Source organism: Caballeronia sp. LZ062 (genome assembly GCF_031450785.1).
In the GTDB taxonomy this organism is placed as follows: Bacteria; Pseudomonadota; Gammaproteobacteria; order Burkholderiales; family Burkholderiaceae; genus Caballeronia.
Map to the genome: position 1 here is coordinate 1,595,083 of NZ_JARTWB010000002.1, position 56,492 is coordinate 1,651,574.

54 protein-coding genes (1 of these 54 running past the window's edge) are annotated in these 56,492 nt (G+C 64.7%); 27 read left to right on the plus strand and 27 right to left on the minus strand.

Features of this window, described 5'->3' with window-relative positions; genetic code table 11:
* The 3 genes in view from P9239_RS13520 to P9239_RS13530 are tightly spaced (at most 33 nt apart) and all read right to left on the minus strand, a layout consistent with a single transcriptional unit that may run on beyond the window.
* Positions 1 to 906: the 5' portion of a quinone oxidoreductase gene (locus tag P9239_RS13520; RefSeq protein ID WP_309751626.1), read on the minus strand. The gene continues 69 nt to the left of window position 1, outside the view; only the first 906 of its 975 coding nucleotides appear in the window; it begins with the start codon at positions 904 to 906; its stop codon lies off the left edge, out of view.
* Between the two features lie 32 nt (positions 907 to 938).
* Positions 939 to 1,328 (minus strand): methylglyoxal synthase, encoded by a 390-nt coding sequence (locus tag P9239_RS13525; RefSeq protein WP_309751628.1) that lies wholly within the window; start codon positions 1,326 to 1,328, stop codon positions 939 to 941.
* A 33-nt stretch (positions 1,329 to 1,361) separates the two neighbouring features.
* Positions 1,362 to 2,141 carry an SDR family oxidoreductase gene (locus P9239_RS13530; protein ID WP_309751630.1) on the minus strand — a complete coding sequence of 260 codons (780 nt, stop codon included), beginning with the start codon at positions 2,139 to 2,141 and terminating at the stop codon, positions 1,362 to 1,364.
* A 274-nt stretch (positions 2,142 to 2,415) separates the two neighbouring features.
* Between P9239_RS13530 and upp the strand changes: the two genes are divergently transcribed.
* The 9 genes from upp (at position 2,416) to rng (ending at position 10,501) form a co-directional block, all read left to right on the plus strand.
* Complete coding sequence (gene upp / locus P9239_RS13535; protein ID WP_309751632.1) at positions 2,416 to 3,069, plus strand: uracil phosphoribosyltransferase; 654 nt, start codon at positions 2,416 to 2,418, stop codon at positions 3,067 to 3,069.
* Positions 3,070 to 3,373: 304 nt separating this feature from the next.
* The gene (locus P9239_RS13540) at positions 3,374 to 4,102 is read left to right on the plus strand and encodes a YebC/PmpR family DNA-binding transcriptional regulator (protein WP_206467882.1); all 729 of its coding nucleotides are present in this window, start codon (positions 3,374 to 3,376) and stop codon (positions 4,100 to 4,102) included.
* A gap of 199 nt (positions 4,103 to 4,301) precedes the next feature.
* Complete coding sequence (purD, locus tag P9239_RS13545; protein ID WP_309751635.1) at positions 4,302 to 5,591, plus strand: phosphoribosylamine--glycine ligase; 1,290 nt, start codon at positions 4,302 to 4,304, stop codon at positions 5,589 to 5,591.
* A 116-nt stretch (positions 5,592 to 5,707) separates the two neighbouring features.
* On the plus strand, positions 5,708 to 6,667 hold the full coding sequence (hemF, locus tag P9239_RS13550; protein WP_309751636.1) for an oxygen-dependent coproporphyrinogen oxidase: 960 nt from the start codon (positions 5,708 to 5,710) through the stop codon (positions 6,665 to 6,667).
* Complete coding sequence (locus P9239_RS13555; RefSeq protein WP_309751637.1) at positions 6,658 to 7,356, plus strand: nicotinate-nucleotide adenylyltransferase; 699 nt, start codon at positions 6,658 to 6,660, stop codon at positions 7,354 to 7,356. The genes hemF and P9239_RS13555 overlap by 10 nt, the downstream gene beginning before the upstream one ends.
* 13 nt (positions 7,357 to 7,369) lie before the next feature.
* Positions 7,370 to 7,822, plus strand: a complete 453-nt coding sequence (rsfS, locus tag P9239_RS13560) for a ribosome silencing factor (RefSeq protein ID WP_309751639.1) — start codon at positions 7,370 to 7,372, stop codon at positions 7,820 to 7,822.
* 14 nt (positions 7,823 to 7,836) lie between these two features.
* Positions 7,837 to 8,307: a 23S rRNA (pseudouridine(1915)-N(3))-methyltransferase RlmH gene (gene rlmH / locus P9239_RS13565; protein ID WP_309751641.1), complete on the plus strand. Its 471-nt coding sequence runs from the start codon at positions 7,837 to 7,839 to the stop codon at positions 8,305 to 8,307.
* Positions 8,308 to 8,397: 90 nt separating this feature from the next.
* A complete protein-coding gene (locus P9239_RS13570) occupies positions 8,398 to 9,024 on the plus strand; it encodes a Maf family protein (protein ID WP_309751643.1) in 627 nt (208 codons plus the stop codon).
* Between the two features lie 7 nt (positions 9,025 to 9,031).
* Complete coding sequence (rng, locus tag P9239_RS13575) at positions 9,032 to 10,501, plus strand: ribonuclease G (protein ID WP_309751644.1); 1,470 nt, start codon at positions 9,032 to 9,034, stop codon at positions 10,499 to 10,501.
* A 9-nt stretch (positions 10,502 to 10,510) separates the two neighbouring features.
* Here the strand turns inward: rng and P9239_RS13580 are convergent, their stop codons facing one another.
* The 5 genes from P9239_RS13580 to msbA all read right to left on the minus strand — a co-directional run bounded on the left by P9239_RS13580 (position 10,511) and on the right by msbA (position 16,800).
* Positions 10,511 to 11,791: an O-antigen ligase family protein gene (locus tag P9239_RS13580; RefSeq protein ID WP_309751646.1), complete on the minus strand. Its 1,281-nt coding sequence runs from the start codon at positions 11,789 to 11,791 to the stop codon at positions 10,511 to 10,513.
* A gap of 58 nt (positions 11,792 to 11,849) precedes the next feature.
* Entirely contained in the window at positions 11,850 to 12,854 is a 1,005-nt protein-coding gene (locus P9239_RS13585; protein ID WP_309751648.1) for a glycosyltransferase family 4 protein, read from the minus strand.
* Positions 12,855 to 12,903: 49 nt separating this feature from the next.
* Complete coding sequence (locus tag P9239_RS13590; RefSeq protein WP_309751650.1) at positions 12,904 to 14,043, minus strand: glycosyltransferase family 4 protein; 1,140 nt, start codon at positions 14,041 to 14,043, stop codon at positions 12,904 to 12,906.
* Positions 14,040 to 15,008, minus strand: coding sequence for a lipopolysaccharide heptosyltransferase I (gene waaC / locus P9239_RS13595; RefSeq protein ID WP_309751653.1), 969 nt, complete (start codon positions 15,006 to 15,008; stop codon positions 14,040 to 14,042). Before waaC ends, P9239_RS13590 begins: the two co-directional genes overlap by 4 nt.
* Positions 15,009 to 15,081: 73 nt before the next feature.
* Positions 15,082 to 16,800, minus strand: a complete 1,719-nt coding sequence (gene msbA / locus P9239_RS13600; protein ID WP_309754038.1) for a lipid A export permease/ATP-binding protein MsbA — start codon at positions 16,798 to 16,800, stop codon at positions 15,082 to 15,084.
* A 277-nt stretch (positions 16,801 to 17,077) separates the two neighbouring features.
* On the opposite strand from msbA, the gene P9239_RS13605 reads away from it, so the two are divergent.
* The gene (locus tag P9239_RS13605) at positions 17,078 to 17,845 is read left to right on the plus strand and encodes a glycosyltransferase family 2 protein (RefSeq protein WP_309751655.1); all 768 of its coding nucleotides are present in this window, start codon (positions 17,078 to 17,080) and stop codon (positions 17,843 to 17,845) included.
* On the opposite strand, the gene dnaE is transcribed toward P9239_RS13605, so the two are convergent.
* A complete protein-coding gene (dnaE, locus tag P9239_RS13610; RefSeq protein WP_309751657.1) occupies positions 17,839 to 21,354 on the minus strand; it encodes a DNA polymerase III subunit alpha in 3,516 nt (1,171 codons plus the stop codon). The genes P9239_RS13605 and dnaE overlap by 7 nt on opposite strands.
* 220 nt (positions 21,355 to 21,574) lie before the next feature.
* Here dnaE and P9239_RS13615 point away from each other — a divergent pair, with 220 nt between their 5' ends.
* Together P9239_RS13615 and gluQRS are read left to right on the plus strand one after the other, a co-directional pair.
* On the plus strand, positions 21,575 to 22,438 hold the full coding sequence (locus P9239_RS13615) for a sulfurtransferase (protein ID WP_309751659.1): 864 nt from the start codon (positions 21,575 to 21,577) through the stop codon (positions 22,436 to 22,438).
* A 10-nt stretch (positions 22,439 to 22,448) separates the two neighbouring features.
* On the plus strand, positions 22,449 to 23,321 hold the full coding sequence (gluQRS, locus tag P9239_RS13620; protein ID WP_309751661.1) for a tRNA glutamyl-Q(34) synthetase GluQRS: 873 nt from the start codon (positions 22,449 to 22,451) through the stop codon (positions 23,319 to 23,321).
* A 55-nt stretch (positions 23,322 to 23,376) separates the two neighbouring features.
* Here gluQRS and P9239_RS13625 read toward each other — a convergent pair whose 3' ends face one another.
* The 5 genes from P9239_RS13625 to P9239_RS13645 all read right to left on the minus strand — a co-directional run bounded on the left by P9239_RS13625 (position 23,377) and on the right by P9239_RS13645 (position 27,533).
* A complete protein-coding gene (locus P9239_RS13625) occupies positions 23,377 to 24,858 on the minus strand; it encodes a DEAD/DEAH box helicase (protein ID WP_309751663.1) in 1,482 nt (493 codons plus the stop codon).
* Between the two features lie 463 nt (positions 24,859 to 25,321).
* Positions 25,322 to 25,711, minus strand: coding sequence for an MliC family protein (locus tag P9239_RS13630; RefSeq protein ID WP_404980010.1), 390 nt, complete (start codon positions 25,709 to 25,711; stop codon positions 25,322 to 25,324).
* Positions 25,712 to 25,737: 26 nt separating this feature from the next.
* On the minus strand, positions 25,738 to 25,908 hold the full coding sequence (locus tag P9239_RS13635; RefSeq protein ID WP_309751664.1) for a DUF6726 family protein: 171 nt from the start codon (positions 25,906 to 25,908) through the stop codon (positions 25,738 to 25,740).
* 40 nt (positions 25,909 to 25,948) lie between these two features.
* Positions 25,949 to 27,196 carry a formate-dependent phosphoribosylglycinamide formyltransferase gene (gene purT / locus P9239_RS13640; RefSeq protein ID WP_309751666.1) on the minus strand — a complete coding sequence of 416 codons (1,248 nt, stop codon included), beginning with the start codon at positions 27,194 to 27,196 and terminating at the stop codon, positions 25,949 to 25,951.
* Complete coding sequence (locus P9239_RS13645; RefSeq protein WP_309754177.1) at positions 27,186 to 27,533, minus strand: hypothetical protein; 348 nt, start codon at positions 27,531 to 27,533, stop codon at positions 27,186 to 27,188. Before P9239_RS13645 ends, purT begins: the two co-directional genes overlap by 11 nt.
* On the opposite strand from P9239_RS13645, the gene P9239_RS13650 reads away from it, so the two are divergent.
* Both P9239_RS13650 and P9239_RS13655 read left to right on the plus strand, forming a co-directional pair.
* Positions 27,479 to 28,027, plus strand: a complete 549-nt coding sequence (locus P9239_RS13650; RefSeq protein ID WP_309751667.1) for an META domain-containing protein — start codon at positions 27,479 to 27,481, stop codon at positions 28,025 to 28,027. The genes P9239_RS13645 and P9239_RS13650 overlap by 55 nt on opposite strands.
* A 185-nt stretch (positions 28,028 to 28,212) precedes the next feature.
* The gene (locus P9239_RS13655; protein ID WP_309751670.1) at positions 28,213 to 32,799 is read left to right on the plus strand and encodes a DNA translocase FtsK; all 4,587 of its coding nucleotides are present in this window, start codon (positions 28,213 to 28,215) and stop codon (positions 32,797 to 32,799) included.
* Positions 32,800 to 32,816: 17 nt separating this feature from the next.
* Here the strand turns inward: P9239_RS13655 and P9239_RS13660 are convergent, their stop codons facing one another.
* The 3 genes from P9239_RS13660 to P9239_RS13670 form a co-directional block, all read right to left on the minus strand.
* Positions 32,817 to 33,872 (minus strand): transporter, encoded by a 1,056-nt coding sequence (locus P9239_RS13660; RefSeq protein ID WP_309751671.1) that lies wholly within the window; start codon positions 33,870 to 33,872, stop codon positions 32,817 to 32,819.
* A 116-nt stretch (positions 33,873 to 33,988) separates the two neighbouring features.
* Complete coding sequence (locus P9239_RS13665) at positions 33,989 to 34,528, minus strand: antimicrobial peptide resistance and lipid A acylation PagP (RefSeq protein WP_309751673.1); 540 nt, start codon at positions 34,526 to 34,528, stop codon at positions 33,989 to 33,991.
* A gap of 121 nt (positions 34,529 to 34,649) precedes the next feature.
* Positions 34,650 to 35,855: a lactonase family protein gene (locus P9239_RS13670; protein WP_309754040.1), complete on the minus strand. Its 1,206-nt coding sequence runs from the start codon at positions 35,853 to 35,855 to the stop codon at positions 34,650 to 34,652.
* A 303-nt stretch (positions 35,856 to 36,158) separates the two neighbouring features.
* Between P9239_RS13670 and P9239_RS13675 the strand changes: the two genes are divergently transcribed.
* Positions 36,159 to 36,311 (plus strand): DUF3096 domain-containing protein, encoded by a 153-nt coding sequence (locus tag P9239_RS13675; RefSeq protein ID WP_309751674.1) that lies wholly within the window; start codon positions 36,159 to 36,161, stop codon positions 36,309 to 36,311.
* 148 nt (positions 36,312 to 36,459) lie between these two features.
* Here P9239_RS13675 and P9239_RS13680 read toward each other — a convergent pair whose 3' ends face one another.
* Positions 36,460 to 36,708, minus strand: a complete 249-nt coding sequence (locus P9239_RS13680) for a hypothetical protein (protein WP_309751676.1) — start codon at positions 36,706 to 36,708, stop codon at positions 36,460 to 36,462.
* A 384-nt stretch (positions 36,709 to 37,092) separates the two neighbouring features.
* On the opposite strand from P9239_RS13680, the gene P9239_RS13685 reads away from it, so the two are divergent.
* Together P9239_RS13685 and P9239_RS13690 are read left to right on the plus strand one after the other, a co-directional pair.
* A complete protein-coding gene (locus tag P9239_RS13685) occupies positions 37,093 to 38,961 on the plus strand; it encodes a glycoside hydrolase family 15 protein (RefSeq protein WP_309751679.1) in 1,869 nt (622 codons plus the stop codon).
* A 329-nt stretch (positions 38,962 to 39,290) separates the two neighbouring features.
* Positions 39,291 to 40,562 carry a polyhydroxyalkanoate depolymerase gene (locus P9239_RS13690; protein ID WP_309751681.1) on the plus strand — a complete coding sequence of 424 codons (1,272 nt, stop codon included), beginning with the start codon at positions 39,291 to 39,293 and terminating at the stop codon, positions 40,560 to 40,562.
* Between the two features lie 116 nt (positions 40,563 to 40,678).
* Here P9239_RS13690 and P9239_RS13695 read toward each other — a convergent pair whose 3' ends face one another.
* Complete coding sequence (locus tag P9239_RS13695) at positions 40,679 to 41,311, minus strand: TetR/AcrR family transcriptional regulator (RefSeq protein WP_309751683.1); 633 nt, start codon at positions 41,309 to 41,311, stop codon at positions 40,679 to 40,681.
* 330 nt (positions 41,312 to 41,641) lie between these two features.
* Here P9239_RS13695 and rsxB point away from each other — a divergent pair, with 330 nt between their 5' ends.
* The 3 genes from rsxB (at position 41,642) to P9239_RS13710 (ending at position 43,634) form a co-directional block, all read left to right on the plus strand.
* A complete protein-coding gene (rsxB, locus tag P9239_RS13700; protein WP_309751685.1) occupies positions 41,642 to 42,487 on the plus strand; it encodes an electron transport complex subunit RsxB in 846 nt (281 codons plus the stop codon).
* Positions 42,484 to 43,128: an endonuclease III gene (gene nth, locus P9239_RS13705; RefSeq protein WP_309751687.1), complete on the plus strand. Its 645-nt coding sequence runs from the start codon at positions 42,484 to 42,486 to the stop codon at positions 43,126 to 43,128. Before rsxB ends, nth begins: the two co-directional genes overlap by 4 nt.
* A 74-nt stretch (positions 43,129 to 43,202) precedes the next feature.
* Complete coding sequence (locus tag P9239_RS13710) at positions 43,203 to 43,634, plus strand: DUF1841 family protein (RefSeq protein ID WP_309751690.1); 432 nt, start codon at positions 43,203 to 43,205, stop codon at positions 43,632 to 43,634.
* Positions 43,635 to 43,713: 79 nt separating this feature from the next.
* Here the strand turns inward: P9239_RS13710 and P9239_RS13715 are convergent, their stop codons facing one another.
* Together P9239_RS13715 and P9239_RS13720 are read right to left on the minus strand one after the other, a co-directional pair.
* On the minus strand, positions 43,714 to 44,118 hold the full coding sequence (locus P9239_RS13715; RefSeq protein WP_309751692.1) for a c-type cytochrome: 405 nt from the start codon (positions 44,116 to 44,118) through the stop codon (positions 43,714 to 43,716).
* 135 nt (positions 44,119 to 44,253) lie between these two features.
* Positions 44,254 to 44,619, minus strand: a complete 366-nt coding sequence (locus P9239_RS13720) for a c-type cytochrome (RefSeq protein ID WP_159835678.1) — start codon at positions 44,617 to 44,619, stop codon at positions 44,254 to 44,256.
* Positions 44,620 to 45,088: 469 nt separating this feature from the next.
* Between P9239_RS13720 and P9239_RS13725 the strand changes: the two genes are divergently transcribed.
* From P9239_RS13725 to P9239_RS13755, 7 genes are all read left to right on the plus strand, one after another.
* Positions 45,089 to 45,931 (plus strand): MoxR family ATPase, encoded by an 843-nt coding sequence (locus P9239_RS13725; protein WP_309751694.1) that lies wholly within the window; start codon positions 45,089 to 45,091, stop codon positions 45,929 to 45,931.
* 36 nt (positions 45,932 to 45,967) lie between these two features.
* Complete coding sequence (locus tag P9239_RS13730) at positions 45,968 to 46,558, plus strand: GNAT family protein (RefSeq protein WP_309751696.1); 591 nt, start codon at positions 45,968 to 45,970, stop codon at positions 46,556 to 46,558.
* Positions 46,559 to 46,583: 25 nt separating this feature from the next.
* Positions 46,584 to 47,759, plus strand: a complete 1,176-nt coding sequence (locus P9239_RS13735) for a VWA domain-containing protein (RefSeq protein ID WP_309751698.1) — start codon at positions 46,584 to 46,586, stop codon at positions 47,757 to 47,759.
* 25 nt (positions 47,760 to 47,784) lie between these two features.
* Positions 47,785 to 48,984, plus strand: a complete 1,200-nt coding sequence (locus tag P9239_RS13740; RefSeq protein WP_309751699.1) for a benzoate/H(+) symporter BenE family transporter — start codon at positions 47,785 to 47,787, stop codon at positions 48,982 to 48,984.
* Between the two features lie 75 nt (positions 48,985 to 49,059).
* On the plus strand, positions 49,060 to 49,305 hold the full coding sequence (locus P9239_RS13745) for an energy transducer TonB (RefSeq protein ID WP_309751702.1): 246 nt from the start codon (positions 49,060 to 49,062) through the stop codon (positions 49,303 to 49,305).
* 215 nt (positions 49,306 to 49,520) lie between these two features.
* Positions 49,521 to 50,474: a transaldolase gene (gene tal, locus P9239_RS13750; RefSeq protein ID WP_309751703.1), complete on the plus strand. Its 954-nt coding sequence runs from the start codon at positions 49,521 to 49,523 to the stop codon at positions 50,472 to 50,474.
* Between the two features lie 179 nt (positions 50,475 to 50,653).
* Positions 50,654 to 51,133, plus strand: coding sequence for a VOC family protein (locus P9239_RS13755; RefSeq protein WP_309751705.1), 480 nt, complete (start codon positions 50,654 to 50,656; stop codon positions 51,131 to 51,133).
* A gap of 12 nt (positions 51,134 to 51,145) precedes the next feature.
* Here the strand turns inward: P9239_RS13755 and P9239_RS13760 are convergent, their stop codons facing one another.
* The 6 genes from P9239_RS13760 to P9239_RS13785 form a co-directional block, all read right to left on the minus strand.
* The gene (locus tag P9239_RS13760; RefSeq protein ID WP_309751707.1) at positions 51,146 to 52,246 is read right to left on the minus strand and encodes an FUSC family protein; all 1,101 of its coding nucleotides are present in this window, start codon (positions 52,244 to 52,246) and stop codon (positions 51,146 to 51,148) included.
* Between the two features lie 135 nt (positions 52,247 to 52,381).
* Positions 52,382 to 53,932, minus strand: coding sequence for a monocarboxylate uptake permease MctP (gene mctP / locus P9239_RS13765; protein WP_309754041.1), 1,551 nt, complete (start codon positions 53,930 to 53,932; stop codon positions 52,382 to 52,384).
* Positions 53,932 to 54,186: a DUF3311 domain-containing protein gene (locus P9239_RS13770; RefSeq protein ID WP_175939874.1), complete on the minus strand. Its 255-nt coding sequence runs from the start codon at positions 54,184 to 54,186 to the stop codon at positions 53,932 to 53,934. The genes mctP and P9239_RS13770 overlap by 1 nt, the downstream gene beginning before the upstream one ends.
* A 218-nt stretch (positions 54,187 to 54,404) precedes the next feature.
* Positions 54,405 to 55,289: a spermidine synthase gene (locus P9239_RS13775; protein ID WP_309751712.1), complete on the minus strand. Its 885-nt coding sequence runs from the start codon at positions 55,287 to 55,289 to the stop codon at positions 54,405 to 54,407.
* Entirely contained in the window at positions 55,286 to 55,768 is a 483-nt protein-coding gene (locus tag P9239_RS13780) for a DNA-deoxyinosine glycosylase (protein WP_309751716.1), read from the minus strand. Before P9239_RS13780 ends, P9239_RS13775 begins: the two co-directional genes overlap by 4 nt.
* The gene (locus tag P9239_RS13785) at positions 55,765 to 56,409 is read right to left on the minus strand and encodes a chorismate lyase (protein ID WP_309754042.1); all 645 of its coding nucleotides are present in this window, start codon (positions 56,407 to 56,409) and stop codon (positions 55,765 to 55,767) included. Before P9239_RS13785 ends, P9239_RS13780 begins: the two co-directional genes overlap by 4 nt.
* Between the last annotated feature and the right edge of the window lie 83 nt (positions 56,410 to 56,492).

Here is a 56,492-nt window from a genome sequence, read left to right on the forward strand (position 1 = left end):
CGCGAGCGGATAGCGCTGGCGCACGTTCGTCTTCACCTTGCCGGACGACACGACGTCGAACAGTTCGGCGGCCATCGTGTCCAGGTCGCTGCGCTTGGCGATATAGCTGAAAAGTGTCGGACGCGTGAAATAGAGCGAGCCGCGCCCGGCGAGTTCCGACGAATCGATGGGCGGCAGCGGCCCGGACGAATTGCCGAAGCTCACGAAGAACCCGAGCGGCGCGAGGCAATCGAGCGACGCCACGTAGGTGTCCTTGCCGATGGAATCGTAGACGACCGGCACGCCCGCGCCGTTCGTGATCTCGCGCACGCGCTGCGTGAAGTTCTCGCGCGTATAGACGATCGGGTAGTCGCAGCCGTGCTCTTTTGCAAGCGCCGCCTTTTCGTCCGATCCGACCGTGCCGATGACCGTCGCGCCGAGCGCCTTCGCCCACTGGCATGCGAGCATGCCGACGCCGCCTGCCGCCGCGTGGATCAGCACCGTGTCGCCCGCCTTCACGCGGTACGTGCGACGCAGCAAATACTGCGCCGTCAGCCCTTGCAGCATGATCGACGCGGCGTCTTCATAGCCGATCGCCTCCGGCAGCTTGACGACGTAATCCGCCGCCATCACGCGCTCTTGCGCATACGCGCCCGGCGGACGCGACGCATACGCCACGCGGTCGCCCGGCTTGAACTGCGTGACGCCCTCGCCTACGGCCGTTACCTCGCCCGCGCCTTCCATGCCGAGGCCGCCGGGCAGCGGCATCGGATAAAGGCCGGTGCGGAAATACACGTCGATGAAATTGAGCCCCACCGCATGATGCTTCACGCGGATTTCGCCCTTGCCCGGCTCGCCCACGTTCACATCGACCCATTTCATCACTTCGGGGCCGCCAGTCTTGTCGAATCGGATTGCCTTGGTCATCGCTCGAACGCCTCCTTCGTTTCGTGGATGCTTCAGCGCGCCCGCGTGAGCCGGCCGCGCAACTCGTCGAGAATCATGCGCGCGGTCGACACGTTGGTCGCGCACGGCACGTTATGCACGTCGCAGGCGCGCACCAGCGCGTTGATGTCAGGCTCGTGCGGCTGCGGCGTCATCGGGTCGCGCAGAAAGATCACGACGTCGACGCGCCCTTCCGCCAGTTCGCCGCCGATCTGCAAGTCGCCGCCATGCGGGCCGGACAGCTTGCGCTCGACATCCAGCCCGTGCGCCGCCGCGATGCGCGCGCCCGTGGTGCCGGTCGCGACGAGTTGGCATTGCGCGAGCGTGTCGACATACTCGCCCGCGAGCGCGACGATGTCGTCCTTTTTCATGTCGTGCGCAATCAGCGCGACGCGTGTGCTCATGTGCTGCCTTCTCCCCTCTTGTCGTGTCGCCGGTCAGTAGGTGCCAGGATAAGCGCCGCCGTCGATCAATATGTTCTGGCCGATGATATAGCCGGCGTGGACGCTGCACAGAAACGCGCAGGTTCTGCCGAACTCGTCCGGATTGCCGAAGCGCCCGGCCGGAAGACTCTGCGCGCGACGCGCACGCGCCTCTTCGATCGAGATGTTCTGCGCCTTCGCCTGCGCCTCGAAGGTGACGGCCACGCGGTCGGTGTCGAAGGTGCCCGGCAGCAGATTGTTGATGGTGACGCCCGTGGCCGCCACTTTGCGCGCCACGCCCGCGACGAAGCCCGTGAGCCCCGAACGCGCGCCGTTCGACAGGCCGAGCACGTCGATAGGCGCCTTCACCGACGAACTCGTGATATTGACGATGCGACCGAAGCCGCGATCGATCATGCCGTCGATGGTCCGCTTGATGAGCTCGATGGGCGTCAGCATGTTCGCTTCGAGCGCCTTGATCCACATCTCATGCGTGAAGTTGCGGAAGTCGCCCGGCGGCGGGCCGCCCGCGTTGTTCACGAGAATGTCCGGCTCCGGGCAGGCCGCGAGCGCGGCGTTGTGGCCTTCGGGCGTCGTGATGTCGCAAGCGACGGCCTGTACGGTGACGCCGTACTGCGCGCGGATGCTCGCCGCGGTCGCTTCGAGCGTTTCGGCGGTGCGCGCCGTAATGACGAGATTCACGCCCTCGGCGGCCAGCGCCTCCGCACAGCCGCGCCCGAGTCCCTTGCTCGCCGCGCAGACGAGCGCGGTGCGCCCCGCGATTCCCATATCCATCGTCCGTCCTCCATGATCGTCGTTTAGTGTTCGAATCGGTCCGACGCGTCGAAGCGTGGCAACGTTGCACGCGTCGCAACCCTCTCGCGCATTCTAGAAGAATCGGGGCGGCAACGTCGGCGCCTGCATGGCCGAATCCCGGGCGAATATTCTTAGGTCATGGCGGCCTTTTCGGTAAACTGTCGCCACTGTCGGCCGGCGCTTGCGAACGCGCGCCGCGCGACCGCCCACGGCAGGACCATCACCCGAGCAGGACGCGCATTGCGCGAGACCCATGAAACAAGACAGCCGCTTTCCCAATCTCTTCATCCTCAATCACCCGCTGATCCAGCACAAGCTCACCCACATGCGGGACAAGGACACGTCGACGCGCACGTTCCGCGAGCTGCTGCGGGAAATCACGCTGCTGATGGGCTACGAAATCACGCGCAACCTGCCACTGACGACCAAACGCGTGGAAACGCCGCTCGTCAAAATCGACGCGCCGGTGATCGCCGGAAAGAAGCTCGCCATCGTCCCGGTACTGCGCGCGGGCATCGGCATGTCGGACGGCCTGCTCGATCTCGTGCCGTCGGCGCGCGTCGGGCATATCGGCGTGTATCGCGCGGACGATCATCGGCCGGTGGAATATCTCGTGCGCCTGCCGCCCGATCTCGAGGAGCGCGTTTTCATTCTCTGCGATCCGATGGTCGCGACCGGGTACTCCGCCGTGCACGCCGTCGACGTGATGAAGCGGCGCAACGTGCAGGACGAAAACATCATTTTCGTGGCGCTGGTCGCCGCGCCCGAGGGCGTGAAGGTATTCCAGGACGCGCATCCGAACGTGAAGCTCTACGTGGCGTCGCTGGATTCGCATCTGAACGAACACGCGTATATCGTCCCCGGTCTCGGCGATGCCGGCGACCGCCTGTTCGGCACGAAGAACTGACCGCTCGTCCGCTTATTGCGGCCCCTACCGCCGCCCGACCGCTGCCCGACCGCCGCGCCCTCGCGCGGCGGTTTCGTTTTCACGGCCCGCCGGCGCGCCCGCCCGCTGTCCGGGTGTTGCGCCATGCTAAAATTTTGGTCTGTTTCCGATCCGGAATCGACGCGCGTTTGAGCATCGCGCCGCGTCGCCGGGCGGACCCGGCAGCCGCTTCAAGCACGAGCGAGGCAGCGCGCAGGCCGGTCGATAATCACGCATCACAGCACACTAGGCGCACGAATCACGCGGCGCGCGACGGAGAAAGGTAATGGCGGGTCATTCGAAATGGGCCAACATCAAGCATAAGAAAGCAGCGGCCGACGCGAAGAAAGGCAAGATCTGGACGCGCCTCATCAAGGAAATCCAGGTCGCGGCCCGCATGGGCGGCGGCGACATCGACTCGAACCCGCGCCTGCGGCTCGCCGTCGACAAGGCCTACGACGCGAACATGCCGAAGGACAACGTCAATCGCGCGATTCAGCGCGGCGTCGGCGGCGTCGATGGCGCGAACTACGAAGAAATCCGCTACGAAGGCTACGGCATCGGCGGCGCGGCGATCATCGTCGACACGATGACGGACAACCGCACGCGCACGGTCGCGGAAGTGCGCCACGCATTCTCGAAGTTCGGCGGGAACATGGGCACGGACGGCTCCGTGTCGTTCATGTTCGACCACGTCGGCCAGTTCCTGTTCGCGCCGGGCACGCCCGAAGACAAGCTGATGGACGCGGCGCTCGAAGCCGGCGCCGACGACGTCGTGACGAACGAAGACGGCAGTATCGAAGTGCTCTGCCCGCCGAACGACTTCCAGAAGGTGAAGGACGCGCTCGAAGCCGCGGGCTTCAAGGCCGAACTCGCCGAAGTGACCATGAAGCCGCAGACGGAAGTCGAATTCAGCGGCGACGACGCAGTGAAAATGCAAAAGCTGCTCGACGCGCTCGAAAATCTCGACGACGTCCAGGAAGTCTATACAAACGCCGCAATCAACGACGAGTAAGGCAGAGCAAGCAGCCGCCGCGCCCGGTGCGTCCGCCGCACCGTGACTGGAACGGCTTTCGCTTCAGTTCGACGAATGAAAGGCGCGTGACGCAGCCGATGTCCGCGCGAGCCGCCTTTCGACCGTTTTGGCTGCGCCGCAACCGGGCGCGCGTGCGTGCGCGGCCTCAGTTTTTCATTCAGGCTTTTCGGGGATTCAAATGAAGTTACTCGTCGTCGGTTCGGGCGGTCGGGAGCATGCGCTGGCATGGAAGCTCGCGCAGTCGCCGCGCGTGCAGATCGTCTATGTGGCGCCCGGCAACGGCGGCACGGCGCAGGACGAGCGCCTGCGCAACGTCGATATCACGGACCCGGAGGCGCTCGCCGATTTCGTCGAGAAAGAGCACGTTTCGCTGACTGTCGTCGGTCCGGAAACGCCGCTCGCGGCAGGCATCGTGAATCTGTTCCGCTCGCGCGGGCTGAAGATTTTCGGGCCGACCAAGGAAGCCGCGCAGCTCGAAAGCTCTAAGGACTTCGCGAAGGCGTTCATGAAGCGCCACAACATCCCGACCGCGGAATACGAAACCTTCACGGACGCCGCCGCCGCGCACGCCTACATCGACGCAAAAGGCGCGCCGATCGTCGTGAAAGCGGACGGACTCGCCGCCGGCAAGGGCGTGGTCGTCGCGATGAACGCGGAAGAAGCCCACGCCGCCGTCGATTCCATGCTCGCCGACAACCAGTTCGGCGATGCGGGCGCGCGCGTGGTCATCGAAGAGTTCCTGACGGGCGAGGAAGCGAGCTTCATTGTGATGGTGGACGGCAAGCACGTGCTGGCGCTGGCTTCGAGCCAGGACCACAAGCGCCTGCTCGACGGCGACAAGGGCCCGAACACCGGCGGGATGGGCGCCTATTCGCCCGCGCCGATCGTCACGCCGCAGCTGCACGCCCGCGTGATGCGCGAAATCATCCTGCCGACCGTGCGCGGCATGGAGAACGAAGGCATCCGCTATACCGGTTTTCTGTACGCGGGCCTGATGATCGACACGAACGGCAATCCGAAGACGCTCGAATTCAACTGTCGAATGGGCGACCCGGAAACGCAGCCGATCATGGCGCGTCTGAAGGGCGACTTCTCGAAAGTCGTGGAAATGGCCATCGACGGCAAGCTCGACGGCGCCGAACTGGAGTGGGATCGGCGCACGGCGCTCGGCGTCGTGCTGGCCGCGCACAACTACCCGGATGCGCCGCGCAAGGGCGACCGCATCAACGGCATTCCGGCCGAAACGGACAACGCCGTGACGTTCCATGCGGGCACGGCGCTGGCTGACGGCAAGCTGACGACCTCGGGCGGACGCGTGCTGTGCGTCGTCGGGCTGGCGGATTCCGTGCGCGGCGCGCAATCCGTGGTCTACGATACAGTGAATCAGATTTCGTTCGACGGCATGCAGTACCGCCGCGACATCGGCCACCGGGCGGTGAGCCGCAAGCAGGCCCACCGCCACGGCTGACGCGGGACGGAAGTTCCGCCACGCCGAACCCGCGCTGCCGGACCTCGTGTCCGGCAGCGCGCTTTGAAGAGAACCACGACTTAACGCGCCAGCCGACTGGCGCACTGCATCCATCGATGAGTGAACCGACACGCAGCGCGGACCGCGAGGCACAACCAGACACATCGCACGATATCGCAGCGGTGCGCGACTATCTGACCGGCTTGCAAACGCGCATCGCCGATGCGCTCGGCGCGTTCGACGGCACGTCCTTCGCCACCGACGCCTGGACCCGCGAGCCGGGCGCGCATCTGCGCGGCGGCGGCGTGACGCGCATTCTCGAAGGCGGCGGCTTTTTCGAGCGGGCCGGCATCGGTTTCTCGGACGTCGCGGGCGACGCCCTGCCGCCCTCGGCGAGCGCGGCGCGTCCGCAGCTCGCGGGGCGCGGCTTCGAGGCGCTCGGCGTCTCGCTCGTTATGCATCCGCGCAATCCGCACTGCCCGACCGTGCATATGAACGTGCGCATGTTGACGGCTGTTGCGCCCGGCGAAGCGCCGATCTTCTGGTTCGGCGGCGGGATGGATCTCACGCCCATCTACGGCTACGAGGAAGACGCGGTGCATTTTCATCGCGTATGCCGGGAGGCGCTGCAACCGTTCGGCGCGGACCTGTATCCGCGTTTCAAGACGTGGTGCGACGAGTACTTCTACCTGAAGCATCGAAACGAACAGCGCGGCATCGGCGGGATCTTTTTCGATGATTTCTCCGAGCCCGGCTTCGAGCGTTCGTTCGCGATGATGCGAAGCGTCGGCGATGCATTTCTCGACGCGTATCTGCCGATCATCGAGCGGCGGCGCGACACGCCGTACACCGAGCGCGAGCGCGAATTCCAGTCCTACCGGCGCGGGCGCTACGTCGAGTTCAACCTTGTGTGGGATCGCGGCACGCATTTCGGTCTGCAAAGCGGTGGACGCACCGAGTCCATTCTCATGTCGATGCCGCCGCTCGCGAGCTGGCGCTACGACTGGCAACCGGAACCCGGCACGCCGGAGGCGCGGCTCTACCGGGACTTTCTGGTGCGCCGGGAATGGCTGTGACGCGCGCCGCCGCTCCGGGCGCGCCGTGCGAGAAGCGCGTCGGCCTGCTCGGCGGCACGTTCGATCCGATTCACAACGGACATCTCGCGCTCGCTCGCCGCTTCGCCGCGCTTTTGCAGCTGACCGAACTCGTGCTGCTGCCTGCGGGCCAGCCGTGGCAGAAGGCGGGCGTATCGGCGCCGCATCATCGGCTCGCGATGACACGCGCGGCGGCGCAATCGCTCGATCTGGGCGGCGCGAAGATCACCGTCGCGACCGATGAAATCGAGCGCGACGGCCCCACTTATACCGTCGACACGCTCGCTCAGTGGCGCGAGCGAGAAGGCGCGGAGGCTTCGCTCGCGCTGCTGATCGGCGCCGACCAGTTGGTCAAGCTCGACTCGTGGCACGACTGGAAACGTCTCTTCGACTACGCGCACATTTGCGTCGAGACGCGGCCGGGCTTCGATCTGCGCGCGCTGTCCGATGAAGTCGCGAAGGAAGTGGCCGCGCGCCGGACGTCGGCGGACGTGTTGTGCGCAACCACGCACGGTCACGTGCTGATCGACGAATCGCTTCTGCTCGACGTATCCGCCACGGCAATCCGCGAGCACGCCCGCACGCAGGACGGCACGCGGGATTTCCAGGCTCAGGTCCCCTCCGCCGTATGGGACTATATTGTTCAACATCACCTGTACCGGACACGGTAAAGACACAGCAACCATGGAACTTCAAAAGCTGCAACGCGCGATCATCGACGGTCTGGAAGACGTCAAGGCGCAAGACATCAAGGTGTTCAACACGAGCCACCTGACGTCGCTGTTCGACCGCGTGGTCGTGGCGAGCGGGACGTCGAACCGGCAGACCAAGGCGCTCGCCAACAGCGTGCGCGAAAAGGTCAAGGAAGCGGGTGGCGACATCATCAGCACGGAAGGCGAAGAGATCGGCGAATGGGTGCTGGTCGACTGCGGCGACGCGGTCGTTCATATCCTGCAACCGGCGCTGCGCCAGTACTACAACCTCGAGGAAGTCTGGGGCGACAAGCCCGTGCGCGTGAAGCTGCAAAAGCCGAACATGTTCGGCGGCGCAAGCGTGTCCGACGACGAAGACGAGGACGAGGACGACGCACCTGCGGTCAAACGCCCGGCGCGCAAAACCGCGCGCAAGCAGGCCTGAAGGCTCGCGCCTTCATGAAGCTCTACATTTTGGCCGTCGGACACAAGATGCCCGACTGGATCGAAAACGGGTTCGACGAGTACGCGAAGCGCATGCCGCCGGAGCTGCGCATCGAACTCAAGGAAATCAAGCCCGAGCAACGCTCGTCCGGACGCAATGCCGAGAGCGTGATGACCGCCGAGCGGCAGCGAATCGAAGCCGCCTTGCCGAAGAACGCGCGCGTCGTCGCGCTCGATGAACGCGGTCGCGACTGGACCACGATGCAACTCGCGAACGCCCTGCCCGGCTGGCAGCAGGACGGGCGCGATGTCGCGTTCGTGATCGGCGGCGCGGACGGCCTCGCGCCCGAAGTGAAGGCCCGCGCCGAACTGATGTTGCGCGTCTCCAGCCTCACGCTGCCTCACGGCATGGTTCGCGTGCTGCTGGCCGAACAGCTTTACCGCGCGTGGAGCATCACGCAGAATCACCCCTACCATCGCGCGTGAATTCGGGCCGCTGGGCTTCCCGCTCAGGTCTCCATCGAGGCTTGCTGTGCGGTCCGACCGCGCGCGCACTTCTTCGAGACCTTTTCGCCCATGCCCGCTGACTCCTCCGCTTACTCCTTCGTTTATCTGGCTTCGCAAAGCCCGCGCCGTCAGGAGTTGCTGCGGCAACTGGGCGTGCGATACGAACTGCTGCTGCCCCGCCCCGACGAAGACGCCGAAGCCCTCGAAGCCGAGCTTCCGGGCGAAGCCGCGGACGCCTACGTCGTGCGCGTCTGCGCGTTGAAGGCGAAGGCGGCCCGCGCGCGGTTGGTTGCCGGCGGACATGCACCCGCGCCGATTCTTGTCGCCGATACAACCGTCACCATCGACGGCCTGATTCTCGGCAAGCCTTTGCATGAAGCCGATGCCGTCGCGATGCTCGAACGCCTCGCCGGCCGCGAGCACGAAGTGCTGACCGCGCTTGCCGTCGTGGATGCCGAAGGCACGCTGCTCGAAGTCGCGGTGTCGCGTTCGACGGTGCGCTTCGCCGCGGTCGACCGTGCTGCGCTGCAACGCTACGCCGCGACCGGCGAGCCGCTCGGCAAGGCGGGCGCGTATGGCATTCAGGGCCGCGCGGCGGCGTTCATCGAGCGAATCGAGGGGTCCTATTCGGGTATCATGGGTCTGCCCCTTTTCGAAACCGCAGCACTCTTGCGCGTGGCGCGCGTCGAATTCTAAACAGGCCATGAACGAAGAAATCCTGATCAACGTCACACCGCAGGAAACCCGCGTCGCACTGGTTCAGCAAGGCGCCGTTCAGGAGCTTCACGTCGAGCGCACGCTTTCGCGCGGGCGCGTCGGCAATGTGTATCTCGGCAAGGTCGTGCGCGTGTTGCCGGGCATGCAGTCCGCGTTCATCGACATCGGTCTGGAACGCGCCGCGTTTCTTCATGTGGCCGATATCTGGCATCCGCGCATCGCGGGAGAAGCGCATGGATCGGCGGCGCATGTGCCCATCGAAAAGATCGTGTTCGAAGGTCAGGCGCTGATGGTGCAGGTCGTGAAGGACCCCATCGGCACCAAGGGCGCTCGCCTGTCGACGCAGGTGAGCATCGCGGGGCGCACGCTCGTGTATCTGCCGCAGGAGCCGCATATCGGCATCTCGCAGAAGATCGAGAGCGAGGCGGAACGCGAGGCCGTCCGCGCGCGCCTCACCGCCGTCTTGCCCGCCGACGAGAAAGGCGGTTATATCGTGCGCACCATCGCGGAAGATTCGTCGAGCGAAGAGCTTGCCGCCGATGTCGCCTATCTGCGCAAGACGTGGGCAACCATCGTGACGCAGGCGCAGCGCGTGCCGGCGACCACGCTGCTCTATCAGGATCTGAACCTCGCGCAGCGCGTGTTGCGCGACTTCGTGAACGACGAGACCACGCGCATTCAGGTCGATTCGCGCGAGACATATCAGATGCTCGCGGACTTCGCGGCCGAATTCACGCCCGCGGTGGCGTCGCGCGTGCATCACTACACAGGCGAGCGGCCGCTTTTCGACTTGTACAACATCGAAGCGGAGATTCAGCGGGCGCTCTCGCGGCGCGTTGATCTGAAGTCGGGCGGCTATCTCATGATCGACCAGACCGAGGCGATGACGACCATCGACGTGAATACGGGCGGTTACGTGGGCGCGCGCAATTTCGACGACACCATCTTCAAGACGAATCTCGAAGCGGCGCATACCATTGCGCGGCAACTGCGTTTGAGGAATCTCGGCGGGATCATCATCATCGATTTCATCGACATGGAGAATGTCGAGCATCGCGATCAGGTGCTGGGCGAGCTGAAGAAGGCTTTGTCACGCGACAGGACGCGCGTGACGGTCAACGGCTTCTCGCAACTGGGGCTGGTGGAGATGACGCGCAAGCGCACGCGCGAGTCGCTCGCGCACGTGCTGTGCGAGCCGTGCCCGACTTGTCAGGGCAAGGGGCAAGTGAAGACGCCGCGAACCGTCTGCTACGACGTGCTGCGCGAGATCATGCGCGAATCGCGGCAGTTCAACCCGCGCGAGTTTCGGGTGGTGGCGTCGCAGCAGGTCATCGACCTGTTTCTCGAGGAAGAGTCGCAGCACCTCGCGATGCTGATGGACTTCATCGGGAAGCCGGTTTCGTTGCAGGTGGAGTCGAATTTGAGTCAGGAGCAGTACGACATCGTGCTGATGTAACCACACGCGCTACGCCCCAACCCGCTGGCGTCGCGGCGCCGCGCTAATCAATATGCCGACGAGGAAGATGAACAGATTCCCCTCGGTGAAGTTCAGCAGCAGCGAATTGGCGAAACAGCCGAAAACGAAGGCGAAAAGGTAACCATTTGCCACATCGCGCGCGGGCTGGACAAGGCGCTGACACTCCTTGGCGACAGCGATCAGGAACCACACGAAGAGCGCGACGCCGATCAATCCGAGTTGCACGCCCATCAAGAAGAATTCGTTGTGCGGATTGCCCGCCATGGCCGCGCGCGCGCCGGTCTGCGTGCTGGCGAGCCGCTCGAACTGAACGCGCACGCTTCCCACGCCATAGCCCGCGATGGGCCTGTGCGCCATCAATTCGATGCTGCGCCGATAGAACTCCAACCGCACGCCCATCGACGTGTTCTTGTTCTGCGTTTCGAACTGCGTGATCTCCTGCGCCGTATCGGCAAGGCGCGAGTCTTTCGAGTACAGCACGAACGCGGCGACGCACGCACACACCGTCACCGCGCCGAGCGCCACCATCCAGCGCGTCCGCTTGTCGTACTGGCGAAACCGCGTCGCGTGCACGACCAGGAAAATGGCGATGTACGCAATCGCCACCACTTGTCCCGTGCGCCCTTGCAGCACGAAAAGCACGTTGATCATCGCGGCCAGCGCGACGAAATAGAGCACCTTGCCGCCTGCGCGCTTCGTCGCCCTGGCGAGCGAAAACGACAGGCACACGAGAAACGCCATCATGAGGCCGCCCGAGATGTGGTCCTTGAACACCCACGGTCTCGTCACGGCGTCCGTGCCGTGCATCGGGCCGAGCGCCGTCCAGCCGAAGTAGTTCGTGTAGGTGAGCACCATCGTCAGGACGAGCGTGCCCAAGAGCCCCCACATCGCCGCCCATGCCCAGGCGGTCGCTTTCTCGTCGGCGAAAACGAGATAAAGCAGCGGGATGAACAGCAGCTTGCGGTACTTCATCAGGAAGTCGAGGGCTTCGTGTACGCCGGGCGAGCTATACGAGAGACTCAACGTCAGCGCGAAAAAGAGCACGAGGGCGGCGAAGCCGGCTGGCGAGCGCATGCGCAGCGTCGGCGCGCGGCGCCACACTTCCGGGGAGGCGAGCGCCAGCAATGCGAACGCGCCGGAGGCGAGATTCACGCCTGCGGTGGAAATCGGTACGAGCCAAAGCGTGACGACGGCGAACCATCTCGCCAGGACCAACTGGTAGGACTCGGTGCCCGCCCGGCCCAGCCTTGAAATCATGTTGACTTGCATTATGTCGTTCCGCTACCCCGTTTCTCGGGCGTCATCTGCTGCGCCTCGAGTCTGTCGTTCAGCGCGCGCCGCGCAAATAGAAGTCCGCGCGGCGTCGTAGGGCTTCGTTCGAATACAGAACTTCCACCGTGCGCCGTGCCCGTTCCCCGATCGACGCGCGCAACGCCGGATCGGCGAGCAAGGTGTCGACGAGGCGGCGGGCTTCGTCGGTCGTATCGAACAGAAAGCCATTCTCGCCGTGCCGCACCCAGTCGGCATAGCCGCCGCGCCGGTGACACACGACCGGCAGCCCGCATGCCATCGCTTCCAGCACCACGCGTCCGAAGGTTTCCACGTGCGCGCCCGTCCGATAATAAAAGACATCGATGCCTCGCAGGAACTCGGCTGCGGGAATCGCGCCTTCGGGCACGATTTCCACATGCGGTGTCCCCGTGAGCGCGTCGCCGGCCGCCGCGCGCAGGCTCGTCGCGCCCTGTAGCCGTATGTCCGCGCCCGCTTCGGCCCACGCACGGTAGAGCGATACGTCTTCGAGATCGTGCTTGTCGAGCGTATCGCGGCTCAGGCGTCCGATAATCGGCCGCGATGCGCGAACCTGCTGCGGCGCGGGCGAAAACTGCGTGATGTCGATAGGCGAAGGCTGCACCTCGCCTTCCACGCCGAGCAGGTTCTTCTGGAACTCGGAGATGAAGACGTACTCGGTCTTCGGCCAGCGCAGCATGAAAGGGTGGGTCGCGGTGAGCGCGAGAATCTTCGCGTGAAACGTGTTGAAGACGTAGATCAGACGCTGCGGCGCGCGGCCCAGGTACGGCCACAGCCGGTTGCGCCAGTGCGCGCCGACGAACACGAACGTGCCGCCGTCCGGACGATGCCCCGCGCCGATACCGGCACCGATGCGACGAATGCCGTGCCGGCGCGCGAGTTCCGCGGAGCAGCGCGATGAAGGCGACCACAGCGTCAGTTCGCTGCGGTCCCGCAGCAGACGGGCGAGATGCAGGGCCTCTTGCTCGCTGCCGCCGTATTCATTCATGAATCCGTTGATGATGTGAATGACCGGTTTCGGCACTGAGTTGGGCATCTCGATTGGGCAATGTAAAGAACGATGACTGAACGCCTCAGTCCACGAGCGCCGCCGCAGCCCGGCGATACACCGCCTCGTTGGCCGCGACGAAGCTGTCGCTCGAGAACTCGCGCACGGCTTCCTCGTGCGCACGGCCGCCGATCTGCGGCACACACGCGCGATCGGCGACGATCTTTCGCAGTAACGCGCCGATGCCGCTCACGTCGCGCGGCTCCACGATCCAGCCGTCGATGCCGTCGTCGATGTTTTCAGGCAGGCCCGCGTAACGCGTGACCATGACGGGCTTGCCCATCGCCATCATCTCGCGGCAGGCGAAGGACACCGTTTCGACCGCGTACGACAGCACGAAACCGATATCGAACGTGGCGATGTAGTGGGGCACATTTTCCACGAATCCGACCACATGCACACCGTCTTGCATGGAAAGCGCCTCGACCGCGCGCCGCTGCGCCTCGCTCGGCTCCGTGCCGACGACGACCACAATCACCTGTTCGTGATGCGCGTCCGGCAGCGCCGCTACGGCCGCGATCATGTCCATCGTCCCCTTGTACGAATCGAAGCCCGTGACGGTGCCGAGCACGAGGCGCCGGGAGGGGTCAGGACCAAGCATCGACAGGCGCATGGCCGCGGCGCTCGCGGCATCGCGCGGCGCATACTTCGCCATATCGATGCCGTTTTTCACGACCGTCAGCGGACAGTGGCCGTACACGGACTGCCGCACGAGTTGCGCCGTCGAGTCCGACACCGCGATCACTTCGTCGGTTGCACGCCGGGCGCGCAGACGCGTCAGCAGATCGCCCTTGATGGCGATCGAGTTGTGCTTGGTGAAGACGATGCGCGGCCGCGGACCCTTCCACCACAACATGACGAGCAGCAGCAAGCGGTGATCGGGCGAGCCATTGACGTGGATCACGTCGAACTTCTCGCGCTTGAGCAACGCGCGCATCGCACGCCAGGCCGCGTACATGCGCGGGACGTCCTTCAACTTCGCGGGAAAATCCATCGCGAGTGCCTTGACGCCCGGCACCGTGCAGGCATGGACAAAGAGACGGCTGCATGCGGGCGCCCCGATGAAAACCTGATGACGCGCAGACAGCCCGCGTGCGAGGCCGACGATATACGTGTCGTGACCGCCTCCGCGGCCAGCATGGAAGTTGACAAACAGAACCTTCAAATTTCTTGTCTCACAGAACTCATGGCTGAAAGCACCTGATCGACCGACGGCGGATTGCCGCTGTCGCCGACCGAGACGGAAACGCCCGGCACATTCACGCCGAAGTGCGGCCGGGACGTCGCACTGAAAATCATCACGGTCGGACGGCGCAGCTCGCTCGCGAGATGCACGAGCCCCGTGTCCGTGCCCACGACGAGCGCCGCCATCGCAATGTGCTGCGCGATCTCTTCGATGCTGAGCTTCGGCAGCACGCGCGCGCCCGGCACGCCCTCGGCGATCGCCTGAGCGTCGAGGCGTTCCGCATCGGAGCCCCACGGCAGGAGCGGCGTCACACCTCGCTCGACGAGGGCCTTCGCCACCGCGACCCAGTTCTGCACCGGCCACTTCTTCTCCGGCTTCGACGTGGCGTGAAAGAGCAGCGCGAACGGCATGTCGCTCGTGACCGCGAGCGGCTTCGCCGGCTTCGGAATGGCGAAGACGCTGGGCGGCGCGGCCTCGATGGAATAGCCGAGCGTGTCCGCGAGCGTCTGGCGCATGCCCTGCCACGCGTTCGCATCGTGGCGCGGCGCGAAGCGATGCGTGTACGCGAACGCGGCGCCGCGCTCGCCGAGATTTACGTTCGCATAGCCGAAGCGCCGCCGGGACCGCGCGAGGAAAGAAATGATCGCGCTTTTGTAGACGCCGTGCAGGTCGAAAATCGCGTCATAGCGTTCGCGACGCAAGTCGAGAATCGACGACCAGATGGCCTTCAGATCGCCCACGTTGCGCGCCTTCTTGAAGCGGCGCAACGGCGCACACAACACGCGCGCGACGCCCGGATTCCAGCGCGGGATATCGGCGAAATTCTCGTCCACCGCCCAATCCACCTTCACGCCCGGAAACGCACGATGCAAGTCCCCGACGACGGCTTGCGCCTGGATCACGTCGCCCAACGAACTGACCTTCACTATCAGAACCCGCTTCATTCTGCGATCGCTTGCATGTTGTGGAACCGCTCGTTCGACTCAGGGCGGGTTTCAAGGATGACCGCGCGAGCGATCACGCGGCCTGCTGCTGATACTGGATGCGATGAAGATGCGCGTAGAGACCGTTGTGGCGCAGCAATTCCGCGTGGCTGCCCTGCTCCGCGATCTTGCCCGCTTCCAGCACGAGAATACGGTCGGCGCGCTCGATGGTCGAAAGCCGGTGCGCGATGACGAGCGTGGTGCGCCCCTTCATCAGCGTTTCCAGGGCCGACTGCACGTGCCGCTCGGATTCCGAATCGAGCGCGGACGTGGCTTCGTCGAGAATCAGGATCGGCGCGTTCTTGTAGATGGCGCGCGCGATGGCAAGACGCTGACGCTGGCCACCTGACAGACGCATACCGTTGCCGCCGATCAAGGTATCGATGCCGTCGGGCATGGACGCGACGACATCCGCCAGATTGGCGGCGGCCAGCGCGGCGAGCACGCGGTCGCGGTCGGGCACCGTGCCGTATGCGACGTTTGCAGCGATGCTGTCGTTGAAGAGAACCACGTCCTGACTGACCATCGCCATTTGCGAACGCAAATCGGCCAATGCGTATTCAGTGAGCGGCACGCCGTCGACGAGCACCTCGCCCTCGGCCGGATCGAAGAAACGCGGCAACAGATTGACGAGCGTGGTCTTGCCGCTGCCCGACGGCCCCGCGAGCGCGACCATTTCGCCGGGCGCGACCTTGAAGGACACGTGATCCAGCGTGGCGCGCTCCTGCGTGCCGTAGTTGAACGACACGTTGCGGAACTCGATGCTGCCTTGCGCGCGATCGAGCCGCCGCCCGCCGCCCACTGGCTCTGGCGGCTCGTCGATGAGGCCGAAGATCAGTTCCGCCGCCGTCATGCCCCGCTGCAGCGGTTGATTGACGTCGATCAGATGCTTGAGCGGCGAGATCACGAGCAGCATTGACGTGACGAATGCGACGAAGCCGCCGACGGTGGTCTGGTCGCTCGCCGACTGCAGCACGGCAATGGTGATCACGATGGCGAGCGCGATGGATGCCAAAAACTGCGTGAGCGGTTGGGCAAGACCGCCGGACACCTGCATGCGCATGGCGTAACCGCGCAGGCGGCTGCTCATTTCGGTGAAACGGCTCATTTCGTACGGCTCGCCGTTATGCACCTTGACGACTTTGTAGCCGCCCACCGTCTCCTCGACGATATACGAGAGGTCGTTCGTGAGCATCTGATGCTCGCGGTTCAGACGCCGCAAGCGCCGGTTGATCTTCGAGACCAGCCAGCCGATGCCCGGCAGAATGAGCGCGACGATCAGCGTGAGGCGCCAGTTGAGAATGAAGAGATAGCCGAGCAGAAACACGACCGTGAGCGAATCGCGCACGAGCGTGACGACGACGCTCGACAGCACCTGAAGGATCTGGTTGACCTCGAACACGATGGCGTTGATCACCGTGCTGGCGGTCTCGCGCTGAAAGAAGCCGGCGCTCGTGTGGATCATCCGATCGAACATCTGCAGCCGCAGTTGCAGCAGGATCTTGTTCGACACGTAGGAGAGCAGATACCCCGATGCGTATTGCGCGACGCCGCGCACAAGCGCAAGCCCGATCACCGCGACGGGCACGACCCACTTCGCTTTCTCGCTGCCTCGCGTGCCGAAGCCGTGGTCGAGCAGCGGCTTGAGCAGCATCGGAATGCCCGCTTCGCTGGCCGCGACGAAACCCATCGCCACGAGTCCGAGAAGCGCGATACCCATGAGCGGCCGAAGGTACGGCCATAGCCGCTTCATGACGGCTGCGGGCGAGGTGGTATTGCCCTCGCCGATGGTCTTTCTCAGTGTCTGCTTCTCGCTCGAATTCTCGCTCAAATCGTCCTCTGCGTTGCGATGCCCCGGCAGCCGTATTCGCCAGCCAGGAAAAAGGCCGCGCCGACGCAAAACCGCCGGACGCCACAACAATCCGCCATTGTAGACCGCCCGGCTTGTCCGATTCAGATGGCGCGCTTGCGGCCGGTCGATGGCTCTACAATACGCGCCACAAGCAACCCAGCCGCTACGGCCCGACGATATGACACACGAGAGCCTCGGCATCGCCATCATCACGCACAACGCAGCGGCGCGGCTCGCGCAATGTCTCGCATCCGTGTCGTTCGCCGACGATATCGTCGTGATCGACGGCGGCAGCACCGACGCAACCGCCGACATCGCGCGACAGCACGGGGCGCGCGTGATCAGCGCGCCGGACTGGCCCGGCTTCGGGCCGCAGAAGAACCGCGCGCTCGACGCGCTTTCGACTGACTGGGTGCTCTCTATCGACGCCGACGAAGTCGTGACGCCCGAGCTCGGCACAGCAATCCGGCGCGTGATCGCCCAACCGGCTGCCGATGTGTACGCGGTAGACCGACTCTCGAGCTTCTGCGGCGACTGGATCACGCACAGCGGCTGGTACCCCGACTGGATTCCCCGGCTCTTCAGGCGCGGCACCGCGCGCTTCTCCGACGATCTCGTGCACGAACGGCTCGTCGTGCCGCCGGGTGCGGCCGTGGCGCGGCTCGAAGGCAAATTGCTGCACTACTCTTACGAAGACTTCGAGACCGTCTTGCGCAAGCTCGACGCCTACTCGACGGCCGGCGCGCGGCAACGCCACGCCGCCGGCAAGCGCGCCAGCCTCGGCATGGCCGTGACGCGCGGCGCGTGGGCTTTCGTCAGGACCTACATTCTGCGGCGCGGGTTTCTCGACGGGCGATCAGGCTTCATGATCGCCGTCTTTAATGCCCAAACGGTGTACTACCGCTTCGTCAAACTGGCGTATCTGAGCCGGCGCCCGCCTCAATAAACAATCTCGATTTCACTTCCCGCGAACTCCCCGCGCAGCGCGCTGATGAGATCGTCGGTGGGCTTGACACGCCACGCGTCGCCCAGACGCACTTCGCCTTCCGCGTGCTCGCTGCGATAAACGATGCTCACGTTCAGCCCGTTCGGGATCGGCGCGGCGCTCTGACGCTGACGGCCGTTCTCCCTGACCGGCATCGGCGGCGGCGCGGCCTGTTCGCGTGCTGCATGCGCTTCCAGCACGCGGCGCAGCCGCAAGGCGTCGGCGTTGCCGTTCATCTCCACCTTCACCGACTGCGCGTAACGGCTGCGCGCGCGTTCGAGGTCCATCGCGGTATCGACGGTAAAGCGGATGCCGCCCGTGAACGCGTCGTTGCGCGCCTGGCCCTGCACGACGAGCAGTTCGTCTTCCTTGAAAAGCGCCTTGTTCGCTTCGAACTGCTCGTTGAAGACGGTCACTTCGCACTGGCCGGTGCCGTCGTCGAGATTGACGATCAGCATCTTGCCGCGTTGCGTCATCTGCGTGCGCATCGACGAAATCACGCCTGCGACCAGCTTGTCGCGTCCTTCCTTCAGCTCGCCGATCTTCTGGCGCACGAAGCGGCGCACTTCGCCCTTGTAGGCGTCGAAAAGATGACCGGACAGATAGAAGCCGAGCGCCGTCTTCTCTTCTTGAAGCCGCTTTTTGTCCGACCACGCGGGCTCGTCGACGAGTTCATGCTTCTGCAGCGGCGTGTCGCCCACGTCGAAGAGGCCCGCCTGCATGGCGTTGGCGGCGGCCTGTTCGGCGGCTTCCATCGCGAGCGGCACGGAAGCCAGCAGTTGCGCGCGATTGGCATGAAGCGCGTCGAACGCGCCCGCGCGAATCAGCGCCTCCACCGTGCGCCGGTTCACGACGCGCCGGTCGATGCGTTCGCAGAAATCGAACAGATCGGTGAACGCGCCGTCTTCGCGCGCCCGCAGAATCTCCTCGATTGCGTTCTGCCCGCTGCCCTTCACCGCGCCGAGGCCATAACGAATGATCTTCGAACGCTTCCCGTCCGCGTCAGCGACCGGCTCGAAGCGATACGCCGACTGGTTGATGTCCGGCGGCAGCACGGTCATGCCGTTCGCGATGCAGTCCTCGAAGAGAATCTTCACCTTGTCGGTGTCGTCCATGGCAAGCGACATGTTGGCCGCCATGAATTCCGCCGGATGATGCGCCTTGAGCCACGCCGTGTAATACGCGAGCAGCGCATACGCCGCCGCGTGCGACTTGTTGAAACCGTAGCCCGCGAACTTCTCCATCAAGTCGAAGATCTCGTCGGACTTCTCGCGCGTGAGACCGTTCTTGGCCGCGCCTTCCGCGAAAATCTCGCGGTGCTTGGCCATTTCCTCGGGCTTCTTCTTGCCCATCGCGCGACGCAGCAAGTCCGCGCCGCCGAGCGAGTAGCCGCCGATGATCTGCGCCATCTGCATCACCTGCTCCTGATAGACCATGATGCCGTAGGTCTCTTTCAGAACAGGTTCGACGCGCGGGTCCGGATACTCGACGATCTCGCGCCCGTGCTTGCGCGCGCAGAAGCTCGGAATCAGGTCCATCGGGCCCGGACGATACAGCGCGACGAGCGCGATGATGTCCTCGAAGCGGTCCGGCCGCGCGTCCTTCAGCATGCCCTGCATGCCGCGGCTTTCCAGCTGGAACACGGCGACGGTGTTCGCCTTCTTGAGAATGGTGAACGAAGCCGGATCGTCCAGCGGAACCTGCGCGAGGCTCCAGTCCTTCTTCGACGGATCGAGGCGGCGAATATAGCGCTCCGCCCAATCCAGAATCGTGAGCGTGGTCAGGCCCAGAAAGTCGAACTTCACGAGGCCGACGGCTTCCACGTCGTCCTTGTCGTACTGGCTGACGACGCCGCCGTCCTCGCCCTGCGTATAAAGCGGGCAGAAATCCGTGAGCTTGCCGGGCGCGATCAGCACGCCGCCCGCGTGCATGCCCACATTTCGCGTGAGGCCCTCGACGCGCTGCGCCAGTTCCAGCAACTGATGCACTTCGTCTTCGGTGTCGAAACGCTCCTGAAGCGCCGGCTCTTCCTTCATCGCGTCCGCGATGGTCACGTGCTTGCCCGGCTTGAACGGAATCAGCTTCGCGATGCCGTCCGTGAACATGTAGCCGAGATCGAGCACGCGGCCGATGTCGCGCACCGCCGCCTTCGCCGCCATCGTGCCGAAGGTCGCGATCTGCGAGACGGCGTCCGCGCCGTACTTGCCCTTCACGTACTGAATGACGCGGTCGCGCCCTTCCTGGCAGAAGTCGATATCGAAGTCCGGCATCGACACGCGTTCCGGGTTCAGGAAGCGTTCGAACAGCAGGTTATAGCGCAGCGGGTCGAGATCCGTGATGCCGAGCGCATACGCGACGAGCGATCCCGCGCCCGAGCCGCGCCCCGGGCCGACCGGCACGCCATTGTTCTTCGCCCACATGATGAAGTCGGCGACGATCAGGAAGTAGCCCGGAAAGCCCATCTTGATGATGGTCCCGCACTCGAAGTCGAGCCGCTTGTAATACGTCTCGCGCTGTGCGTCGCGTTCCGACTCGTCGGGGAAAAGCTGCGCGAGCCGCACTTCGAGGCCTTCCTTCGACAACTGCACGAGGTAGTCGTCGAGCGACATGCCGTCGGGCGTCGGGAACAGCGGGAGCTTCGGCTTGCCCAATTCGAGCGTGAGATTGCAGCGTTTGGCGATCTCCACCGTGTTCGCGAGCGCCGACGGAATGTCCGCGAAGAGCGCGCACATTTCGTCCTGCGTGCGGAAATACTGCTCGGTCGTGAACCGCTTCTGGCGGCGCGGATTGGCGAGAATGTCGCCCTCTGAAATACACACGCGCGCTTCGTGCGCGGTGTAGTCGTCCGGGGTCATGAACTGCAGCGGGTGCGTGGCGACCACCGGCAGGCCCAACTTGGCGGCGAGCGCCACGGCTTCCTGAATGTACGCCTGCTCGCCCGGCTGGCCGGCGCGCTGCAGTTCGATGTAGAACGCGTTCGGGAAAAGTTTCGCCCAACGCTCGGCGTGACGCTCCGCGCTCGCGGTATTGCCCGCCGCGAATGCCATGCCGATGTCGCCGGTCTGCGCGCCCGATAGCGCGAGTAGACCTTCTGCAAGGCCCTCTTCCAGCCATTCGACCATCACTTCCGCCCGGCCGCGATACTGGTTCGTGAGCCACGCGCGGCTCAACAGTTCGCAGAGATTCAGGTAGCCGGTCTTGTCGCGCACGAGCAGCAACAGGCGCGAGGGCTTGTCGCGGTCGGCCGCGTTCGTGATCCAGACGTCGCACCCGGCGATGGGCTTAACGCCCCTGCCGCGCGCTTCCTTGTAGAAGCGCACGAGGCCGAACGCATTGGCAAGATCGGTCAGCGCAAGCGCGCCTTGGCCGTCTTCGGCTGCCGATTTGACGACGTCGTCCAGCCGCACGATGCCGTCGGCAATCGAGAATTCGGAGTGGACGCGGAGATGAACGAAGCGGGGATCTGACATGCCGATATTGTACATGCGGTCAGTCGCGACATTGCCCGCGAGCGCCGCGTTGGCCGAACGGATAAGGGGCTCACGGCTCCCGAAATTGAGCACGCGCAAGAGTTTGCGGGACGACGCGCGGACCGGGCCGGGCGCGCCCGCCGTTTGCGGGATAATAGCGGTTTGCGCGGCGCAACCGTGCCGCGCTGATCCCGTTTTTACGCGTTTTACCGTATCGATCATGAGCATATTGAACCTTTCCGCCTACAAATTCGTCACCATCGAGGACGGCGCCGCGTGGCGGCCGCTCGTCACCGAACGCTGCAAGGCGCTCGGCCTCAAGGGCACGATCCTGCTGGCGCCGGAGGGCATCAATCTGTTCATCGCGGGGCCGGTTCCCGAAGTGCGCGAATTCATCGACTACATTCGCACCGATGCGCTCTTCGGCGGACGTTTCGCCGACCTGCAGTTCAAGGAGAGCTTCTCCGAGACGCAGCCGTTTCGCCGCATGCTGGTCCGGCTCAAGCGCGAAATCATCACGATGAAAAAGCCCGCGATCAAGCCGGAACTCGGCCGTGCGCCGTCCGTGGATGCGCCCACGCTCAAAACCTGGCTCGACCGCGGTCACGACGACGCCGGCCGGCCCGTCGTGATGCTCGACACGCGTAACGCGTTCGAAGTGGATGTCGGCACGTTCGAGAACGCGCTCGACTATCGCATCGCCAAGTTCAGCGAGTTTCCCGAAGTGATCGCGCAGAACCGCGCGGACCTGGAAGGTAAGACGGTGGTGTCGTTCTGCACCGGCGGTATTCGCTGCGAAAAAGCAGCGATCCACATGAAGGAAGTGGGCATCGACCACGTTTATCAGCTCGAAGGCGGCATTCTGAAATACTTCGAGCAAGTCGGCGGCGCGCATTACAACGGCGACTGCTTCGTGTTCGATTACCGGACCGCGCTCGATCCGAATCTCCAGCCGACGGCCACCGCGCAGTGCTTCGGCTGCCGCGCGGTCGTGAGCGTCGAGGACCAGAAGTCGCCCTACTACAAGCCGGGCGAGACGTGCCCCGCGTGTCACCCGGACGCAAAAGTCGGCCAGGCGGCCTAAGCCTCGTCACATGCGCTATCGCGGCCGCTTCGCGCCTTCGCCGACGGGCCCGCTGCACGCCGGATCGCTCGTCAGCGCGCTCGCGAGTTTTCTCGATGCCCGCGCGCACGGCGGAACGTGGATCGTGCGAATCGAAGACGTCGACGCGCCGCGCACGGTGCCCGGCGCCGCCGACGACATTCTCGCGACGCTCGCGCATCTCGGCATGACGTCCGACGAGCCGCCCGTCTGGCAAAGCCAGCGCGACGACGCCTACACTCACGCCTTCGAGCAGTTGCAAGCCGGCGGCCTAGTCTATCCATGCGGTTGCACGCGGCGCGAAATCGCCGACTCGCTCGTGCATGCGCACGCGCGTCACGCGACGCTCGCGTATCCCGGAACGTGCCGCAACGGCCTCAACGGCCGCGCCGCGCGTGCATGGCGGCTGCGCGTGCCGGACGGCGACGCGGCGCGCATTACATTCGTTGATCGCTGGCAAGGGGCGCAGTCGCAAGATCTCGCCGCAGAAGTGGGCGATTTCGCGCTCAAGCGCGCGGACGGCTTGTGGGCGTATCAACTCGCGGTCGTCGTCGATGACGCCGACGCGGGCATCACTCACATCGTGCGCGGCGCGGACCTGCTCGATTCCACCGCCCGGCAAATCTATCTCCAGCAGTGCCTCGGTGTGCCGACGCCCGCTTATCTGCACGTGCCGGTCGTCACCAACGAAACCGGCGAGAAGCTGAGCAAGCAGACCGGCGCAACGCCGCTGGATACGACCGCTCCGCTCGGCGCGCTCATAGAGGCGGCGCGGCATCTCGGCATCGATGCGTCGGCCGCGCGCTCGCTCGATGCGTTCTATGCACGAGCCATCGCTGACTGGGCGCAGCGATTCGCGTCCTGAAACGAAAAACGGCAGCCGCGAGAGGCTGCCGTTTCTGTTCGACGCTCGTGAACGCTCAGGACGTCTTACGCGGCATACCCAAACCGCCGAGAAGCGCCGCCAGCGGCTGCTTCGACGCAGTCTTCCGCTCGGGCTCGACCGTCTCTTCTTGCCGCTTCATCGCCGCGGGCGACGGTTCGTACGGCTTCAGGAAGAACTCGTCCACCGGCTGCTGACGGCCACGCGGCCGATCGTACGAACCGGACGTGCGACGGCGCGCGCCCGCTTCCTCTCGCGCGCCATGCCGATGTTCCGAACGTTCGCCGCGCGCCGGCCGCTCGTCACGGCGCGATGCGTCGCGGCGCACGGGCGTCGCGACTTGCAGCGTCTCGACATCGAGCGGGCGTTTGATGAGCTTTTCGATATCAGCTAGCTGCTTGCGCTCGTTCGGGCTGCACAGCGAAAGCGCGTCTCCGGAAGCGCCCGCGCGACCCGTCCGGCCGATGCGGTGCACATAATCTTCCGCGTTGAACGGCAGGTCGAAGTTGATGACCGCCGGCAGTTCGGCGATGTCGAGACCGCGCGCCGCGACATCCGTGGCCACGAGCGCCTCGATTTCGCCGCGCTTGAACGCGTCGAGTGCCTGCATGCGCTCGCTCTGCGAACGGTCGCCGTGAATCGCGGTCGCCACGATGCCGTCGCGCTCCAGCACGCGCGCGAGCCGGCTCGCGCCGATCTTGCTGTTGCAGAACACGATCACTTGCTTGAGCCCGCGCTCCCGAATGATCTGCGCGACCGCGCCCGACTTGTCGCTCTCGTGCACTTCGTAGACGATCTGGCGCACGTTCGTCGCCGTCGAGTTGCTGCGCGCCACTTCGATGGTTTGCGGGTTGCGCAGGTACGTCGCCGCCAGTTTCTTGATTTCCGGCGAAAACGTGGCCGAGAAAAGCAGCGTCTGGCGTTCCTTCGGCAACAGATTCAGGATGCGTTGCAGGTCCGGCAGGAAGCCCATGTCCAGCATGCGGTCGGCTTCGTCGAGCACCAGCATCTGCACTTGGCCAAGGTTGAGCGTCTTCTGCTGCACGTGGTCGAGCAGGCGGCCCGGCGTCGCGATCAGGATTTCGACGCCGCGGCGCAACGCCTCCGACTGCGGGTTCATGTCGACGCCGCCGAAAACGACCGTGCTGCGCAGCGGCGTGTGCTTCGAGTAGGTCTGGACGTTCGCGGCGACCTGGTCGGCGAGTTCGCGCGTCGGCGTCAGCATGAGCGCGCGCACCGGATGGCGTGCAGGCGATGCGCTCGTGTTGGCGTTCGGCAGCAGACGCTGGATGATCGGCAGCGAGAAACTCGCCGTCTTGCCCGTGCCGGTTTGCGCCGCGCCCATGACGTCGCGGCCCGACAGCACGACGGGAATGGCTTTCGCCTGAATGGGCGTAGGCGTCGTGTAGCCCGACTCGCGCACCGCCTTGAGGATCTCGGGGGACAAGCCGAACTGGTCGAAGGTCGGTGCGGCCGTGGCTTCTTCGTTGGACGTGTTCGGTGCGACGGAATCAGACATGGTGACTATCTTGGCTTTCGCTAAAAAACCGCTCGATGCGGCGCGCGTGAACGATCGTGAACGATTTCGCCGATCACGCGTGTGTGTTTCGGTGACGCGGAATGACCCGCGACGCACTTGCAAGAGGTTGCGCGCTATTCGTGCGCATGATGCGTGCCTTGGCGCGCGGCTCGCAACGCAGCCGGCCATCGGGCGTGGGCGGCTGACGCCTGCGTCCCGCCGCCTTCCAGCCGAACGCGACTCATACCTGGATGGAACACAGCTTCAATGACGCTTCAACGACACGGCGCGCAAAGAAGTTCGCCGGCAGCGGCGCTGCGCGGCCGCCCTGGCGCAAGCGAAGCGCCGTCGCGGCGGCGGCACTTTCGCTGCGGGAAAGCCGCACATTGTAGCACCGCATGCCAAAGGGCCCGGACGCAAGTCTCTACGTCCACGCAGCCGCGTCCGCCGTCCCGCTTCCGCCCTACTTCTCGCGCGCCTGGCAGTCCGCGAGCAGCGGCGGTGAATCTTTCGCGGCCATCTCGTCGTAGAGGTTGGCTTGCTTGCCCTTGGTCCACCAGACGTACTGATCGGCGGCGTATTTTGCGCCCGACCCAGCGATCACGTTGACGAAGAGCAGCTTGCGCCCGTCGACAGTCAGCGCCGCGAAGCTCTGCCGGTTGCGCGTGTTCGTGTACTGGACCGTGATGCTCTTGCCGTCGCGGCAGTCGTAGCGCGTGGTGTGCGTCGATGCCGCCTGGATTTGCGGAACGGTTAGCGGCATCGCGTGCGCGGACGGCGTAGCCAACGCCCACATTGCAAGTAGCGTAGTGGCGAAGAATGCGAGGAGCTTGTTCATCGTTACGTTGTTCATTGTCTGATGCTGGCGGCGCTAGCCGGTCAAGGGTCGATGACATCGGCACACGCGTCGGTCGGCGCTGCGGCGACATGGCCGACGACCGGCACGATTTTCAAGCCCGCCGATGCGATCCGGCACGGCGCGGCAGCGAGCCCGCAGCCAGAAAGCCCGACGCATCCCGCGACCAGCGCGACAAACAATAAGCGTTTCAATGTCTTGCTCCTGTTACCTGCGCCAAGCGCGAGGCGCGTCTCAGTTCGTCGAAACCGGCCGTACCTTCGACGCCGCCAGCTTCGCCCGTTCGCGCGCCTCGTCCGTATCGGCGCCCGTCGCCACCGCGACTCCCATCCGGCGCTTCGCGAAGCTCTCCGGCTTGCCGAAAAGCCGCAGGTCTGCGCCCGGCACGGCAAGCGCCTCGCGGACGCCTTCGAACGCGATCCCGGCTTCGTCGAGACCGCCGTAAATGACCGCCGACGCGCCCGGCGTGCTCAGCGACGTATCCACCGGCAAGCCGAGAATGGCGCGCGCGTGAAGCTCGAATTCGGAGAAACGCTGCGTCGCGAGCGTGACGAGACCCGTGTCATGCGGACGCGGGCTGACTTCGGAAAACCATACGTCGTCGCCGCGCACGAAGAGTTCCACGCCGAAGAGGCCGCGCCCGCCGAGCGCCGTCGTCACCTTCGCGGCGACGTCGCGGGCTTTCGCGAGCGCGGCGGCGCTCATGGCTTGCGGCTGCCACGACTCGACGTAATCTCCCGCCACCTGAACGTGGCCGATCGGCTCGCAAAAGTAAGTCTGCGTCGCGCCGGTCTCGGGATCGGCCGCACGCACCGTGAGCTGCGTGATTTCGTACTCGAAGTCGATGAAGCCTTCCACGATCACCCGGCCGTGATTGACGCGCCCGCCGGCCAGCGCGTACGTCCACGCCGGCTCAATGTCCGCGTCGCTGCGCAATACCGACTGCCCTTTCCCCGACGACGACATGACGGGCTTCACGACGCACGGAAAGCCGATCTTCGCGATCGCTGCCTTCATCTCGTCGAGCGATTGCGCGAACGCATAAGGCGATGTGGGCAAACCGAGCGTCTCGGCGGCCAGCCGGCGAATGCCTTCGCGATTCATCGTGAGTTGCGTGGCGCGCGCTGTCGGAATGACGGTCGCCATGCCGGACGCCTCGATTTCGGCGAGGGCATCGGTGGCGATCGCCTCGATCTCAGGCACGATCAGATGCGGCTTCTCGCTTTCAACGAGCGCGCGTAACGCGGCCGGGTCGGTCATGTCGATCACATGCGCGCGGTGCGCGACCGGATGCCCAGGCGCGTTCGCGTAACGGTCGACCGCGATGACCTCGACGCCCAGCCGCTGAAGCGCAATGATCACTTCCTTGCCGAGTTCGCCCGCGCCGAGCAGCATGACGCGCGTGGCGCCGGAAGAAAGCGGCGTGCCGATGCGCGAGGCGATGTCCTGCGCTGCGTTCGCGCCGGGTTGGTCAGTCTGCATGCGTGCTCCAGAATCGATTCGGTTGTGCGTCGGCCTGGCGCCTTTCACGCGCTAAAAACCGATTGATTGCAATGATTGGCGGCGATGTTAACACGCAGCGCCGGGCGTGAACGCTCTGCCGTTCGGCATATTGACAAGCGATATGGACTCGTGCCCGGGCGGCAAATTCCCGCGCTTCTTTCGAGCCTTCCGCGCGGCGAATGATTTGTTGCATCTCAACGCTGGACAAACCGTACGACGCCTGCGGTACCCTTACGGCTTTCGCCAGTTCCGGATCGATCGATGTCTTCGCTTCTTCGTCGCGCTTCTTCTTTACGCTCGCGGGCAGGCCTCGCACTGTGCGCGAGCGTCGCAGTTTCGGTAGCCAGTGTCATCAGCGGGTGTGCCATGCCGAAGCATTCGGACGCGAGCGCGCCGCCCACCGATCCTTACAATCCTGCCGCAACGCAGTTGCTCGACGACACGCATTGGGAACTGACGAACTGGACGGAGGCGAACGGCCAGCCGCACGCCCTGCCGGGCCGCGCGGTGGCCAGTCAGCCGATCACGCTCGATCTTTCGACAGAGAGCGGCCGCCGGCGTGCGAGCGGGTTTTCGGGCTGCAACCGGTACACCAGCACGTATGACCTCAAGGACGGCAAGCTGAGCTTCGGCTCGCTCGCCGGCACGCGCATGGCCTGTCCATCGAGTGTAGGCGGCGCCGCGGAGCAGCCTTATCTCGACGCGCTGGCTCATGTGTCGAAGAGCGGCGTGCAGATGAATCCGCCGCAAACGCTCGAGTTGACGCTCGATAACGGCGCCGTGCTCGTCTTCGCGCAGCGCGCTGAATGACACGCCGTTGCCGCGCCCGGCTCGCGCGGGACACATCGAACGCGAAGTGTTGCGCGCTTACGCCATGCGCGTCGGGTTTAGCCGTCACCCGTTAAACTGCTCGATCCATATGCCCGGCACCTGCGCGGCACACGCGCTGGGCGGCCAATTCATCCGTCTCATCCAACCTTGGTTCGATCCCTAGCATGCACACGGTAGTTCTCGGCTGGTTCGGTGCATCAGTCGTCTGGTTTCTCGCTCTCTTCTGGCGCGTCGTCAAATCGGCGCTGCCGGGCGGCGCGGGGCTGCGCGGTCCCGGCACGATCCGGCTGTGGCTCGGTTTCTTTTGCGTACTGCTGTCGAGCGCGACGCTGGAAGGCGCGCTCGCCGGCGCGGTGGAGGCGCAGGACAACGTCAATCGCTGCGGCCGCGCGCTCGCGGGGGCGCTCGCCGGACTCGCGCATGCGCCCGGGGCCATCGCCATCGCGGCCCTGATGTTTGCGATCAGTCTGCCGTGGCTCATCGAATTCAGCTGGCGTTCGGTGCTCGCGTGGGCTGACGAAGCGTTCGGCTTCGGACTGCCGCAAAGCTGGCTCACGCCGCGCGAAGACGCCGAACGGGATTCGCGCTCGCGGGAGCCTGCGCGGGCCAAGTCGGGCGCGAAGCGAAGTGCAAAGCCGAGCGAAGAGCCGAGCGGAATGCGTTGGCGCAAGCGTCGCACGCGAGACACGCCGGCCGCCGAAGTGCCGATGCGAGGCATTCGGGGCGAACGGTTCGATGCGATGGCGTCCCGCACGTCGCCGGACGAGCCGACGCTCGGCATGCCTACCGGCCAGCGCAGCGGACGTTATCAGCGACCGACGCCGTGGCGTCCGCCTGCAACGACCGGGCGCGTCGCCAAGGGCGCGGAGGCTTCGGCCGCGAGCATCGCGGCGACCGCGGAAGCGTACTCGCGACGCCCGGCGTTCGAGCGCGCGGGCACGCCTGTTTCCACTTTCGTCGAGCCCGTTGCGCCGGACGGATGGTTGAACTCGCTTTCGACGGCAGCGGCGGCGTTGGGATCGACGACTTCGGCCGTGAGGACCGCTCCCGGCGCTTCGCCACGCAGTGAAGCCGCCACGACAGCCCAACGGTCACATGCACGGTCGCCGTCGCCGTCCCCGGCCCCGGCTTCCACGGCTACGAACAGCGCGGGCCAGCGGTCGTCGGCCATGCCGGCGCGCGCTGCCGTGTCCGCGAGCGGTTCGGCTTCTGCGCCGGCGAACGGCATCGCGCCGAGCAGACCGGCTCCGGTCTCCGTTTCGACGTCGATTCAGACATCGCGCCCTCCAGTGAGGCGCCCGTTGCCGACGGAGATGACCGGCGATGGCCGCTCGTCCGCCTTTGCGCCGCCAGCGTTCTCGCGTCCGCCTTCGCCGCCCGTCCCGCCACCGGCACCCGACGCCATTCAGGCGACGCTGCGCTCCATCGAGGAGAAAGCGGCGCTCTGGACGTCGCTTGCCGGCGCGAGTCTCGCACGCCATCACGAGGCGCAGGCTTCGCCCGCGAACGATGGGGCTTCGGCGGCCGCGGCGGCTTCGGAGCGCGTTAGCGCGGAGTCCGCGACTTCGGCCGCGAATCCGTGGCTCGCAGGCGATCGCGAGCGTCATTCAGTCCGGCCCGAGGCCGTGGCGCCCCCGGGATTCGCCGCCGTGCCAATGCCCGACGCCGTTGAACCGACCCTTGCTCCCGCCGAAGACAGCGCGCGGTCGAACGCACCTGTCGAAACATCGCCGGATGCTTCCGGAACGGGCCTGCAACAAGTCGCGACGGCGCGAATCGATGCCATGCCGGGTACGGCTTCGGCCTCGCCGCAAGACGAGCTTGTACAGGCACCGAACGCGTCGCTGCTAACCCCGGACGCGGGTGCGAACGTTCAACGCCGGGCGGAATCGGACGCAGCGTCGGCGCCGCGCGCCGACGCACTCTCGGCAATAGGTTCGCGCGCGCAGCAAGCCGAAGCGCTGAGTACCGATGATGCATCAGGTGCGACTTCGGAGGCTGGCGAAGACGCCCTACTCCAAGCGAGCACGGTGCCGCACACGGGTTCCGTGGATACCCATGTGTCGATGCCGGTGACGCCGGAAGAAGGCGCGAATGGTCAGCGTGAACCAGGCACGCACACGGACGTTGTGTCGACTTCCGGCGCCTTTCCCGCAGACCTTCAGCCGATGCCGCAGACGGTACCGCTAGGTACACAAGACGCAACGCAGTCAGGCCCGGAGGATCGCGAGGAGGCGTCCGCAGAGTCCAATACCGACTCGACCCCGGCGTTGGCCTCGCGTCTGCCACAAACGGAGCCTGCTAGCACGGTTGAGGCTCCGCCCGCTGGCTGGGAACCCGCCGCAGACAGTCAACGCGTCACCCATGTAGACGCATTGCAAGCTGACGAGGCACACGCTGAGGCCCTGCCGCGCGGCGTCGCCGCGTCGCCGATAGAACACGCGATTACATCGCAGAAAGACGTCGACGCTGTCGCTGCGACCGCTGTAACGAGCGAGTCAGACGCAGCAACCGAGCGTCTGGCGGCACACGGTCCGATGTCTGGGGGGATCGCGGCCAGCACGATCATGAACGTCGCGCAGGTGCAGGCTGAACCGCAAGCTTCGACCGGCGCGCAAAGCCAGAACTGGCAGGCCACGTCTGCAACGGGCGACGTCCCTGAGACGGCGGCAACGCCCGAAACGCACGTTTACGTCGAACGTGAGCCGCTCCCCCAATCGTCCTCGATGAAGGAAACGCCGGCAAACGACCCCGCGCTTCCCGGCATGGACACAATTGCAACACCTGGCACGGACGCAAGCACACAACACAGCGAGTCCGCGTTCAACCTAGGAGCGTCAAGAGACGACTGGCGGCTCACGCCGCCAACGACTACGAGCGCACAACCCGTCCAACCGGAACCGCGCAGCGCAATCGACCTGCCGGCCTATCCGTTCGATGCCGCCCCGATCCTCCCTCCGCCGTTGCCGCGCGCGCTCTCGGAGCCGGCCACACACGCGCCGGCCTCGGAGGACACACCGCCCTGGCTCGACCACGAGCCGCCGGCCTTGCGTGCGTTCGACACGCCGCCCGCGTTCGACACGCCGCCCCCGTTCGACGCGCACCCGGCGCGCGCACCCATCGACGAGCCCCGCCCCGCCGCAGCCCCCGCTCCAGCCGCCGCGGCTACTCCGTCCGCCGCGCCCGCTCCAGCCGTCGCGCCCGAGCCGCGACAACCGCTGCGCGGCTTCACGCCGACCGAGTTCGAATTTCACGCGCCGCAGGCGTCGGCGGTGGAGTTGCCGACGCTCGATCTGCTCGAACCCGCGTCCGACGAAGTGGAGCCCGTCTCCGAGGAACGCCTCGCCGACACCGGACAGCTGATCGAGCAGCGCCTGCAGGAGTTCAAGGTGCCGGTAACGGTGGTCGGCGCGTCGGCGGGTCCGGTCATCACGCGCTTCGAAGTGGAACCGGCGCTCGGCGTGCGCGGCAGCCAGATCGTCGGCCTGATGAAAGACCTGTCGCGCGGGCTCGGGCTCACGTCGATACGCGTGGTCGAGACGATTCCCGGCAAAACCTGCATGGGCCTCGAACTGCCCAACGCCCGCCGGCAGATGATCCGCCTCTCCGAGATTCTCGAAGACGACGTGTATCGCGCGTCGAAGTCGAACCTGACGATTGCGATGGGCAAGGACATCGTCGGCAATCCGGTGGTGACCGATCTCGCGAAAGCGCCGCACATGCTCGTCGCGGGCACGACCGGCTCGGGCAAATCCGTCGCCATCAACGCGATGATCCTCTCGCTGCTCTTCAAGGCCAAGCCGGAGGACGTGCGCCTCATCATGATCGACCCGAAGATGCTGGAGCTGTCCGTCTACGAGGGCATTCCGCATCTGCTGGCGCCGGTCGTGACCGACATGAAGCTGGCATCGAACGCGCTGAACTGGTGCGTCGGCGAGATGGAGAAGCGTTATCGGCTGATGTCGGCGGTGGGCGTGCGCAATCTGCAAGGCTTCAATCAGAAGGTGCGCAACACCGAAGCCGCGGGCAAGAAGCTCACGAACCCGTTCTCGCTGACGCCGGACGCGCCGGAGCCGCTCTCGACGCTGCCGCTGATCGTCGTCGTCATCGACGAACTGGCGGATCTGATGATGGTTGCCGGCAAGCAGATCGAGCAGTTGATCGCGCGGCTCGCGCAAAAGGCGCGCGCCGCCGGCATCCACCTGATTCTCGCCACGCAGCGGCCGTCGGTGGACGTCATCACCGGCCTCATCAAGGCGAACATCCCGACGCGCGTGGCGTTCCAGGTCTCTTCGAAGATCGATTCGCGCACGATTCTCGACCAGATGGGCGCGGAATCGCTGCTCGGCGCGGGCGACATGCTGTTTCTCCCGCCCGGGACCGGCTATCCGCAGCGCGTGCACGGCGCGTTCGTGGCCGACGACGAAGTGCATCGCGTGGTCGAGTATCTGAAGCAATTCGGGGAGCCGGAGTACGAGGAAGGCATTCTGTCCGGGCCGACGCCCGAGGGCGGCTCGCAGGATCTCTTCGGCGAAACGCCCGACGCGGAAGCCGATCCGCTTTACGACGAAGCCGTGGCGTTCGTCGTGCGCACGCGGCGCGCGTCCATTTCGTCGGTTCAGCGGCAGTTGCGCATCGGCTATAACCGCGCCGCGCGCCTCGTCGAGCAAATGGAAGCGGCCGGGCTCGTCTCGCCGATGGGCAGCAACGGCAACCGCGAAGTGCTCGCGCCGCCCGGCCCGGCCGACTGAGCATTCAGCTCACCGCCTCACCATACGCGCAGCTTGCGCAAGAGGAAGATCGTGATGGCGGCGCAGCCCGCCATCACGCCGATGACAATCCAGAAGGAGTCGGGATTGTGCGTGCCCGGCAAGCCCGCCACGTTCATGCCGAAGATGCCGGTGAGGAGCGTCGCGGGCATCAGCAGCGCGGACATGATCGCAAGCCACAACAGCTTGCGGTTGATGTCTTCCGAGAGCAGCGCGGCGATTTCGTCCTGTAACAGCTTGGCGCGCTCGTAAAGCCCTTCGAGTCCGGCGCCCAGACCGTTCAGCACCTGAATGGCCTGCACGAGCGCCTCCATCGAACGCGGCTCGGCCCATTCCAGTCGACGCGTGACGAGTTGCGTCAGCGCGTTGCGCTCCGGGTCGATGAAACGCTTGACCTCGACCAGCCTGCGTCGCACGTCGCCCAGATGCGCGCGCCAGTTGCCTTGGCCGTTTTCGAGCACGCCCTCCTCCACGTCGTCGAGCCGGTCGCCGATATCGTCGATGCGATCCGCGAAGGTTTCGTTGAGCGCGCGGATCAGGCCCGCGAAGAGATCGACGGTATCGCGAAACGTCGCTCCTTCGAGCACGGCGTGGCGCAGACGGTCGGTCGATTGCAGCGGCCGCGCCCGCACCGTGATCATGCGGTGGCGGTCCACATAAAAGCGCAGCGCGCTCGTCGCGCGATTGACCTCGCGCACGCCGGGCAGCGCGGCCTCCGGTGCGGCGGCCACCAGTTCGAGATCGGCGACGACGCCGTACACGAAGTTCGCGCCCATGTGCACGCGCGGCCGCTTGTCCTCGCCGTTCAGGAACTCGCGGGCGACATCCGGCATCGACGTGACGCCTTCGAGCCAGCTTTCGACCGTGTCGTCGTTTGCCGAGAGATGCAGCCAGGTGAATCCGTCGCCCGCCACGGCCCGCCGCGCTTCTTCCCATGAAAGCCGCAGCGCGTCGCCGCCGGCGAAGTCGAACGCGCTGATGAATCCCGGCGGCGCCGGTTCGTCATGACCGGTGCGCGTGCGCCCGGCCGGGTCTTGTGTGCGGGTCGTATCCAATGTTGCGTTCCTGGTGTTGCGACAATTTGCTGCCTTACGATTTCATCGGGACACCTTTCGATTCCCGATCGACGAATCATGGCGGCACGCCCGAAGCAAGCCGCCCGTCAATCGTACTAGAACTCGTAGCGTCCCAAGAAGAAGGCGACGTCGCCGTCGTTCAGGCCGGGCAGGCGCGGAATCAGCGTGCCCATCAACGAAACGCGCTTGTAGCGGATCGAACCGATGGGAAAGGCAAGCGGCAACGGGAAATAATGCGCGACGTCGCTGCGCGCGGTGAAGCCCGCGAAAAAGCCGCCGCCGACTTGCAAGCCGCCCAGTACAGGCTTCGTGAACCACTGCCGCGCATAGCCGGCGATCGGCTCGAAGTTGTGATGCGAGTCGGAGAATGCGAAGGCGAAGAGCGCGTCCTCGTTACCGTCGGCATCGGTCCAGTGCTTGCCCGCGCCGCCGCCGTACGACCACGGATTCAGTTCCTTGCGATCCGTATAGCCGTCGATGTGCCAGCCGTAGCCCGTGATGTACAGATCCCAAGTGCCGTCGTGCGCGACGCGCATCACACGCTCGCACGCCGACGACATCCAGTCCCGCTTGAAATCGCATTGCCCCTCGTCCGCGTACGCCGCGAACGGAGTGGTGAAACAGACGCTTAGCAACCAAATCTTGACCGCCCTGACCGCTCTTTTTTTTTGTCATTGTCGATGGACTGCGTGTCGCTGTGAAGGTGAGACGCCGCGGCGCCGTGCGACGAAGGCCGCGCGGCGCTTCGTCATGACGTCACGAAGGCGAGACGAACTTGAAATCGACCGGGGATCCGATCGACAACTCCTTGGGATCGGACGCCAGCTCGCCCGTCGCCGGATCGCGGCGGAAGAAATACGCGCTGTCGCTCTCCTGATTGCCGACGACGAGCCAGCGCCCGGTCGGGTCGATGGCAAACTCGCGCGGCGTCTTGCCGAGCGTCGGATAGCGTTTGAGCAGCTTCAGATGACCGTTCGCGGGATCGACGGCAAAGGCGACCAGCTGGTTTGCGTCGCCGCGATTGGTCGCGTACAGGAAGCGCCCGTCCGGCGACAAATGCAGCGCGCCGCCGCCTATCTTGCCCTTGGCGCCCGGCGCGGTCATCGGCACGGATTGGGCTTCGGTGAGCTTGCCGTCCGCGTAGTTGAAGACGAGCACGGACGCGTTCAGTTCGGTCGTCGCATAGGCATGCTTGCCGCTTGAGTCGAAGATCAGATGGCGCGGGCCGGAACCCGGCTTGACCTGGGTGTAGCGCGCCTCGGTCGGGCCGAAGAGACCGCGGCTGCCGTCTGGCGTATAGCGATAGCTGAACAGCTTGTCCACGCCCAGGTCCTGCGCGAAAAGATACTTGCCGTCCGGCGAGAAGACCGTCGAATGCACATGCGAGTTGTCCTGCCTGCCCTTCACCGGCCCGCTGCCTTCGTGATGCACGGTGAGCACGGACGTGCCGACGTGTCCATCGGCCGAAAGCGGAAAGACCGCGAAGCTGCCGCCGGGATTCGCCGCGACCGAATAGTTGGCGGTGAGCAGATATTTCCCGTCGGGTGAGATAGCGAGATAGCACGGATCGTTGCCGTCCGACGACACGCGGTTCAGAAAGCTCAATTGTCCGCTCGCGCGATCGAAGCGAAACGCGCTCACGCCGCCGCGCTGCGACGCCGGGCCGTTGTCGCCGGGCAGCTCGTTCACCGCGTAGACGTAGTTGCGATCGCCGCTGACGACGAGATACGACGGATTCACCGTCTGCGCCGACGCGATGCGCGTCAGCTCGCCGTTGCCGGCATCGAAACGGTAGACGTAGATGCCTTCACTTTTGCCGCTGCCGGTGTACGTGCCGATAAGCAGATCGAAGACATCGCCCGGCTTCGCGCTCGTCGCTGCCGTACCGCTCGCGGCGGTGGCGGGCGGCGTGGCGTTTCCGGGCGTCTGCGCGAACGACTGCGCGGCGGCAAGCGACAGCATCAGCGCGACGCGTCTCGCCCAGCGCGCCGGCTGCGCGCGCGTCGGTTCGATGATGCGCGCGGGCCACGGGCGAGAGAGCTGGCGCGGCGTTTGCAACGGCGCACGCATCGCGGCGCGGGAACGGCTCGATTGCATGAGACCTCCTCATCGACTGTTTGCTGCGTGTTATGGATGCGACGCGCGTTGGCGTCGCGTGACCGGCGTGTGCGGCAGCAAGTTGCGGACCGTCGCACGAAGCCTCGCATCGCTTCCGCACGCGCCCGTCTGGCCACAGAACTCTAACCAACAAAAGGAGCTGATGCGATGGACATCCACGTAAGCCTCGGGCCGCTCGTCTCGCTGATTGCGGGCATTCTTATTCTCGTCGTGCCGCGCCTTCTGAACTTCATCGTCGCGATCTACCTGATCGTCATTGGATTGATCGGGCTGTTCGGGATGGGCACGACACACTTGTGACGCCGATGCGCGTCCACGGTTCCGTTCGCCACGTTAGCCAAACGCGAAAAGCGCACCCGCGGGCAGAGCCGCGAAAGTGCGCATCGGAATGTGAAGGTGAAGCCTGCGCGCCATCGCGATGCGCGATGACGCGATGAGGCGATGACGTTCAGCCGTTTGCAAGCTGATCGAGTCGCAAGCGTCCTTGCAGCGAGAGCGCGCCGACCGACAGGCCGCTCATGTCGAAGCTATAGCGGCTGAAACAACCGCGTTCGGTGAGAAAGGCCGCCGCTGTGTCCATTGCATTGCGGGAGAGGCCGAGGCGTTTGTGATCGAGAGGAAGCAAGCTGTCGCTGTCGCGCACGCGGCTCGCAGCGGAAAGAATGGCGATGCAGTCTGCTTTCGACGGATTGAGCATGATTATGTGTGTCCTCGAAACGCAAAACGACAAAGGGTGCCGGCCGCCCCGCAAAGCCGACGCAGGAAACGAAACCGACAGCGCGCGAGCTGCGCCCGGCTTGCGTTTAGCTTCCATTCTAAACATCAGCCGAAACTCAGTTCAACGGTTTCATCGGCGCTTGAATAGTGCTTTTCCGCCAACGCGGTGCGGCGCGCGGTCGCATCGCGTGAAGGCCGCATCGCGCGACGTTCGCCATGTGCGGGCCATGCGCCCGCTTTTCTGCTCGCCGGGAACGAATGCGGCAGAATGCGACGACATGGACGGGGCCGATCGAGCAGCCATGCCTTTCGACGACCGTCATGTCAACCGCGGCGCGCGAGCCGCCAGCACACCACGCCACTTATGCCCGCTCTGATTGAAGACTACGCCATGATCGGCGACGGCCACACCGCCGCCCTCGTTTCCCGCGACGGCTCCGTCGACTGGCTTTGCTGGCCGCGCTTCGATTCCGGCGCGTGTTTCGCCGCCTTGCTCGGCACGCCCGAGCATGGCCGATGGCTGCTCGCTCCGTCCACGGCGGACGGCGAAGCGCCTGTCGTGCGACGTCGTTATCGCGACGACACACTGATCCTCGAAACGGATTTCGAAACGCCACAGGGCGCGGTGACGGTGGTCGATTTCATGCCATCGCGTAACGGTCATTCGGAACTGGTGCGTATCGTCATTGGGCGGCGTGGCGTCGTGCGCATGAAGATGGAACTGGTGCTGCGCTTCGATTACGGATCGGTGGTGCCGTGGGTCAGCCGCCTGCCGAACGATAGCGGCATCCGCGCCATCGCCGGCCCGGATCTCGCGGTGCTGCGCACGCCGGTGCAGTTGATCGGCGAGAACATGCGAACGACTGCCTGCTTCGACGTGACCGAAGGCGAGCGCGTGCCCTTCTCGCTCTGCTATTCGCAGTCGCATTTGCGGCTGCCGCCCGCGCACGATCCGCACACGCAACTCGCGCGCACCGAAAATCACTGGCGCGAGTGGTCCGGCAAAAGCCAGCTCGCGGGCCGCTGGGCGAGCGCGATCCGCCGCTCGCTCATCACGCTGAAGGCGCTCGCGTACGAGCCGACGGGCGGCATCGTCGCGGCCCCGACCACGTCGCTGCCCGAGCAGCTGGGCGGCGCGCGCAACTGGGACTATCGATACTGCTGGCTGCGCGACGCCACCATCACGCTGCTCGCGCTGATGCGCGGCGGCTACTACGATGAAGCCCGCGCGTGGCGCGCATGGCTCGGCCGCGCGATGGCCGGCGCGCCGTCGCAGGTGCAGATCATGTACGGCATCGCGGGGGAACGGCGGCTCGCGGAGTGGGAGATTCCGTGGCTGCCGGGCTACGAAGGGTCGCAGCCGGTGCGCGTGGGCAACGGCGCGGTCGAACAGTTGCAGCTCGATGTCTATGGCGAAGTCATGAACGCGCTGCATCTCGCCCGCGTCGGCGGCTTGCAGAGCGACGAAACCGCGTGGTCCATCCAGTGCACGATGCTCCAGCATCTCGAAACCATTTGGGATCAGCCTGACGAAGGCATCTGGGAAGTGCGGGGCGGCCGCCAACACTTCACGTTCTCGAAGGTCATGGCGTGGGTCGCGTATGACAGGGCGATCCGTTCGGCGGAACAGTTTGCGCTGCCCGGTCCGGTCGACCATTGGCGCGACATGCGCGCCCGCATCCACGCCGACGTCTGCGCGAAAGGCTGGAACCCGACGCTCAATGCGTTCACGCAGATTTATCACGGCGATGCCCTCGACGCGAGCCTGCTGCTGATCCCGCTGCTCGGCTTTCTGCCGCCGGACGATCCGCGCGTGACCGGCACCGTCCATGCGATCGAAACGAATCTGACGCACGACGGACTCGTCAAGCGGTATCACACGACGGAAACGGCCGACGGTCTGCCCCCGGGGGAAGGCACGTTTCTGGCTTGTAGCTTCTGGCTGGTCGACAACCTGGCGTTGCAGGGCCGGATCGACGAGGCGCACGCGATGTTCGAGCGACTCGTTGGTCTCGCAAACGACGTCGGGCTGCTGGCTGAGGAATACGACACCGCTGCGAAGCGCATGGTCGGCAATTTTCCGCAGGCGTTCACGCACGTCGCGCTCGTGCATACGGGGATGAACCTGATGCGCCACGAGCAGGCGATGGCGAAGGCGACCGGACAGCCGTCTCATGCGAACGGGGACGCGGCCAGCGCGGAGCCTGCGGTCGGCATCAGCGAAGAGAGTTGAAGAGCATCGGTTTTGTTTGGCGTGCGCGCAAGCCGACGCTAGAATGGTGCAATGCAACACGCCGGATCGCTGCCCAAGAGCCGGGAGTTTTAACCGAACGATTGTATTGCGCACACAGAAAGCGGAAAATGTTGCTCTGTATCAATTTTTTGCACGGCCAGCCGTTATTCGCGTCAAGGCCCGTCCATGCGTGATTCGCATCGCGTAGCACGAACATAGCAGCCTCGCAGCGGGGTCGAGCCGCCCCACGAGGATTTTCCATTGCCGTTGAATTGGTTCGCTGGAATCAACGGGCATCACCGGTTTGTACCGAAGTCACTGGGGCCACCATGCTCTATCAAATCCACGAATTTCAGCGGGCCCTGTTGTCTCCTCTCACGGCATGGGCCCAGGCCGCCTCGAAGTCGTTCGTGAATCCGGCCAGCCCCCTCGCCTACGTTCCCGGCTCCACGCGCCTCGCCGCCGGATACGAGCTGCTCTACCGGCTGGGGAAGGACTACGAGAAACCGGAGTTCAACATCCATCAGATCGTCAAGGACGGCCACAACATTCCGATCGTCGAGCAGACGGTGATCGAGAAGCCGTTTTGCCGGCTGCTGCGCTTCAAACGCTTCGCCGATGACAGCGCGACCGTCACGAAGCTGAAGGACGAGCCGATCGTGCTCGTGTGCGCGCCGCTCTCCGGGCATCACTCGACGCTTTTGCGCGACACCGTCGGCACGCTGTTGCAGGACCACAAGGTCTATATCACCGACTGGCTGGACGCGCGCATGGTGCCGGTCGATAACGGCGCGTTCCATCTGGACGATTACATCGAATATATTCAGGAGTTCATCCGCCATATCGGCGCGAAAGACCTGCACGTGATTTCGGTATGTCAGCCGACGGTGCCGGTGCTCGCCGCCATTTCACTCATGGCGAGCCGCGGCGAAGACACGCCCCGCACGATGACCATGATGGGCGGCCCGATCGACGCACGTCGTAGTCCGACATCGGTGAATTCGCTTGCGAGCGAGCACTCGTATGAATGGTTCGAGAACAACGTCATCTACACGGTGCCGGCGAATTATCCCGGCGTCGGGCGCAAGGTGTACCCGGGCTTTCTGCAGCATGCGGGCTTCGTCGCGATGAACCCGGAGCGGCATCTCACGGCCCATTGGGACTTCTATCAAAACCTGCTGCGCGGTGACGACGACGATGCCGAGCAGCATCGCCGCTTCTACGACGAGTACAACGCCGTGCTCGACATGGCCGCCGAGTATTACCTCGAGACCATTCGCATCGTGTTTCAGGAGTTTCGACTTGCCGAAGGCACGTGGGACGTGAACGGCGAGCGCGTGCGCCCGCAGGACATCACGCATACGGCGCTCTTCACCATCGAAGGCGAGCTCGACGATATTTCCGGCGACGGCCAGACGCGCGCCGCTCATGACCTGTGCACGGGCATTCCGCAGAAACACAAGCGCCATTTTACGGCCGAGAAAGCCGGACACTACGGCATTTTCTCGGGTCGCCGCTGGCGCACGATGGTGTATCCGCAACTGCGCGAGTTCATCCTCGAACACGACAAGTCGCCGAAGACGGAAGCGGTTCCCGCCTGAGTCGATTCACGCGGCGCAGCGTTTCATTCTGCGCTTCGGTACCGATTCCATTCGCAAAAGAAAAACGTCGCGCCCCTCACAAGGCGCGACGTTTTTTCGTCAGACGACGTCGCTTTTCAGCGGCGCGTCAAATAGGCAAGCAGCAGCTCTGTATTCATCTTCACCATTTGTTCACGCTGCACGGGTTCGCTGAAGTCGACGCCGAAGCTCACCTGAAGCGTGAAACGATTCGATACGATGTAATAACCCAGGCCCGACAGCGTGATATAAAACTTCAGGGGATCGACGTCGGTGCGAAACAGTCCGGCCTTCTGTCCGCGTTCCAGTATGTTCGTGAGCGTCGCAACCACCGGCGAAATCACCTCGCGCATGTGTTTCGATCCCTTGATATATCTCGCCTCGTGCAGATTTTCGTTATTGATCAACCGCAGCAATTCGGGGTGGTCACGGTAGTAATCCCAAACGAAATGCGCGAGGCGCGTCATGGCCTCGATAGGGGCGAGGCCTTCGAGATCGAGCGTGCCCTCTGCCTCGACGAGTGCTGAGAGCGCATGTTCGAGCACCGCTGTAAAAAGCTGCTCTTTACTACCGAAGTAGTAGTACAGCATGCGCTCATTGGTCTCTGCCCGCCGGGCGATTTGATCCACACGTGCGCCAAACAGGCCGCCGGCTGCGAATTCTTCCGCGGCGGCAAGCAGGATACGGCGGCGTGTCCCTTCAGGATCTCTTTTGATTTTCGGCTGATTCATGATGGCATGAGTCGGGAGCCGCGTTGTCCGGATATGCGTCACGCGGCCCGCATTGGGGTACATGACGTGAACGGGCGCTGCCCATGGTTATGGGGGAACACCGTCCTGCGGTCAAACGATAAAGCGGTTCGATTATGCGCACATCGCCTCGGCATTGGCAATTAGGATAAGGATCACCTGCGGCGGCCGTCGCGCACATCGGCGATAATCACGTCTGCTGCAATTGATCATGCGGTTGCTGCCGCGTTTGGCGTCATTCCGTCTTGAACGCAGCGCTGCCCGCCGTCTTGCTGCTTTCTGCCCGCCTTATTTGCCACCGCGCAACCTCACGTGACCGTAACCGTTTCAAAGACGCTCGCCGAGCGCATCGAAGACCTGCTGCCGCAAACGCAATGCACGAAGTGCGGCTATCCGGCCTGCCGCCCCTACGCCGACGCCATCGCCGCGGGCGAGGCCGGCTATAACCAGTGCCCGCCGGGCGGCCAGGAAGGCGTCGCGCGGCTGGCGGCGCTGCTAGGCAAGCCGGAGATTGCGCTCGATACGACGCACGGTGTCGAGCGGCCACGGCCGCTCGCGGTCATCGACGAGAACCTGTGCATCGGCTGCACGCTGTGCATGCAGGCGTGTCCGGTCGATGCCATCGCGGGCGCGGCCAAGCAGATGCATACGGTCATCGACGCGCTGTGCACGGGATGCGACTTGTGCGTGCCGCCCTGCCCCGTCGATTGCATCACGATGATTCCCGTCACGGGCGATGCCACCGGCTGGGACGCGTGGAGCCAGCAGCAGGCCGATGCAGCGCGCACGCGGCACGACCGGCGCGTCGCGCGCCTCGCGCAGGAGCGGCGTCAAGCCGAAGCGAAAGCGTCCGCGCGGCAGGCGTCGCGCGCGGCGCAGGCAAACGTCGCAGAAGCGGCCACCGCCCCGACTGCATCGACTGACGACCCCGAAGCGAAGAAGCGCGCCATCATCCAGGCCGCGCTCGAACGTGCGCGCAAGAAGAAGGAAGAGATGACGAAGCTCGGCGCAGGCCCGAAAAACACCGAACGCGTCAGCCCCGCCGTGCAGGCGCAGATCGACGCCGCCGAAGCGCGGCGCAAGCGCCTCGGTCTCGTGCCGGATCAAGGCGACGAGAACGGCCATTCGAACGTTAGCGATTCGGACACGACACGATGAACGCGAAGAAGCGCCGCGCGATCTTCGAGACGCTGCAAAGCATCGATCCGCATCCGAAGACCGAACTCGAATACACGACTCCGTTCGAACTGCTGATTGCCGTGATGCTATCGGCGCAGGCCACCGATGTATCCGTCAACAAGGCCATGCGCAAGATGTTTCCGGTGGCGAATACGCCCGAGAAAGTGCTCGCGCTCGGCGAAGAAGGCGTCACCGATTACATTCGCACGATCGGGCTTTACAGGACGAAGGCGAAGAACGTGATCGCGACGTGCCGGATGCTCGTCGAGCAATACGGCGGCACGGTGCCTGACAATCGCGAGGCGCTCGAAGGCCTGCCCGGTGTCGGACGGAAGACAGCGAACGTCGTGCTGAACGTTGCGTTCGGGCAACCGACCATTGCGGTCGACACGCATATCTTCCGCGTCGCGAACCGCACGGGCATCGCGCAGGGCAAGGACGTGCGCGCCGTGGAAGCGGCGCTCGAGAAGAACGTGCCAAAAGAATTCCTTCAGGACGCGCATCACTGGCTGATTCTGCACGGCCGGTATGTCTGCAAGGCGCGCGTGCCGGAATGCTGGCATTGCGCGATCGAGCCGCTGTGCGAGTATCGTCCGAAGACGCCGCCGCCTGCGGAATGACCGTCGCCTGCGCGCCGAGCACCGACCTGCCGCCGCATCTACAATAATGAATTCCCGAGCCGAATCAACCTTTCATGTTCAACCCTAGCCGCGACGAAGTCCGCCAGTTTTTCACCGAGACGTGGCGCAAGGAAAGCGCCGGCGAGATCCTGACGCCGCTCGAAAGCATGGCCGCTGACTGGATCCGCGAGCATCCCGAATATCAGGCGGAACTCGCCGACCCCGACGCTCGGCAGGCCGACTATTCGCCGGATGCGGGCCGCACCAATCCGTTCCTGCATCTGTCGATGCACCTCGCCATCAGCGAGCAGTTGTCGATCGATCAGCCACCCGGCATTCGCCGCGCGCACGATCGCCTGGTTGCGCGGCTCGGCTCGCCGCACGACGCGCAGCACGCGATCATGGAATGCCTCGGTCAGGTGATCTGGGAAGCGCAGCGCAGCAACACGCCGCCGGACACGGACGCGTATCTCGCGCTCATCGAGCGCCGCGCGTCGCGCGACTGACGCTCAAAACACCCGGCTCCGAAACGAAACACCCCGCGCAAGCGGGGTGTTTGTCATTTCGGACGCTACAGCGACGCGCTTACTTCTTGAGCACGAGACTGCCATCCAGTGATTCGATATACGCGGCGATGTCCTTCAGATCGCTCTGCGACAGGTTCTGCACCTGCGCGGCCATGATCGCGTTGTTGCGCCCGAAGTTCTGGTTGCCGTTGCCCATCTGATACTGACGCAGCGCCCAGTAAATGTAGGTCGCGTGCTGGCCCGCTAGCTTCGGATATTCGCCGCTCACCGGCTTGTTGAGACCGGGACCGTGGCAAGCCGCGCAGTTATGGCTTTCGGAAAGCACCTTGCCGTTGCCCGCATCCGCTGCGTGCGCCGTGCTAAACGCCGCCGAGCCGACGAGCGCGGCGGCGGCGCATGCGGCCTTGAAACTGAATCGAAGTGCGTGAGACGGTGCCTGAGACTGTGCCTGAGAGGGCTTCATGAATTCTCCTGTCGACCGGTGTTCGAGCTGCGGCGCCTGAACCCGGTCCCATGCAAGATGATGGCTGCCTGCGTTGTCGGATTGCCGTATCAACGGCGGCCGGCGCTTTGGCCGGCCTGGTCGCGGCAACGTGGATTACTTGTCGGGATTGTTCTTCGACTGCGGCGTCTGCGCGGCGTAATACGCGGCGATATCCGCGATATCCTGATCCGACAGCGTCACAGCGATGGCACGCATGGTGTCGAAGTGGCGGTCGCCCTTCTTGTAGGCGTGCAGTGCGTTCGCAATGTACTGCGCATTCTGGCCGCCCAGCATCGGCACCTCGTAGACCTCGGGGTAAGCCGTGCGATAGCCGGGAATGCCGTGACAGCCGATGCACATCGCGACCTTGCCCTCTGCGGCCTTTGCATTGCCCACGACGTCGGCGGACGCCTGGGTCGCGAAGCCGGCAAGACCGGACAGCACTGCAATCACGGCAAGTTTGCCGACGAAATAGTTCATAGCTTGTAACCTAGCATGAGGGGAAATCCGGCGCTCGAAAGCCGCGGCCCGCGCCGAGCGCATCACAACCGCATCACAACCTTCTCGGGACTGTTTGCTGCCTTCCACCGCTTCAAAGGCGGTGCATGCGCACGACAATGCGGCCGCCTGGCCGCGCAGGCCAAAAAAATCGGGCTAATTGTACCGCGCGGCCACACGACCGTCCAATCTCCGAGATAGCCCGAAGCCGCTTCTGGCAATGGGAACCGGCTGAAAGACGCATCGCCTGCCTGCGACAATTCGCCTCTATCCATGCGCCGCGTCGCGCGTCGTTGCCTGTTCTCAGCAAGCGCCATGCAGCGCTTCCGACTTGCGTTCCAAGGCCGTCGCAGGCGCGGTTGCGGGCGGCTGCAACGATACCGGCGAGGCGTCCATCGCAACAGGGCTTCTGACTTATACTGGGATTTTTTTCCTCACCGGAATCTTCGTCATGCGCTTCGAAGGCTCATCGCAGTACGTCGCAACCGACGACCTCAAGCTCGCGGTGAACGCCGCGATGACGCTAGCGCGGCCCTTGCTCATCAAGGGCGAGCCCGGCACCGGCAAGACCATGCTCGCGGAGGAAGTGGCCGGCGCGCTCGGCATGCCGCTCTTGCAGTGGCATATCAAGTCGACGACGAAAGCCCAGCAAGGTCTTTACGAATACGACGCCGTCTCACGCCTGCGCGATTCGCAGCTTGGCGACGAGCGCGTGAAAGACATCCGCAATTACATCGTGAAGGGCGTGCTCTGGCAGGCGTTCGAGTCGGACCGTCAAACGGTGCTCTTGATCGACGAAATCGACAAGGCCGACATCGAGTTTCCGAACGACCTGCTGCGCGAACTCGACCGCATGGAGTTCTACGTCTACGAGACGCGCGAACTCGTGAAGGCGAAGCATCGGCCGCTCGTCATCATCACGTCGAACAACGAGAAGGAGCTGCCGGACGCGTTCCTGCGCCGCTGCTTCTTCCACTACATCAAGTTCCCCGATGCCTCGACAATGAAGGAAATCGTCGAAGTGCATTTCCCCGGCATCAAGCAGGACTTGCTCGCCGCCGCCATGCAGAGCTTCTTCGAACTGCGCAACGTCTCGGGGCTCAAGAAGAAGCCTTCGACGTCCGAACTGCTCGACTGGCTGAAGCTGCTGCTCGCCGAAGACATTCCGCCCGAGGCGTTGCAGTCGTCGGATCAGAAGCAGATCGTGCCGCCGCTGCACGGCGCGCTGCTCAAGAACGAACAGGACGTCGCCCTCTTCGAGCGGCTCTTGTACATGAACCGCCATAACCGCTAATCCGCTGATCAGCACGCCACAGAAAGGAAAACACGCATGAGCCGCTGGATCGAACCCGTCACGCTCGAAGGCGAGCACGTCAGGCTGGTGCCGTTGACCGTCGAGCACGAACAGGCGCTCGCCGTCGCCTCCGCCGATGGCGAGCTCTGGAAGCTCTGGTACACGAGCGTGCCTTCGCCCGGCACCGCGCGCGCCTATATCGACGCGGCCATCGACATGCGCGACCGGCTCGGTGCGCATCCGTTCGCGGTCATCGATGCCAAGACGGGCGACGTCGTCGGCTCCACGCGCTATTTCAACGTGGAAGCGGCGCACCGGCGGCTGGAAATCGGGCATACGTGGTACGCAAAGCGCGTGCAGCGCACCGCGCTCAATACCGAAGCGAAACTGCTGCTGCTCGGGCACGCGTTCGAACAACTGAAGGCCATTGCCGTGGAGTTCCGGACGCATTTCATGAACCACCAGTCGCGGGCTGCCATCGCGCGGCTGGGCGCCAAGCAGGACGGCATTCTGCGCAATCACCAGATCGGGCGGGACGGCGCGTATCGCGATACCGTCGTGTTCTCGATCATCGAATCGGAATGGCCGGCCGTGCGTGCGCATCTCAAGCACCGGCTCGACCGCTGATTCACGTCACGAAGGAGAGCGCGTCATGCTGATCGATTTCTTCTACTCGCTGCGCGACGCGAAGCTGCCCGTGTCGGTGAAGGAATATCTGACGCTGCTCGAAGCGTTGAAGGCGCAAGTCATCTCGCCGTCGCTCGACGAGTTCTACTTCCTCGCGCGCATGACGCTCGTGAAGGACGAGAAGTACTTCGACAAGTTCGACCGCGCGTTCGGCGCGTACTTTCATGGCGTCTCGCAGTTGCCCGACGAAGCCTTCGACATTCCGCTCGACTGGCTCAGGAAGCGGCTCGACCGCGAGTTCACGCCCGAGGAGAAAAAGCGCATCGAGGCGCTCGGCGGGCTCGACAAGCTCATGGCGCGCCTCAAAGAGCTGATGGACGAGCAGAAGGAACGGCACGAAGGCGGCAACAAGTGGATCGGCACCGGCGGCACGTCGCCGTTCGGGCATGGCGGCTACAACCCGGAAGGCATCCGCATCGGCGGGGAATCGGCGGGCAATCGCACGGCGGTGAAGGTGTGGGACGAGCGCGCGTTTCGCGATTACGACGATCAGGTGGAAATCGGCACGCGCAACATCAAGGTCGCGCTGCGGCGCTTGCGGCGCTTCGCGCGCGAAGGCGCGGCCGAAGAGCTGGACTTGCCCGACACCATCCGCAGCACCGCGGCGAACGCGGGCTGGCTCGATCTCAAGATGGTGCCCGAGCGACACAACAACGTGAAAGTGCTGATGCTGCTCGATGTCGGCGGCTCCATGGACGATCACATCAAGCGCGTGGAAGAACTCTTCTCCGCCGCGAAGGCCGAGTTCAAGCATCTGGAGTTCTACTACTTCCACAACTGCGTCTACGACTATTTGTGGAAGAACAATCGCCGCCGACACACCGAGCGCACGCCGACCTTCGACGTGCTGCACAAGTTCACGCCGGACTACAAGTTGATCTTCGTCGGCGACGCGACGATGAGTCCCTACGAAGTGCTCCAGCCGGGCGGCTCCGTCGAATACAACAATGCCGAAGCCGGCGCCGTGTGGCTACGGCGGCTCGCCGATCAATTCCCGCATCACGCGTGGCTCAATCCCGAGCCCGAGCGGCTATGGGAATATCGGCAGTCCATTTCCGCGATTCGCCATGTGCTTGGCAACCGCATGTATGCGCTGACCCTGTCCGGCCTGGAAAGCGCCATGCGCGCGCTGTCCAAATAACACGCCAGAAAGAAGCAGAACCCGCATGAAAGCTACGCCGTCTGTCGCGCACGCCCCGCTGCGCCCTTTTGCCGATACATCGGTGTCCGCGGTCATCGCGGGATTCGTCGCGATGATGACCGGCTACACGAGCTCGCTCGTGCTGATGTTTCAGGCGGGACAGGCCGCGCATCTGTCGGACGCACAGATTTCGTCGTGGATCTGGGCGCTTTCCGTCGGCATGGCGTTGTGCACGATCGGGCTCTCGCTGCGTTTTCGCGCGCCGATTGTCGTCGCCTGGTCGACGCCCGGCGCGGCGCTGCTCGTCACGTCGCTGCCGAACGTGCCATATGCGCAAGCCATCGGCGCGTTCGTCGTCTGCGCGGTGTTGCTGACGGCGGTCGGCGTCACCGGCTGGTTCGACGCGCTCATGAAGCGCATTCCGTCGGGCATCGCGGCGGCGCTGCTCGCGGGCATCCTGTTCGAGATCGGCATCGAAATTTTCCGCGCGGCCGAGCATCAGACGGCGCTGGTGCTTGCAATGTTCTTCACGTACCTGATCGTCAAGCGCGCGACGCCGCGCTACGCCATTCCGGCCACGCTCGCGGCGGGCGTGGCGGTCGCGGGCGCGCTCGGCCTGCTCGACTTTTCGCGCTTTCACGTGGCGTTGGCGCATCCCGTTTTCACGATGCCTGCGTTCTCGCTTTCCGCCATCGTGAGCATCGGCGTGCCGCTTTTCGTCGTCGCGATGGCATCGCAGAACGTGCCCGGCATCGCCGTGCTCCGCGCCGACCGCTACACGACGCCCTCCGCGCCGCTCATCGCGACGACGGGTATCGCTTCGCTCGTGCTCGCGCCGTTCGGCTCGCACGGCGTGAATCTCGCGGCGATCACGGCCGCGATCTGCACCGGCCCCGAAGCGCACGAACGCCACGACCGGCGCTACACGGCGGCGGTGTGGTGCGGCGTCTTCTACCTGATCGCGGGCGTCTTCGGCGCGACCATCGCGGCGCTCTTCGCGGCGTTTCCGAAGGCGCTCGTGGTGTCGGTCGCGGCGCTCGCGCTGTTCGGCTCGATCATGAGCGGCCTCACCAACGCCATGCAGGACGTCCGCCAGCGCGAACCCGCGCTCGTCACGTTCATGGTGACGGCTTCCGGCCTCACGCTGCTTTCCATCGGGCCGGCGTTCTGGGGATTGATCGCGGGCGTCGTGACGCACGTCATTCTGAACGCCCGGCGCGGCTGACGCGGCCTACAATGCGGGAATCGGGCGGACGTTCTCCGCGTCGATGAATTACGACCGCATTTCCGAATCACGAAGATGGCTTTACTCGACAAACTGCTGGCGCGCACAGCGCCGCCCGGCGCCCAGAAGCGCAAGACGATCGTCCGCGTGCTGCTCGACGACGCCGGCCACGTTCAGGACGTCGTCCTGAAGATGAGCTGCGGCGATCCCGAAAAAGACGCGCACGCGCTGGACGAAGTCCGCAAGATGCGCTTTGCGCGCGGTCAATTGGGCTCCGGCACGGTGCGGCGCTGGCACGAACTCGCCTACGCCATCGACTGACGCATGACGCCCGGCCGGCGACGGAACGCCACGCCGCGCTTCCGGTCGAACCAGCGCCGCGCACGCCGCAAGCGCGAAGCGCACGCGCAGGACTAGAATGAGACATTGGCAGTAGGGGCGAGCCCTGCGCCGTCAAGGCGCTTTGCGGCATCGCGATCATGGACACCCCGCGGGTTACCGCAATTTGACAAGGCGCATGGCGCCGACGACTCGACATGACATCCGCTCTCGACCAGCTTAAGCAATACACCACCGTCGTTGCCGATACGGGCGACTTCCAGCAATTCGTTCAGTTCAAGCCGGAGGACGCGACTACCAATCCGTCGCTGATCCTGAAGGCCGTCCAGAAGGACGACTACAAGCCGCTGCTCGAGAAAACCGTCAAGGAGCACGCCGGCAAGCCGATGGGCCAGATCATCGACCATCTGCTGATCGCCTTTGGCACCGAAATCCTGAAGATCGTCCCGGGGCGCGTCTCGACCGAGGTCGACGCACGCTTTTCGTTCGACACGAAGGCGTCCATCGACAAGGGTCGCGAAATCATCAAGCTGTACGAAGGCGCGGGCATCAAGCGCGAGCGCGTGCTGATCAAGCTCGCGTCGACGTGGGAAGGCATCCGCGCGGCCGAAGTGCTGCAGAAGGAAGGCATCCGCTGCAACATGACCCTGCTCTTCTCGCTCGCACAGGCCGCGGCGTGCGCCGAAGCGGGCGCGCAGCTCATTTCGCCGTTCGTCGGCCGCATCTACGACTGGTACAAGAAGTCGGCCGGCGCCGAATGGGACGAAGTCAAGAACGGCGGCGCGAACGATCCGGGCGTGCAGTCGGTGCGCCGCATCTACTCGTACTACAAGAAATTCGGCTACAAGACTGAAGTCATGGGCGCGAGCTTCCGCACCGTGAGCCAGATCACCGAACTTGCCGGCTGCGACCTGCTGACGATCAGCCCGGACCTGCTGAAGAAACTGGCGGACAGCGACGAGAAGGTCGAACGCAAGCTGTCGCCGGAGCAGGCGGACAACGAGAGCATCGAGAAGATCAGCGTCGACGAGCCGACGTTCCGCTTCGCGCTCAACGAAGACGCCATGGCGACGGAAAAGCTCTCGGAAGGCATCCGCGCGTTCGCCGCCGACGCCATCAAGCTCGAAAAGCTGATCGCCGCGTTGCAGTAAGCGACGGCCGGGGCGCGCGCTGCGCGCCTCCGCGATGGTCTGCCGCGACGACATTCGGACGAATACGGTCTTGCGGGATTTTTGACGTAAATTGACTTTCTCCGAGTTGGCGCGGCATCCGGTTGCAATAGACTTTCGTGCTTTGGCGGGAGCGCCGCCTAGGCTCGGAGAAGCAGTCAATGCAACTGGATACGTATCTTTTCTTCAACGGAGAATGCGCGGACGCCCTCGCGCTTTATCAAGCCGCGTTCGGCGCGCAAATTGAAACGCTCATTCGTTTCCGCGACACGCCGGACGCCGCGAACGTGCCCGCCGAATGGCACGACAAAGTCATGCACGCGCTCTTCAGCGTGGGCGGCACGGCAATCATGGTGTCGGACGGCCAGTTCGGTCAGCCGCAGCGTGACTACCACGGTTTCACGCTGTCTATCGGCGCCGAAGACGCCGCGTCCGGCGAGCGCACGTTCAATGCATTGAGCGAAGGCGGCACGGTGCTCACGCCATGGCAGTCCACGTTCTTCACGGCGGGCTTCGGCATGCTCAAAGACCGCTTCGGTGTGCCTTGGCTCATTAACGTCGTCAACGCGGTGGAATCGGCCGGAGCGCCGCAATCGCCGCAACCGCCGCAGCCGCAGCAAAACGCGGCGCCGCAGGCCTGAGCGCCCGGCGCGTCAGCCGCGAAGCGGCCGCGCGCCCTCGATGTTCCACTGACGCTCGATCTCACTCAGACGCAGCCGCAAGCGATCCACCTGCTCCGCGAAACGCATCGCGAGCCAGTGCATGCCCTGCGTCGATTCATCGCCCTCTTCTGCTTTCGCGCTCGTGTTCGCATGGGCGTCCGCGCGCATGTACAGCAAGCCGACGCGCCCGAAGCGCAGCGCGCGCGCCATTTTCAGCAGCTTCTGCCGCGCCTCCTGCTCGCGCGCCGTGCAATCGGGCGCAAAACCGCGCGACGCCTGCGACATGTCCGGCATCGACGTCACCAGCATTTCCAGCGCGGCGAGAATCGAGCGATGCAGCCGCTGAATTTCTTCGAGCCGTGTCAGCGGCACATGCGTTTCCTTCGCGACGGACTCCATCAGCGCGCGCGACTGCACGAGACGCTGACTCATCGCGAAGAAGCGGCGCGCGGTTTCCTCCGCCATCAAAGGCTTGCCATCGAGCAATGCGCCGTAGAGACGCGCACATTCGCGCAGATTGTCGGCGAGCCGATAGCGCCACGAATACGTCGCGTACTGCGGCAGCACGAAAGAAAACGCCAACGCGATGGCAATGCCGATGAGCACATTCGCCGTCCGCCACAAGCCGACATCGAACGGCGAATCACCGTGGCCCGCGACGATGACCATCGTAATCGCCGTGAGCAGCGCGACATAGCCCGCCTTGCCGATGGCGTAGTACGCGCACGCCCCCGCGATGGCCGACATGAGAATGAAGAACAGCGCGGGCGAACCGAAGAGCGTCTCGACCAGAATCAGCACCAGTCCGATGCCCGCGCCGAGCGCCGTGCCGAGCGCGCGTTCCGCCGCCTTCTTGCGGATATTGCCGTAGTGCTGCAAACCGCCGACCACAACGAGTAGCGATACCGACGCCCAGCTGCCGTGCGGAATATTGATGCCCGTTGTGACGAGAAAGGACGTCGCCATGCCGAGCGCGACGCGCACGGCGTGGATCATCTTCGCGTGCCGATAGCGGAAGAACGGTGAGGCCAGGCCGTGGAACAGCCGCATCGCGCGGCTTTTGCCCGCTGACGCCGATGTCGATGAAAACATGAGTCGCTCGCGTCGGTATGCCGTGTGTCGATCAGCGGGCGTCAAACAAAACGCCCGCAACGGCCGGAGGCTCCGGCAGATTACGGGCGTTAGCGTATCAGACACGCCGCCGCGTCATGCGACGCGGCGCCGGCTTCAGCTTTCCACGACGTCCAGATAGTCCTCGGGCCGCGTGCGGTCGTCAGACCGCTTCAGCCCGATGGCGCGCACCAGCACGCTCACGCCGACCGACACGATCAGGTTGACGATCAGCGCCCACACCGCCGCATAGCCCGGCACCGCGTAGCCGAACATGTGCACCGTGAAAATCGACCCCTTCAGCTGGAGCGAGACGGCCATCCACGTGCCGACGGCGATACCGACGGCCCAGCCGATCAAGAGACCGCGATGATCCAGCACGCGCGTATAGAGACCGAGCACGAGCGCGGGCAGCGTCTGAATGATCCAGATGCCGCCGAGCAACTGAAGCTGAATCGCGTAGGTGAGCGGCAGCGCCAGAATGAACACGACCGCGCCGACCTTCACGATCAGCGACACGAGCTTGGCGACGTTGGTTTCCTGCTCGGGCGTCATCGAGCGGTTGAGAAACTCGCGGTGCACGTTGCGCGTGTAGAGATTGGCCGCTGCGATCGACATGATCGCGGCCGGCACCAGCGCGCCGATGCCGATGGCCGCGAAGGCCACGCCCACGAACCACGACGGGAAGTAGTGCAGGAAGAGCGCCGGCACCGCGAAGTTCGCGCCGTAAGCCTTGAAGTACGACGCGTACTCCGGCATGTCCTTCACGCCGGAGGCGAGCGCCATGTAGCCGAGCAACGCCAGCAGCCCGAGCACCAGCGAATACGCGGGCAAGAGCGCCATGTTGCGGCGGATGGTGTTGCCCGAGTTCGACGAGAGAATGGCCGTCACCGAATGCGGATACAGGAAGAGCGCGAGCGCCGAGCCGACCGCGAGCGTCGCGTAGGCGCTGTAGCCGTTCAGACTCGCGGCGTCGGGCGCCTTCAGCAGCAGCTTCGCGGGCGGCACGTTACCGAAAATATGCCCGAAGCCGCCGAGTTGCGCGGGAATCACGATCATCGCCGCGATGATGGTGATGTAGATCAGCACGTCCTTGACGACGGCGATCATCGCGGGCGCGCGCAGGCCGGACGTGTACGTGTACGCCGCGAGAATCGCGAAGGCGATGATGAGCGGCAGGTCGCCCACGAAGCCCTGTGTGCTGAAACCGAGCGCGCCGATCACCACTTCGATGCCGACGAGTTGCAGCGCGATATACGGCATGGTCGCGACGATGCCCGTCAGCGCGATGGCGAGCGCGAGCATCCGGCTGTTGTAGCGCGCGTGCACGAAGTCGGCGGCGGTCACGTAGCCGTGGCGCTTCGCGATGCTCCAGAGCTTCGGGAACACCACGAACGCGAACGGATAAATCAGGATGGTGTACGGCAGCGCGAAGAAGCCCGTCGCGCCTGCGCCGAACACGAGCGCCGGCACCGCGACGAAGGTGTACGCCGTGTAGAGATCGCCGCCGAGCAGGAACCACGTCACGATGGTGCCGAAGCGCCGGCCGCCGAGGCCCCATTCGTCGAGTTGGCCGAGATCGGCCTTGCGCCAGTGCGCCGCGATGAAACCGAGAATCGTCACTCCGACGAAAAACAGAACGAATACGAAAGTTGCGGTGACGTTCATCATCGCGCGCCTCCTTGGCCTTGCCCCGCGCGGCCGGACGACAGCGCCTTGGTTTTCTTGTAGACGACGGCCGTGATGACCGCGCTCACCAGCACCCAGAGAAGCTGATACCAGTAGAAGAACGGGAAGCCCCACAGCACGGGTTCGATCTTGTTGTAAAACGGCACCCACACCACGCCGATCCACGGAAGGATCAGAAGCCAGAGCCAATGCTTGTTGCGCGGTTGTCCAGTGCGGCCCGGATCTTGAGCCATGATGGTCTCCAGTTTGTTTTTGAGCATTTGCTTCGAGCCGTGGCCCGCGGAGCCGTCCGGTGCGGCGCTCGCGCAGACGACACGCTGCAGAAAGCGCCCCGAAATAACAGGAGGAGTATAGGGACCGCCAAAACACGGTCAAGCAGGGAGAATCCCGAGCATTCCCCAGATGTGAAAGGCGCTGAAAAGCGTCAGCGCCCTGCCCGATTCGCTTGCTTTCAGATGGAGAAGGAGCCGCTCAACGGCAACTCCGCGCTTTCGGCAAGCCCCTTCACCCATTTGCGCGCGGGCAAGCCCACTTGCGTTTCGATGAGCTTCGCGCGTTCGCCGAGCGCGGCGAAGGGCACGTCGAGCGCGGGACCGGCGAACGCAATCGCCACGCGATTGCCGTCGTGAACTTCGGGCAGCGCGATCACGCGATGATCGAATGCTTCGTTCAGATGGCGCATGTTGCGCACGAAGCTCGGGTGATCGCCGAAGAGGTTGATCGTCACCACGCCCGCTTGCGGCGTCAGACACGCGCGGCACGCGCGATAGAACGACACGCTGTCGAGCACCGGACCGCGCGCGGTGGCATCGTAAATGTCGATCTGCAACGCGCCGATGGTCCCGTGATTCGCGCGATCGTTGACGAACTCCCACGCGTCGCGCTCGGTCACCGTGAGGCGCGCGTCGTCGTAAGGCAGTTCGAACATCGCGCGGGCGGCGATGACGACTGCCGGATTCAGCTCGACCGCTTCGACCTTCGCGCGCTTCAGATACCGATAGCAGAACTTCGTGAGCGCCGCCGCGCCGAGCCCCAGTTGCACGATGCGCTCGGGCGTCTCGATGAACAGCAGCCACGCCATCATCTGCTGCGCGTATTCCAGTTCGATGTGATCGGGCTTTCTGAGGCGCATCGCGCCTTGCACCCATTCGGTGCCGAAATGCAGATAGCGCACGCCACCTTCTTCGGAAAACGTCACGGGCGCGAAGCGCGGTTTGCGCGGCGCGTCGATGCGCGGCGCGTTGGCGAGATCGTCCTCGTCGTGTCGATGCTTGCTGCCTTTCTTGCGGCTGAACGCACGCGCTTCGGCCGATGCGCGCTTGATGAGAGTCGTCATTGTGTGCTGAGAATGTCGCGCCAGATGCGCAATTTTTGATCGAACGAGAGGATAGCATTGGCGGGACTGGACGACGGCAGCACGAGCGTGGCGTAACCCGCCGCAGCAATCACGGGCGCGAACTTGCCCGATGTCTTGCCGTTGAAGCACACCTTGCGTAGCTTCGGAAAGCGTTCGCGGAACACGACGAAATCGTTCGGCGATGCATTGCGGATCGCGCTATCGAGGCTGCCTTCGCGGTCGCATGCGGCGAGCACGTCCCACAAGCCGATGCCGTGCTTCATCACGCGCGCGAGCCGTTCTTCATAAGCGAGTTCGTGCAACGGTTCGCCGATGACCGCGCCGACCAGGCGCCAGAACTGATTGCGCGGATGTGCGTAGTACTGCGTCGACGCGAGCGACGCGACGCCCGGGAAACTGCCGAGAATGAGCGTATGCGTATGCGCGTCGCCGACTGGGGGGAAGCCCGCGAGTTTCATCGCGCTTCGCCGTGCGCGACGCGCTTCGCATACGAACTCAAATGCTCGTATGCCCGCGCATGTTCCCGATGCGCAGCATGCGCTGCATCGCGCGATGCGAGCGCGCGCCAGAGCGCATCGAGAAAGCATTCGGTGACCATCAGGGGCGCGCCGTGTCGCAGGAACACCGACCGCCTCGCGACGAGCGTGTGGCTCGCCTGAGCCTGCATCGCCGCGAGCCGGTACAGCGGATGCCACGCTGTGAGCACGCGGCTCGCGAGCAGCGAACGCGACACGCCGCTGTCGCTATATAGAAGCTCGGCGAGCGGGCGCGTGCGCAAGCGGCGCATGGACTGCCACACCCCCGTGCTGTGCGACAGCGCGACGATGCTGTGCGCCGCGACGAACGGCACGCCATCCACCTTCAGCACGACTTCGCGCGTCCAGACCGGCGTGCGCGGCGTCCCGCCGAGCGCGCGCCATTCGTCGCGCCACGGTTTATCGACGGCTTCGCGCGTGACCTCGACCGTCACGGCGCCGAGCGTGCGCAAGTGGGCAGTCAACGAGCCGCCACGCGTAAGCCAGTCTTTCTGATCGTCACTGCAAACAGGATGCGGCGCGATGCGCCAGTGGGCATCGACGGGATCGTTGGGAATCAGCATGGCGGCCATTATAAAACCGGCCTCCGGTTCGGATGAATCGTATGGCGGGCGGGGCCCGGGCGGGGGAGACTATCGAATCCGCG

Bases quoted from the DNA above. Each gene is read 5' to 3' on its own strand.
- P9239_RS13675 (WP_309751674.1), top strand. From the start codon at position 36,159: ATGGACATCCACGTAAGCCTCGGGCCGCTCGTCTCGCTGATTGCGGGC.
- msbA (WP_309754038.1), bottom strand. From the start codon at position 16,800: ATGAAGCGGCTATGGCCGTACCTTCGGCCGCTCATGGGTATCGCGCTT.
- P9239_RS13695 (WP_309751683.1), bottom strand. From the start codon at position 41,311: ATGAATCAGCCGAAAATCAAAAGAGATCCTGAAGGGACACGCCGCCGT.
- purT (WP_309751666.1), bottom strand. From the start codon at position 27,196: ATGCAGACTGACCAACCCGGCGCGAACGCAGCGCAGGACATCGCCTCG.
- P9239_RS13785 (WP_309754042.1), bottom strand. From the start codon at position 56,409: ATGCTGATTCCCAACGATCCCGTCGATGCCCACTGGCGCATCGCGCCG.
- P9239_RS13735 (WP_309751698.1), top strand. From the start codon at position 46,584: ATGCTGATCGATTTCTTCTACTCGCTGCGCGACGCGAAGCTGCCCGTG.
- P9239_RS13525 (WP_309751628.1), bottom strand. From the start codon at position 1,328: ATGAGCACACGCGTCGCGCTGATTGCGCACGACATGAAAAAGGACGAC.
- P9239_RS13615 (WP_309751659.1), top strand. From the start codon at position 21,575: ATGAGCATATTGAACCTTTCCGCCTACAAATTCGTCACCATCGAGGAC.
- P9239_RS13685 (WP_309751679.1), top strand. From the start codon at position 37,093: ATGCCCGCTCTGATTGAAGACTACGCCATGATCGGCGACGGCCACACC.
- rlmH (WP_309751641.1), top strand. From the start codon at position 7,837: ATGAAGCTCTACATTTTGGCCGTCGGACACAAGATGCCCGACTGGATC.
- P9239_RS13720 (WP_159835678.1), bottom strand. From the start codon at position 44,619: ATGAACTATTTCGTCGGCAAACTTGCCGTGATTGCAGTGCTGTCCGGT.
- P9239_RS13740 (WP_309751699.1), top strand. From the start codon at position 47,785: ATGAAAGCTACGCCGTCTGTCGCGCACGCCCCGCTGCGCCCTTTTGCC.
- P9239_RS13555 (WP_309751637.1), top strand. From the start codon at position 6,658: ATGGCTGTGACGCGCGCCGCCGCTCCGGGCGCGCCGTGCGAGAAGCGC.
- mctP (WP_309754041.1), bottom strand. From the start codon at position 53,932: ATGAACGTCACCGCAACTTTCGTATTCGTTCTGTTTTTCGTCGGAGTG.
- P9239_RS13630 (WP_404980010.1), bottom strand. From the start codon at position 25,711: ATGAACAACGTAACGATGAACAAGCTCCTCGCATTCTTCGCCACTACG.
- P9239_RS13540 (WP_206467882.1), top strand. From the start codon at position 3,374: ATGGCGGGTCATTCGAAATGGGCCAACATCAAGCATAAGAAAGCAGCG.
- P9239_RS13780 (WP_309751716.1), bottom strand. From the start codon at position 55,768: ATGAAACTCGCGGGCTTCCCCCCAGTCGGCGACGCGCATACGCATACG.
- P9239_RS13650 (WP_309751667.1), top strand. From the start codon at position 27,479: ATGTCTTCGCTTCTTCGTCGCGCTTCTTCTTTACGCTCGCGGGCAGGC.
- purD (WP_309751635.1), top strand. From the start codon at position 4,302: ATGAAGTTACTCGTCGTCGGTTCGGGCGGTCGGGAGCATGCGCTGGCA.
- P9239_RS13680 (WP_309751676.1), bottom strand. From the start codon at position 36,708: ATGCTCAATCCGTCGAAAGCAGACTGCATCGCCATTCTTTCCGCTGCG.
- P9239_RS13570 (WP_309751643.1), top strand. From the start codon at position 8,398: ATGCCCGCTGACTCCTCCGCTTACTCCTTCGTTTATCTGGCTTCGCAA.
- nth (WP_309751687.1), top strand. From the start codon at position 42,484: ATGAACGCGAAGAAGCGCCGCGCGATCTTCGAGACGCTGCAAAGCATC.
- P9239_RS13770 (WP_175939874.1), bottom strand. From the start codon at position 54,186: ATGGCTCAAGATCCGGGCCGCACTGGACAACCGCGCAACAAGCATTGG.
- P9239_RS13715 (WP_309751692.1), bottom strand. From the start codon at position 44,118: ATGAAGCCCTCTCAGGCACAGTCTCAGGCACCGTCTCACGCACTTCGA.
- P9239_RS13775 (WP_309751712.1), bottom strand. From the start codon at position 55,289: ATGACGACTCTCATCAAGCGCGCATCGGCCGAAGCGCGTGCGTTCAGC.
- P9239_RS13725 (WP_309751694.1), top strand. From the start codon at position 45,089: ATGCGCTTCGAAGGCTCATCGCAGTACGTCGCAACCGACGACCTCAAG.
- dnaE (WP_309751657.1), bottom strand. From the start codon at position 21,354: ATGTCAGATCCCCGCTTCGTTCATCTCCGCGTCCACTCCGAATTCTCG.
- P9239_RS13745 (WP_309751702.1), top strand. From the start codon at position 49,060: ATGGCTTTACTCGACAAACTGCTGGCGCGCACAGCGCCGCCCGGCGCC.
- P9239_RS13605 (WP_309751655.1), top strand. From the start codon at position 17,078: ATGACACACGAGAGCCTCGGCATCGCCATCATCACGCACAACGCAGCG.
- P9239_RS13655 (WP_309751670.1), top strand. From the start codon at position 28,213: ATGCACACGGTAGTTCTCGGCTGGTTCGGTGCATCAGTCGTCTGGTTT.
- P9239_RS13580 (WP_309751646.1), bottom strand. From the start codon at position 11,791: ATGCAAGTCAACATGATTTCAAGGCTGGGCCGGGCGGGCACCGAGTCC.
- tal (WP_309751703.1), top strand. From the start codon at position 49,521: ATGACATCCGCTCTCGACCAGCTTAAGCAATACACCACCGTCGTTGCC.
- P9239_RS13760 (WP_309751707.1), bottom strand. From the start codon at position 52,246: ATGTTTTCATCGACATCGGCGTCAGCGGGCAAAAGCCGCGCGATGCGG.
- upp (WP_309751632.1), top strand. From the start codon at position 2,416: ATGAAACAAGACAGCCGCTTTCCCAATCTCTTCATCCTCAATCACCCG.
- rng (WP_309751644.1), top strand. From the start codon at position 9,032: ATGAACGAAGAAATCCTGATCAACGTCACACCGCAGGAAACCCGCGTC.
- P9239_RS13690 (WP_309751681.1), top strand. From the start codon at position 39,291: ATGCTCTATCAAATCCACGAATTTCAGCGGGCCCTGTTGTCTCCTCTC.
- gluQRS (WP_309751661.1), top strand. From the start codon at position 22,449: ATGCGCTATCGCGGCCGCTTCGCGCCTTCGCCGACGGGCCCGCTGCAC.
- P9239_RS13625 (WP_309751663.1), bottom strand. From the start codon at position 24,858: ATGTCTGATTCCGTCGCACCGAACACGTCCAACGAAGAAGCCACGGCC.
- P9239_RS13755 (WP_309751705.1), top strand. From the start codon at position 50,654: ATGCAACTGGATACGTATCTTTTCTTCAACGGAGAATGCGCGGACGCC.
- rsfS (WP_309751639.1), top strand. From the start codon at position 7,370: ATGGAACTTCAAAAGCTGCAACGCGCGATCATCGACGGTCTGGAAGAC.
- hemF (WP_309751636.1), top strand. From the start codon at position 5,708: ATGAGTGAACCGACACGCAGCGCGGACCGCGAGGCACAACCAGACACA.
- P9239_RS13670 (WP_309754040.1), bottom strand. From the start codon at position 35,855: ATGCTGTCGCTTGCCGCCGCGCAGTCGTTCGCGCAGACGCCCGGAAAC.
- P9239_RS13530 (WP_309751630.1), bottom strand. From the start codon at position 2,141: ATGGATATGGGAATCGCGGGGCGCACCGCGCTCGTCTGCGCGGCGAGC.
- P9239_RS13730 (WP_309751696.1), top strand. From the start codon at position 45,968: ATGAGCCGCTGGATCGAACCCGTCACGCTCGAAGGCGAGCACGTCAGG.
- waaC (WP_309751653.1), bottom strand. From the start codon at position 15,008: ATGAAGCGGGTTCTGATAGTGAAGGTCAGTTCGTTGGGCGACGTGATC.
- P9239_RS13710 (WP_309751690.1), top strand. From the start codon at position 43,203: ATGTTCAACCCTAGCCGCGACGAAGTCCGCCAGTTTTTCACCGAGACG.